This window comes from Streptomyces sp. NPDC003327 (assembly GCF_053589515.1).
Map to the genome: position 1 here is coordinate 279993 of NZ_JBSFSA010000003.1, position 41027 is coordinate 321019.

The 41027-nt window shown below is 72.1% G+C and carries 42 protein-coding genes and 1 rRNA gene (1 of these 43 only partly in view); 28 read left to right on the forward strand and 15 right to left on the reverse strand.

Features of this window, described 5'->3' with window-relative positions:
* The 5 genes from ACWDVG_RS04515 to ACWDVG_RS04535 all read right to left on the reverse strand — a co-directional run.
* Positions 1–256, reverse strand: partial view of a sulfurtransferase gene (locus ACWDVG_RS04515; RefSeq protein WP_451696079.1) — the start only. Its footprint begins 584 nt before the window's first position; the window shows 256 of its 840 coding nt (coding positions 1–256); its start codon is at positions 254–256; its stop codon lies off the left edge, out of view.
* Between the two features lie 165 nt (positions 257–421).
* On the reverse strand, positions 422–502 hold the full coding sequence (locus tag ACWDVG_RS04520) for a putative leader peptide (protein WP_350497993.1): 81 nt from the start codon (positions 500–502) through the stop codon (positions 422–424).
* A 174-nt stretch (positions 503–676) separates the two neighbouring features.
* Positions 677–1363 (reverse strand): LmeA family phospholipid-binding protein, encoded by a 687-nt coding sequence (locus ACWDVG_RS04525; RefSeq protein ID WP_451696081.1) that lies wholly within the window; start codon positions 1361–1363, stop codon positions 677–679.
* Between the two features lie 110 nt (positions 1364–1473).
* The gene (locus ACWDVG_RS04530) at positions 1474–2706 is read right to left on the reverse strand and encodes a hypothetical protein (RefSeq protein ID WP_451696083.1); all 1233 of its coding nucleotides are present in this window, start codon (positions 2704–2706) and stop codon (positions 1474–1476) included.
* A 10-nt stretch (positions 2707–2716) separates the two neighbouring features.
* A complete protein-coding gene (locus ACWDVG_RS04535) occupies positions 2717–2971 on the reverse strand; it encodes a MoaD/ThiS family protein (RefSeq protein WP_451696085.1) in 255 nt (84 codons plus the stop codon).
* Positions 2972–3377: 406 nt separating this feature from the next.
* Here ACWDVG_RS04535 and ACWDVG_RS04540 point away from each other — a divergent pair, with 406 nt between their 5' ends.
* The 5 genes from ACWDVG_RS04540 to ACWDVG_RS04560 all read left to right on the forward strand — a co-directional run bounded on the left by ACWDVG_RS04540 (position 3378) and on the right by ACWDVG_RS04560 (position 8747).
* Positions 3378–4196, forward strand: coding sequence for a response regulator transcription factor (locus ACWDVG_RS04540; protein WP_451696087.1), 819 nt, complete (start codon positions 3378–3380; stop codon positions 4194–4196).
* A gap of 24 nt (positions 4197–4220) precedes the next feature.
* Positions 4221–5249, forward strand: a complete 1029-nt coding sequence (locus ACWDVG_RS04545; RefSeq protein WP_451696088.1) for a LacI family DNA-binding transcriptional regulator — start codon at positions 4221–4223, stop codon at positions 5247–5249.
* Positions 5250–5359: 110 nt separating this feature from the next.
* Entirely contained in the window at positions 5360–6442 is a 1083-nt protein-coding gene (locus tag ACWDVG_RS04550) for a S1C family serine protease (RefSeq protein ID WP_451696090.1), read from the forward strand.
* 20 nt (positions 6443–6462) lie between these two features.
* Positions 6463–7197, forward strand: coding sequence for a response regulator transcription factor (locus tag ACWDVG_RS04555; RefSeq protein WP_451696092.1), 735 nt, complete (start codon positions 6463–6465; stop codon positions 7195–7197).
* Positions 7198–7358: 161 nt separating this feature from the next.
* Positions 7359–8747: a sensor histidine kinase gene (locus ACWDVG_RS04560; protein WP_451696189.1), complete on the forward strand. Its 1389-nt coding sequence runs from the start codon at positions 7359–7361 to the stop codon at positions 8745–8747.
* Here the strand turns inward: ACWDVG_RS04560 and ACWDVG_RS04565 are convergent.
* Together ACWDVG_RS04565 and ACWDVG_RS04570 are read right to left on the reverse strand one after the other, a co-directional pair.
* Positions 8712–9569: a phosphatidylinositol-specific phospholipase C gene (locus ACWDVG_RS04565; protein ID WP_451696094.1), complete on the reverse strand. Its 858-nt coding sequence runs from the start codon at positions 9567–9569 to the stop codon at positions 8712–8714. The genes ACWDVG_RS04560 and ACWDVG_RS04565 overlap by 36 nt on opposite strands.
* A gap of 139 nt (positions 9570–9708) precedes the next feature.
* Positions 9709–11532, reverse strand: a complete 1824-nt coding sequence (locus tag ACWDVG_RS04570) for a bifunctional metallophosphatase/5'-nucleotidase (protein ID WP_451696096.1) — start codon at positions 11530–11532, stop codon at positions 9709–9711.
* Between the two features lie 135 nt (positions 11533–11667).
* On the opposite strand from ACWDVG_RS04570, the gene mshD reads away from it, so the two are divergent.
* The 11 genes from mshD to pstB all read left to right on the forward strand — a co-directional run bounded on the left by mshD (position 11668) and on the right by pstB (position 23176).
* Positions 11668–12594: a mycothiol synthase gene (mshD, locus tag ACWDVG_RS04575; RefSeq protein WP_451696098.1), complete on the forward strand. Its 927-nt coding sequence runs from the start codon at positions 11668–11670 to the stop codon at positions 12592–12594.
* 88 nt (positions 12595–12682) lie between these two features.
* Complete coding sequence (locus ACWDVG_RS04580; RefSeq protein WP_451696100.1) at positions 12683–13072, forward strand: GntR family transcriptional regulator; 390 nt, start codon at positions 12683–12685, stop codon at positions 13070–13072.
* Positions 13069–13920, forward strand: a complete 852-nt coding sequence (locus tag ACWDVG_RS04585) for an ATP-binding cassette domain-containing protein (RefSeq protein ID WP_451696102.1) — start codon at positions 13069–13071, stop codon at positions 13918–13920. The genes ACWDVG_RS04580 and ACWDVG_RS04585 overlap by 4 nt, the downstream gene beginning before the upstream one ends.
* Complete coding sequence (locus tag ACWDVG_RS04590) at positions 13917–14903, forward strand: ABC transporter permease (RefSeq protein WP_451696104.1); 987 nt, start codon at positions 13917–13919, stop codon at positions 14901–14903. The genes ACWDVG_RS04585 and ACWDVG_RS04590 overlap by 4 nt, the downstream gene beginning before the upstream one ends.
* 225 nt (positions 14904–15128) lie before the next feature.
* On the forward strand, positions 15129–17369 hold the full coding sequence (locus ACWDVG_RS04595; RefSeq protein WP_451696106.1) for an RNA degradosome polyphosphate kinase: 2241 nt from the start codon (positions 15129–15131) through the stop codon (positions 17367–17369).
* Positions 17356–18339, forward strand: a complete 984-nt coding sequence (locus ACWDVG_RS04600) for a CHAD domain-containing protein (RefSeq protein WP_451696108.1) — start codon at positions 17356–17358, stop codon at positions 18337–18339. The genes ACWDVG_RS04595 and ACWDVG_RS04600 overlap by 14 nt, the downstream gene beginning before the upstream one ends.
* Positions 18336–18806, forward strand: a complete 471-nt coding sequence (locus tag ACWDVG_RS04605) for an NUDIX hydrolase (RefSeq protein ID WP_451696110.1) — start codon at positions 18336–18338, stop codon at positions 18804–18806. The genes ACWDVG_RS04600 and ACWDVG_RS04605 overlap by 4 nt, the downstream gene beginning before the upstream one ends.
* A 266-nt stretch (positions 18807–19072) precedes the next feature.
* Positions 19073–20218 carry a phosphate ABC transporter substrate-binding protein PstS gene (pstS, locus tag ACWDVG_RS04610; RefSeq protein WP_451696112.1) on the forward strand — a complete coding sequence of 382 codons (1146 nt, stop codon included), beginning with the start codon at positions 19073–19075 and terminating at the stop codon, positions 20216–20218.
* A 111-nt stretch (positions 20219–20329) separates the two neighbouring features.
* Positions 20330–21304 carry a phosphate ABC transporter permease subunit PstC gene (gene pstC / locus ACWDVG_RS04615; RefSeq protein ID WP_451696114.1) on the forward strand — a complete coding sequence of 325 codons (975 nt, stop codon included), beginning with the start codon at positions 20330–20332 and terminating at the stop codon, positions 21302–21304.
* Positions 21301–22374, forward strand: a complete 1074-nt coding sequence (gene pstA / locus ACWDVG_RS04620) for a phosphate ABC transporter permease PstA (protein WP_451696116.1) — start codon at positions 21301–21303, stop codon at positions 22372–22374. The genes pstC and pstA overlap by 4 nt, the downstream gene beginning before the upstream one ends.
* A 25-nt stretch (positions 22375–22399) precedes the next feature.
* Entirely contained in the window at positions 22400–23176 is a 777-nt protein-coding gene (pstB, locus tag ACWDVG_RS04625; protein WP_451696118.1) for a phosphate ABC transporter ATP-binding protein PstB, read from the forward strand.
* Positions 23177–23285: 109 nt separating this feature from the next.
* Here the strand turns inward: pstB and ACWDVG_RS04630 are convergent, their stop codons facing one another.
* Both ACWDVG_RS04630 and ACWDVG_RS04635 read right to left on the reverse strand, forming a co-directional pair.
* Positions 23286–24284 carry an anion permease gene (locus ACWDVG_RS04630; RefSeq protein WP_451696120.1) on the reverse strand — a complete coding sequence of 333 codons (999 nt, stop codon included), beginning with the start codon at positions 24282–24284 and terminating at the stop codon, positions 23286–23288.
* A gap of 5 nt (positions 24285–24289) precedes the next feature.
* Positions 24290–24910 (reverse strand): DUF47 domain-containing protein, encoded by a 621-nt coding sequence (locus ACWDVG_RS04635; RefSeq protein ID WP_451696122.1) that lies wholly within the window; start codon positions 24908–24910, stop codon positions 24290–24292.
* Positions 24911–25103: 193 nt separating this feature from the next.
* Between ACWDVG_RS04635 and ACWDVG_RS04640 the strand changes: the two genes are divergently transcribed.
* Positions 25104–25451 carry a metal-sensitive transcriptional regulator gene (locus tag ACWDVG_RS04640; RefSeq protein ID WP_451696124.1) on the forward strand — a complete coding sequence of 116 codons (348 nt, stop codon included), beginning with the start codon at positions 25104–25106 and terminating at the stop codon, positions 25449–25451.
* Positions 25452–25536: 85 nt separating this feature from the next.
* On the opposite strand, the gene ACWDVG_RS04645 is transcribed toward ACWDVG_RS04640, so the two are convergent.
* Positions 25537–25689 (reverse strand): hypothetical protein, encoded by a 153-nt coding sequence (locus ACWDVG_RS04645; protein ID WP_451696193.1) that lies wholly within the window; start codon positions 25687–25689, stop codon positions 25537–25539.
* A gap of 154 nt (positions 25690–25843) precedes the next feature.
* On the reverse strand, positions 25844–26683 hold the full coding sequence (locus ACWDVG_RS04650) for a hypothetical protein (RefSeq protein WP_451696126.1): 840 nt from the start codon (positions 26681–26683) through the stop codon (positions 25844–25846).
* Positions 26684–26817: 134 nt separating this feature from the next.
* On the opposite strand from ACWDVG_RS04650, the gene ACWDVG_RS04655 reads away from it, so the two are divergent.
* On the forward strand, positions 26818–26976 hold the full coding sequence (locus ACWDVG_RS04655) for a hypothetical protein (RefSeq protein WP_451696128.1): 159 nt from the start codon (positions 26818–26820) through the stop codon (positions 26974–26976).
* A 24-nt stretch (positions 26977–27000) separates the two neighbouring features.
* On the opposite strand, the gene ACWDVG_RS04660 is transcribed toward ACWDVG_RS04655, so the two are convergent.
* A complete protein-coding gene (locus ACWDVG_RS04660; RefSeq protein ID WP_451696130.1) occupies positions 27001–27723 on the reverse strand; it encodes a phosphatase PAP2 family protein in 723 nt (240 codons plus the stop codon).
* Positions 27724–27948: 225 nt separating this feature from the next.
* A complete protein-coding gene (locus ACWDVG_RS04665; protein ID WP_451696191.1) occupies positions 27949–28977 on the reverse strand; it encodes a C40 family peptidase in 1029 nt (342 codons plus the stop codon).
* Between the two features lie 345 nt (positions 28978–29322).
* On the opposite strand from ACWDVG_RS04665, the gene ACWDVG_RS04670 reads away from it, so the two are divergent.
* The 6 genes from ACWDVG_RS04670 to ACWDVG_RS04695 all read left to right on the forward strand — a co-directional run bounded on the left by ACWDVG_RS04670 (position 29323) and on the right by ACWDVG_RS04695 (position 36384).
* The gene (locus tag ACWDVG_RS04670; protein ID WP_024757447.1) at positions 29323–29631 is read left to right on the forward strand and encodes a hypothetical protein; all 309 of its coding nucleotides are present in this window, start codon (positions 29323–29325) and stop codon (positions 29629–29631) included.
* A 109-nt stretch (positions 29632–29740) separates the two neighbouring features.
* Positions 29741–30553: a hypothetical protein gene (locus ACWDVG_RS04675; RefSeq protein ID WP_451696132.1), complete on the forward strand. Its 813-nt coding sequence runs from the start codon at positions 29741–29743 to the stop codon at positions 30551–30553.
* A complete protein-coding gene (locus ACWDVG_RS04680; RefSeq protein WP_451696134.1) occupies positions 30543–31877 on the forward strand; it encodes a hypothetical protein in 1335 nt (444 codons plus the stop codon). Before ACWDVG_RS04675 ends, ACWDVG_RS04680 begins: the two co-directional genes overlap by 11 nt.
* On the forward strand, positions 31874–33427 hold the full coding sequence (locus ACWDVG_RS04685) for an SCO6880 family protein (RefSeq protein WP_451696136.1): 1554 nt from the start codon (positions 31874–31876) through the stop codon (positions 33425–33427). The genes ACWDVG_RS04680 and ACWDVG_RS04685 overlap by 4 nt, the downstream gene beginning before the upstream one ends.
* Positions 33428–33447: 20 nt before the next feature.
* The gene (locus ACWDVG_RS04690; RefSeq protein ID WP_451696138.1) at positions 33448–34848 is read left to right on the forward strand and encodes an ATP-binding protein; all 1401 of its coding nucleotides are present in this window, start codon (positions 33448–33450) and stop codon (positions 34846–34848) included.
* Positions 34849–36384, forward strand: coding sequence for a type VI secretion protein (locus ACWDVG_RS04695; RefSeq protein WP_451696140.1), 1536 nt, complete (start codon positions 34849–34851; stop codon positions 36382–36384). It abuts the gene before it with no gap.
* Here the strand turns inward: ACWDVG_RS04695 and ACWDVG_RS04700 are convergent.
* Complete coding sequence (locus ACWDVG_RS04700; RefSeq protein WP_451696141.1) at positions 36374–36943, reverse strand: N-acetyltransferase family protein; 570 nt, start codon at positions 36941–36943, stop codon at positions 36374–36376. The two genes, ACWDVG_RS04695 and ACWDVG_RS04700, sit on opposite strands and share 11 nt — an antisense overlap.
* 162 nt (positions 36944–37105) lie before the next feature.
* Between ACWDVG_RS04700 and ACWDVG_RS04705 the strand changes: the two genes are divergently transcribed.
* From ACWDVG_RS04705 to ACWDVG_RS04720, 4 genes are read left to right on the forward strand one after another with little or no spacing between them, the layout of a single operon-like run.
* Positions 37106–38011 (forward strand): ABC transporter ATP-binding protein, encoded by a 906-nt coding sequence (locus ACWDVG_RS04705; RefSeq protein WP_451696143.1) that lies wholly within the window; start codon positions 37106–37108, stop codon positions 38009–38011.
* Positions 38008–38799 (forward strand): ABC transporter permease, encoded by a 792-nt coding sequence (locus ACWDVG_RS04710; protein ID WP_451696144.1) that lies wholly within the window; start codon positions 38008–38010, stop codon positions 38797–38799. The genes ACWDVG_RS04705 and ACWDVG_RS04710 overlap by 4 nt, the downstream gene beginning before the upstream one ends.
* 25 nt (positions 38800–38824) lie before the next feature.
* Positions 38825–40072 (forward strand): histidine kinase, encoded by a 1248-nt coding sequence (locus tag ACWDVG_RS04715; protein WP_451696146.1) that lies wholly within the window; start codon positions 38825–38827, stop codon positions 40070–40072.
* Positions 40069–40737: a response regulator gene (locus ACWDVG_RS04720; RefSeq protein ID WP_451696148.1), complete on the forward strand. Its 669-nt coding sequence runs from the start codon at positions 40069–40071 to the stop codon at positions 40735–40737. Before ACWDVG_RS04715 ends, ACWDVG_RS04720 begins: the two co-directional genes overlap by 4 nt.
* 64 nt (positions 40738–40801) lie before the next feature.
* Here ACWDVG_RS04720 and rrf read toward each other — a convergent pair.
* A 5S ribosomal RNA gene (rrf, locus tag ACWDVG_RS04725) occupies positions 40802–40918 on the reverse strand.
* Between the last annotated feature and the right edge of the window lie 109 nt (positions 40919–41027).

Genomic DNA, 41027 nt, shown 5'->3' on the forward strand with positions numbered 1-41027 from the left:
TGCCGCCGTAGAGGACGACGGTGGTGTCGTTCGCGATGCCCTTGGCGGAGAGGAGCTTCTCGAAGCCCTCCTGGTCGACGAAGTCGCGGCGGACCGGGTCCTGCAGGTCCTTCGTCCAGTCGATCCGGATGGCGTTGCGGATGTGGTTCTTCTCGTAGGCCGAGGTGTCCTCGTCGACCTCGACGATGGCGACCTTCGGGTTGTCGAGGTTGGCCTCGACCCAGTCGGCGTCGACCAGGACGTCGCTGCGAGCCATGCTGTTCTCCTCCGGGGCAGTGTGCGGCGGTGTCGTGCGGGTGTGGTTGCGGGTACGCGTCGGCGCTCGGCGTACGACGGCGTACGGCTACACGGGGGCGGCCCCGACCGAGGGGTCGGCGGCCCGGGGAACGGCGGGTGTCGGTACGTGCGTCCGGTGTCCCGCTCAGACGGAGCGACAGAGCATGGCGGCGACGCGGCACAGGTCTACTGCCCGCCGCTTCGTGAGGTCCGCCTGTCGCTTCATGCCCTCGATCGTAGGGACGGACAGGCGACCGTGTCACCGGCGTGTCGCATGGTGAGACGCGATCGTCCACGATGCGGGACGTGATCGCGGTGAAGGGCCGCTCCGGACGCCCCCGCGGCCCGGAGTGCGGCGGGGCATCTGCGGATCGGACAGCGGTGTCTCAGTATGTGATCGTCACCCGGCGAGGACGACGTCCTTGCCGGTCACCGTGACGGCCAGACCGTCCGGGCGGGGCTCGACGCGCTCCACCTTCATGCCGCCGATCGGGCCGATCGCGCGCTCGAAGTCCGTGCGCTCGCGCACCAGTTCCTCGATGCCGGGGATGCCCTCGCCGGGCACCTCGTCGGCGCGGACCCGGATCGTGTCGCCGTTCACGACGGAGACCGTCGAGACGACCGTGCGGGTCAGGGTGCGGCCCATGAACGTCACGGAGCCCGTCACCTTCACCTTGCCCTCGCCGCCGTACGCGACGGTGCCGTCCCGGCCCGAGGCGGCCGCGAGGTCCGCGTACCCGATGAGGGCCGTGCCGGTCGCCGAGCCGGCCTTCGCGCCCGCCCAGTCGCCGGTGACGGTCACGTCCCGCAGGTCGGCGGTGAGCTCGCCTATGCGCAGCTTCTTGTCGCCCGCGGTCGTCTCGATCCCGGTCGCCACCACCGCGATCTCGTCGAACCGCTTGGCCGCGATCTGGGTGAGGAAGGGGAAGCCCTTGATGTCGATCTCCGTCGACGCGGGCCGCACGGAACCGAGCTTCACCCGGCCCGCCGCCTCCGACTCGGCGTACGAGACGGCCAGCCGGTCGATCCCGACCAGGACTCCGCCGAGGACGACAGCCAGGATCAACAGAATCCGCAGTGCGCGCATGGGCTGTGCGTCCCCCCAGAGATACGACGTGCGACGACGTCCGACGATAGAAAACGGCCCCCCGACACGAAGATCGACGTGCCGGGGGGCGGATTGGTTCCCCGCGCCCGTCAGACCAGGGCGCGGCCCAGCAGGTAGACGGCGGGCGCGGCGGCCGTCAGGGGCAGCGCGACGCCGGCCGTCATGTGCACGAAGCGGGACGGGTAGTCGTAGCTGGCCACCCGCAGGCCGACCAGCGCGCAGAGCGCCGCTCCGAGGCCGAGGAGCGCACCGGAGGTGCCGAGGTCCGTGATCCCGCCGACCGCGACGCCGGCGCCCGCGCCCGCGAGGAGCGCGACGACGAGGGAGACGGGTCCGGGCAGCGGGAGCGCGCGGGCGAGGACGGCGGCGGCGACCGCGACCCCGCCGGTGAGCACGGCGTCGGGCTCGGCGCCCAGGTGCCCGGTGGCGACGATCGTCAGCGCCGCGGAGGCGACGGTGGCCATCAGGCCGTACATGCGCTCGTCGGGGTCGGCGTGGCTGCGCAGCTGGAGGACGAGGGAGAGCAGCACCCAGACGCCGAGGGTGCCGAGGATGGCGGGGGCCGCGTGCTCCCGGCCGGAGAGCAGCAGGGCCGCGTCGGCGGCGAGGCCGCCGAGGAAGGCGAGGGCGATGCCCTGCCGGGCCGGCCACATGCCGTTGAGGCGGAACCAGCCGGCGGCGGTGAGGCCCTGGAGGAGCACGAGCGGGACGAGCAGCCCGTACGGGCCGAGGGCGGCGCCGCCCGCGAGCAGCAGGCCGAGGACGGCGGTGAGCACGGCGGGCCGCATGCCCGGCTCGATCACGGGCGAGCGCCCCTCGGCGCGGGCGCGCTGGGCGTCGGTCAGCCGGATGTTCCCGGAGGTGGTGGGCGCGGAGTACGCGGGGCCGGGGGCGGCGACGGCTGCCGCGGGTTCCGGGGCGGGGGCGTGCGCCGGGGCGTCGTACGCCTGCTGGGGCGCGTACCCCGGCGCGTGCTGCTGCTCCTGCGGCGGCGCGTAGTGCTGGTGCTGGTGCTGGTGCTGGTGCTGCTCGCCGTACGGAGGCTGCCCGTACTGCTGCTGCTCCTGCGGCGCGTACGCCTGCTGGGCGTACTGCTGCCCCTCGTACGGTTGCGGCTCGTACGGCTGCGGCTGCGGCTGCGCGTACTGCTGTTCCTCGTACGGCTGCGGCTGCGCGTGCCCCGGTCGCGGCTGGACCGCCGGCTGGTACTGGGTGTCCCACGTCTGGCCCTCCCAGGTCTGGGTGACCTCGGCGGGGTTCTGGTGGTGCCCGTGGGCGTACGGGTCGTACGGCTGCCCGCCGTACCGCTGGTCGTCGCTCATGTTCTCCGGTTCACCCTCCTGCGAACGGGGGGAGCACCTCGACCGTGCCGCCCTCGGCAAGCCGTACGGTCTCATGGCTCCGGGTCCCGACGGGGTCGCCGTCGACCAGGAACGAGCAGCGCCGGAGGACGTGGGCGAGCTCGCCCGGGTGCTTCGCGCGGGCCGCGTCCAGCGCCTCGGCGAGGTTGTCGGCGGTGTACGGCTCCTCGGCGACACCGGCGGCGGCCTTGGCCGCGGCCCAGTAGCGGATGGTTCCCGCTGCCATAGCGGCGCTCCCTTCGTTCGTGTGCGCGCCGCCCCCCATGATGGTCCATCCCCGGCCGGCCCCGTCCCGCCGCCGGATCGCGCGGAGCGGCGGTACCGTGCGAGGGAGAGCGGGGAAGAGATGGACGGAAGTGAGCGAGAAAACATCCACGATGTGAAATCGCCCCTCTCCCGCGGAAGTCTCGTGGGCTATTCTGCTGGGCAGAGGATCCGGGCGACGCAGCCCCCGGGTCCTTTTGCGTTTTCCGGCCGTTGTTACGGACGGATGAACAAAAGCTCTCAGGGCGCGAGAGCCGGCAGTGATCCGTACGAAGCAGTGCACGTCCTCGCAGGGACCGAGGAGGAACCCACGTGATGAGCGAGCGCACGAAGCACGACCGACCGACGACCCAGACAGGTGGCGTCCGATGAGCTCACTGCTCCTCCTGACCAACGCCCTCCAGCCGTCGACCGAGGTGCTGCCCGCACTCGGCCTGCTGCTGCACAACGTGCGGGTGGCGCCGGCCGAGGGCCCCGCGCTCGTGGACACCCCGGGCGCGGACGTGATCCTCGTCGACGGCCGGCGCGACCTGCCGCAGGTCCGCTCGCTCTGTCAGCTGCTGCGCTCCACGGGGCCGGGCTGTCCGCTGATCCTCGTCGTCACGGAGGGCGGCCTCGCGGCCGTCACCGCCGACTGGGGCATCGACGACGTCCTGCTCGACACGGCCGGTCCCGCCGAGGTCGAGGCGCGGCTGCGGCTGGCGATGGGCCGCCAGCAGATCGTCGCGGACGACTCCCCGATGGAGATCCGCAACGGCGACCTGTCGGTGGACGAGGCCACGTACAGCGCCAAGCTGAAGGGCCGGGTCCTGGACCTGACCTTCAAGGAGTTCGAGCTGCTCAAGTACCTGGCCCAGCACCCGGGCCGGGTCTTCACGCGCGCGCAGCTCCTCCAGGAGGTGTGGGGGTACGACTACTTCGGCGGCACCCGTACGGTCGACGTCCACGTGCGGCGGCTGCGGGCGAAGCTGGGCCCCGAGCACGAGTCGCTGATCGGCACCGTCCGTAACGTCGGTTACCGCTTCGTGGCGCCCGAGAAGGTGGAGCGGGCGGCCGAGGAGGCCCGCAAGGAAGAGGCCCGTCCGCAGGGGCGCGGGGGCTCCCGGGTCAAGGACGACACGGACGCCGTCACCCCTTCGGAGGACGCGAACGTGGCGGACGCCACAGTGCGACCTGCCGGTAGGTAGGTCACCCCGCGTAGACTGCGGCGCGTGGCCAAGGTGACGCGGGATGACGTAGCGCGACTGGCGGGTACTTCGACCGCGGTCGTGAGTTACGTCATCAACAACGGACCCCGGCCGGTCGCCCCGGCCACGCGCGAGCGTGTCCTCGCCGCCATCAAGGAGCTGGGCTACCGACCCGACCGGGTGGCCCAGGCGATGGCGTCGCGCCGCACGGACCTCATAGGCATGATCGTCCCGGACGCGCGGCAGCCGTTCTTCGCGGAGATGGCGCACGCGGTCGAGCAGGCCGCCGCCGAGCGCGGGAAGATGGTGCTGGTCGGCAACTCCGACTACCGCACCGAGCGCGAGGTCCACTACCTGCGCGCCTTCCTCGGCATGCGGGTCTCCGGACTGATCCTGGTCAGCCAGGGCATGAGCGAGCAGGCCGCGAGCGAGATCGAGGCCTGGGACGCGCGCGTGGTGCTGCTGCACGAGCGGCCCGAGGCGATCGACGACGTCGCCGTCGTCACGGACGACATCGGCGGTGCCCAGCTCGCCACCCGGCACCTCCTGGAGCACGGTCACCCGTACGTGGCGTGCCTCGGCGGCGTGCCGAACACCCCGGCCGTCGGCGACCCGGTCGCCGACCACGAGGAGGGCTGGCGGCGGGCCATGCTGGAGGCGGGCCTCTCGATCGAGGGCCGGCTCTTCCAGGCTCCGTACAACCGCTACGACGCCTATCAAGTGGCGCTGAAGCTGCTCTCCGGGCCCGACCGGCCGCCGGCCATCTTCTGCTCCACCGACGACCAGGCGTTCGGCGTACTGCGGGCGGCGCGCGAGCTGCGCATCGACGTGCCGACGGAGCTCGCCGTGGCGGGCTTCGACGACGTGAAGGAGGCGGCGCTCACCGATCCGCCGCTGACGACGATCTCCTCGGACCGTCCGGCGATGGCCCGGGCCGCCGTGGACCTGGTCCTGGACGACTCCCTGCGGGTCGCGGGCTCGCGGCGCGAGCGGGTGCGGCTCTTCCCGTCGGCACTGGTCGTCCGCCGCTCCTGCGGCTGCGACCACGGCTGACCGGGGAGCCCCCTCTCCAGCGGTCTCTTTATTTCGGGCATACAGGGTTCTGTCGGGCTTCTCAGCCCGTCCTCAGCCGCCTCTCATGTACGGCTCCGAGAGTCGTACCCATGACGGATCACCAGCAGCAGCCCCCGCAGCAGCCGTACTACCCGCCGCGGCCGCCGTACGAGCCGACGCGGCCGTTCACCCCGGAGCCCGGCACCACGGTCTGGCCCTCCGGCGGGCAGGTCCCGCCCCCGGCCGCTCCGCCCGTCGCCACGGCGGCCGCCGGCCCCTTCCCCGCCCCCGCCCCGGTCTCCCGGCGGCGCGCGAAGCGCGGGGTCGGCCTGATGGCGGCCGTGGCCATCGCCGCGGCCGCGGTCGGCGGCGGCACCGCCACGCTGGTGCAGCAGCTCACCTCCGACCCGGCCGTCACCGCCGCCGCCTCACCCGTCACCGGCACGAACGTCTCCGCGAGCAGCGCGGGCACCGTCGCCGGGGTCGCCCAGGCGGTCTCCCCGTCCATCGTGGAGATCTCGGCGAGTTCGGCCTCCGGGAAGGCCACCGGCTCGGGCGTGATCATCACCTCCGACGGCGAGATCGTCACCAACAACCACGTGATCTCCGGGGCCTCGCAGCTCACGGTCCGGCTGAGCGACGGCACGTCGTACGCGGCCGAGGTCGTCGGCACCGACCCCGACAAGGACCTGGCGCTGATCAAGCTCAGGGGCGCCTCCGGCCTCAGGGCGGCCACCCTCGGCGACTCCTCCACGGTGAAGGTCGGCGAGGAGGTCGTCGCGATCGGCTCCCCCGAGGGCCTGACCGGCACGGTCACCAGCGGCATCGTCTCCGCGCTCGACCGGGACGTGACCGTCGCCAAGGACGACGGCCAGGACGAGCAGCGGGACCAGCAGCAGTGGGATCCCCGGCAGGGCTGGCCGTTCGAGTTCGGCGGGCAGCAGTTCAACGGCGACACGGGCTCGTCGAAGACGACGTACAAGGCGATCCAGACCGACGCCTCGCTCAATCCCGGGAATTCCGGCGGCGCGCTGATCAATATGGACGGAGAGATCATCGGAATCAATTCGGCCATGTATGCGCCCAGTTCTTCGAACGGTTCCACGGCCGGAAGCGTGGGCCTCGGATTCGCCATCCCCATCGACGCCGTCAAGGCCGACCTGGACTCCCTGCGCGCGGGCGGCGAGCGCTGACCGCGTGGGACGCTGACCCCATGACGGGACAGCAGAACGCATCCGAGGGCGCCGAGCGGATCCTCGTCGTCGACGACGAGCCGGCGGTCCGCGAGGCGCTGCGCCGCAGCCTCGCCTTCGAGGGGTACGAGACGCGGGACGCGGTCGACGGGCTCGACGCGCTCGACCAGATGGCGTCGTACGGCCCCGACCTCGTCGTCCTGGACGTGCAGATGCCGCGGATGGACGGGCTGACGGCGGCCCGCCGGATCAGGGCGGCGGGCTCGACCGTGCCGATCCTCATGCTGACCGCCCGGGACACGGTCGGGGACCGGGTCACCGGGCTCGACGCGGGCGCCGACGACTACCTGGTGAAGCCGTTCGAGCTCGACGAGCTGTTCGCCCGCATCCGGGCGCTGCTGCGGCGCAGCGCGTACGCCGCTCCGGCCGCCGCCCCGGACGGCGCCGACGTCCTGGTCTTCGAGGACCTGCGGATGGACCCGGCGACGCGCGAGGTGACGCGGGGCGGCCGCCCGGTGGAGCTGACCCGGACGGAGTTCACGCTCCTGGAGATGTTCCTGGCGCACCCCCGCCAGGTCCTGACCCGGGAGCAGATCCTGAAGGCGGTCTGGGGCTTCGACTTCGAGCCGAGCTCGAACTCGCTGGACGTGTACGTGATGTACCTGCGGCGCAAGACGGAGGCGGGCGGCGAGCCGCGGCTCGTCCACACGGTCCGCGGGGTCGGATACGTGCTGCGCGGAGGAGGCGGCGAGTGACGGACCCCGGCACGACGGGCACGGGCGCTTCGGGCACGGGCGCTTCGGGCACGGGCGCTTCGGCTCAGGGCGAGGCCCCTCGCGCGGCCCCTGGCCCGCGCGCCGGCCGGGGCGTACGGGCCCGGGCCCGTACGCCCCTCGCCTGGTTCCGCTCGCGTCCCCTGCGCTCCCGGCTCGCGCTGCTCACCGCCTTCGCGGTGGCCGTCGCCGTGGCGGCGGTCTCCGCGGCCTGCTGGTTCGTGACGCGGGCCCAGCTGGAGGCGGAGATGGACGCCTCGCTGCGCGCCACCCGGCTCGACGCGGAGGCGGTGCGCAGCCTGCTCTCGCTCTGCCGGCAGGGCGAGACGCCGCCGCCGGTCGCCGGTTCGTACACCGTGCAGATCGTCGACGCGACCGGGGGCGTCTGCACCTCGGGACAGGCGGCGATCCCGGCGGGGCCGGGGGACGTCGCGGTGGCGGGCGGCACGCTGGAGTACGCGCTCCACACGCTGAAGGACGCCGACGGGCGCGAGATGCGGGTCTTCACCTATCCGCAGCCGGGGCCGCCGGGGCTCGCCGTCTCCGTCGCCCGCCCGCTCTCCGAGATCGACAACTCGCTGTCCTCCCTGCGCTGGGTGCTGCTCCTGGTCTCCGGGATCGGCGTCGTCGGCGCGGGCGCGGCCGGGCTGTGGGTGGCGCGCACCGGTCTGGAGCCGGTGAACCGGCTGACGGGGGCGGTCGAGCACGTGGCGGCGACCGAGGACCTGACCGTGCGGATCCCGGTGGAGGGCGAGGACGAGATCGCCCGGCTCTCGCGTTCCTTCAACGCGATGACGGCGGCGCTCGCCACCTCCCGGGACCGGCAGGCCCGGCTCATCGCGGACGCCGGGCACGAGCTGCGGACCCCGCTGACGTCGCTGCGGACCAACGTCGAGCTGCTGGCCCGCAGCGACGAGACGGGCCGGGCGATCCCGCCGGACGACCGGCGGGCCCTGATGGCCTCGGTGAAGGCGCAGATGACGGAGCTGGCGGCGCTGATCGGCGACCTCCAGGAGCTGGCGCGTCCGGACGCGGTGCGACCGGGGCCGCTGGAGGTGGTGCCGCTGCACACGATCCTGCGCTCGGCCCTGGACCGGGCGCGGCTGCGCGGACCGGAGCTGGTCTTCGACACGGAGCTCGCGCCCTGGTACGTACGGGCGGAGCCCGCGGCGCTCGAACGGGCCCTGGTGAACGTCCTGGACAACGCGGTGAAGTTCTCGCCGCCGCGCTCGACGGTCGAGGTCCGGCTGATGCGGGGCGAGCTGACGGTCCGCGACCGGGGGCCGGGGATCGCGCCGGACGAGCTGCCGCACGTCTTCGAGCGGTTCTGGCGCTCGCCGTCGGCGCGGAGCCTGCCCGGGTCGGGGCTCGGTCTGTCGATCGTGGCCCGCACGGTGCGGCAGGCGGGCGGCACGGTCTCGCTGGCCCCGGCGCCGGGCGGTGGCACGGTGGCGACGGTCCGGCTGCCGGGGGCGCCGACGCCGCCGCCGGGGCCGTCAGTTGTGCCGGAGGAGGGCCTCGACGAGGCCTGAGCGGGTGTTCGGGTAGTCCATGGGGACGATCCCGAGCCCCGTGCGGCCGGACATCTCGGCGCCGTCGAGGAAGCCGTGGACGCGCGGGTTGAGCCGGTCGGAGTTCCAGCGGGGCGGCAGGTAGGCCGAGGTGCTGGTGAAGTTGACGTACAGCCGGCCGGGCTGCTGGACGGCGGCCTGGAAGTGGGACTGGATCTTCGGGTACTTGGCGTCGGGCAGCGCGTTCCAGTCGTCCTGGATCGCGAAGACGGCGCCGTCGCCCCAGCGCAGGCCGCCGGGAAGCCCGCCGTTGTCGGCGAGGAGGACGACCTTGCCGCGGGCCTCGCCGAGGAGCGGCAGCCGGTCGGCGATCCGGAAGAGGGGGCGCCAGCCGCGTACGTCGAGGTAGTCGTCGAAGACGGCGCGGAAGGTGGCGTCGGACTCCTCGGAGTACTCCTGCTTGACCCGCATGAGGACGGTCTCGGAGGGGTGGGCGGCGAGGAAGTCCCGGCAGGCGACGAGGACGTCGCCGAACATCATGTTCTGGTAGGAGGCCCCGTGGTGGATGGCGAAGGAGCCGCCGGTCACCCGGCACCGGATGTCCAGGAAGCGGATGCCACTGTCCAACTGCTGGGCGATGGTGGTGTTCTGGCACTCGGACCAGGGGCCGCCGAAGCGGGCTCCCGAGTCGTGCGTCCCGGGGATGGTGAGGCGGCGGAGGTCGGTCGCGTCCCCATGCGCGCCCATCCATGCCCGTACGTCCACGGCGGCGGCGGTGGGCGCCCCGACCAGCAGGGCGGCTCCGGCTCCGACCGCTCCCACGAGAAATCGTCGTCGCTCCATGGCGCACACGATGACAGGTCCACATCAAGTCGGGAAGGGTGCCGACGCGGAAGGGCCCGGCGGACCGGGACGCGGAGAGGACGCGGAAAGGCCCGCGCACGACGCGTGCGCGGGCCTTCCGGTGCTCCTCGCGGAGGGATTACTTGATGACCGTGATGCGGTCCGCGGCCGGCACCTGCAGCGGGCTGGCCGCCGAGGAGTGGGCCGCCAGGTAGGCGTTGAAGACGTCCAGGTCCGAGGCGCCGACCAGCTTGTTGGTGCCGGTGGCCAGCGCCGGGAAGCCGTCGCCGCCGCCCGCGAGGAACTCGTTCATCGCGACGCGGTAGGTCTTCGCCGGGTCGATCGGCTCGCCGTTCAGCTTGATCGTGCCGTCGACGACGCGGTCCGCGCCCGTCTTGGTCATGTCGAGCGTGTAGGTGAGGCCCTTCGAGACCTGAAGGATCTTGACCGAGTTCAGGTTCGCGCCGCTGACCTGCTGCTTCAGCGCGGCGATCACGTTCGCGCCGGAGAGGTCGACCACGTTCATCATGTTGGTGAACGGCTGGACCGTGAAGGACTCGCCGTAGGTGACGACGCCGTCGCCCTCACCGCCGGACTGCTTGTAGACGAGGTCCGAACGGATGCCGCCGGGGTTCATGAGGGCCAGCTGCGCGCCGCCCTTGTCCGCCGGGGCCAGGCCCTCCAGCTGCGCGTCGGCGATCAGGTCGCCGAGCGGCTTCTCGTACGCCGTGGAGCCGCGGCCGTTGATGTCGGCGGCGATGAAGCCCTGCGGGCGATTGGCGATCGGGGCGGCGAGCACCTTCCACTCGTCGATCAGCCCGGTCATGTCGGCCGCCTTCGGCACGTCGCGCGAGACGACGTGGTTGGCCGAGTCGACCGCGGTGCGGACGATGTCCTTGGTGCGGCGGTCGTAGGTGAGCGTGGTGTCCGTGTACAGCTTGCCGAAGGAGGCCGCCGAGGTGACCAGACGCGGCTTGCCCGACGGGTCCGGGATGGTGCACACGTACGCCTGGTGCGTGTGGCCGGTGACCATCGCGTCGACCTGCGGCGAGACGTTCTTGGCGATCTCCGCGATCGGGCCGGAGATGCCGTCGCCCGCGCCCGGGCTGTCGCAGTCGTAGTTGTACGCGGAGGAGGCCGGCGCGCCGCCCTCGTGGACCAGGGCGACGATGGACTTGACGCCCTTGCGCTCCAGGATCTTCGCGTACTTGTTGATCGTCTCGACCTCGTCGCCGAACTTCAGGCCCTTGACGCCCTCGGCGGTGACGATGTTCGGGGTGCCCTCCAGGGTCACGCCGATGAAGCCGATCCGGACCCCGTCCTTCTCCCAGACGAAGGTCGGGTCGAGCAGCGGCTTGCCGGTCGACTCCTTCGTCACGTTGGCGGCGAGGTACGGGAAGTCGGCGCCCTGGAAGGTCTTGCCCGGCACGTAACAGCCGGCGACCGGGTGACAGCCGCCGTTCTGCATGCGGACCAGCTCGGCCGCGCCCTCGTCGAACTCGTGGTTGCCCACCGACGTGACGTCCAGGTCCAGGTCGTTGAGCGCCTGGACGGTCGGCTCGTCGTGGAAGAGGCCGGACAGCAGCGGCGAGCCGCCGATCATGTCACCGGCCGCCGCCGTGATGGAGTAACGATTCCCCTCGCGGGCCTGGCGCAGGTGCGTGGCCAGGTACTCGACGCCACCCGCGTCGATCTTGGTCGTGGAGCCGTCCTCGTGCAGGTGCGTGACCTGACCGGACGAGCCGGCCGGCGGCTCCAGATTGCCGTGCAGGTCGTTGAAGGACAGCAGCTGGACGTCGACCATGCGGCCCCAGCCCTTGCCGTTGGTGCTCTGCGCGGCGGCCTCGGCCGTGTCCTGCGACGCCCCGGCGGGCAGCGCCGCGACGAGCGCGCCCGCGGTCGCCAGCCCCGCACCGACGGCGAGAATGCGCCGTCCTGCCTTGTTCTTCCTCGTCGTACCCATCTCTCCCCTGGTTCCCCTTGCCCCGTTTCGCGGCGTTGAGCGTTCCCCGTCTGCGCACGCAGCCTAAAGTCAACGCGCGTAGCGCAACAGGGGTTGGCTGGTTACAAGTGGGTTGACTCTACGTAGGCTCGTGCCATGACTTCCGACGCGGCGCCGGCCCTCGAACCGGGACGGCAGATCCACACGTATGACGAGCTCACCCCCGAGCAGGTCCAGGACGTACTGGACCTGCTGGAGGCCGCGGACCGTTCCGACGGCGTGCACGCCGTGTCCGAGCAGGGGCGGCTCTACCTCCGCAACGGCAGGCGCGAGGGCGTCCGCCACTTCCTGCTCACCGTCGGCTCCCGCCTCTACGGGTACGCCCAGCTGGAGGACATCGACCCGGTCGAGGCCCCCGCGGCCGAACTGGTCGTCCACCCCTCCCACCGCGGCCGCGGCCACGGCCGGGCACTCGGCACCGCCCTGCTCGACGCCTCCGGCAAGCGCCTGCGCGTCTGGGCCCACGGCGGCAAGTCGGCCGCCCGGCACCTCGCCCAGGTCCTCGGCCTCACCCTCTTCAGGGAGCTGCGGCAGCTGCGCCGCTCGCTGATCCCGCTCGACCTCCCGGAGCCGGAGCTGCCCGAGGGCGTCAGCGTCCGCACCTTCGCGCCCGGCGTGGACGACGCGGCCTGGCTGGCCGTGAACGCCGCGGCGTTCGCCCACCACCCGGAGCAGGGCTCGCTCACGCAGCGGGACCTGGACGACCGGATCGCCGAGCCGTGGTTCGACCCGAAGGGCTTCTTCCTGGCGGAGCGGGACGGCCGGCTGATCGGCTTCCACTGGACGAAGACGCACGCCGAGGAGCAGCTCGGCGAGGTGTACGTGGTCGGGATCCTGCCGGAGGCGCAGGGCGGCGGCCTCGGCAAGGCGCTCACCGCGATCGGCCTGCGCCACCTGGCGGCACAGGGGCTGCCGGCGGCGATGCTGTACGTCGACGCCGACAACACCTCGGCGGTGCGGGTCTACGAGGGCCTCGGCTTCACCACGCACGAGGTCGACCTGATGTACCGCACGGAGACGTAACGCCCGTGGGGAAGGGGGCGGTTGACACCGCCCCCTTCTTTGCACCACCCTTTCACTACTTGATTAGTGAAAGGGTGGTGCAAGGGACGTGGTCGAGTACCGCATCGACCGGCGCAGTGGCGTCGCCACCTACCTCCAGATCGTCCAGCAGACGAAACAGGCCCTCCGCATGGGCCTCCTGGAGCCCGGCGACCGGCTGCCCACCGCACGCGAGGTCGTCGAAGCCACGGCCATCAACCCCAACACGGTCCTCAAGGCCTACCGCGAGCTCGAACGCGAAGGCCTCGTCGAAGCCCGCCGCGGCCTCGGCACCTTCGTCCGCGCCACGCTCGGCACCGGCCCCGCCGACTCGCCCCTGCGCGGCGAACTCGACACCTGGACCCGCCGGGCCCGCGCCGCCGGACTGGACCGCGAGGACGTGGCCGCACTCTTCACCGCCGTGCTGAAAGACCACTTCGAGGGGGACGAGGACCGATGACGAAGACCACGGGGGAGGCTGTCCTGGAGGCAGACCTCCTGGGCAAGAAGTACGGAGGACGCAGGGGCGGCTGGGCCCTGCGGGAGTGCGACTTCGCCCTCCCCGCCGGCCGGATCTGCGCCCTCGTCGGCCCCAACGGCGCCGGCAAGTCCACCCTCCTCGCCCTCGCCGCCGGCCTCCTGCGCCCCACCGAGGGCGGCATCAAGGCCCCGCCCCGCGCACGCCTCGCCTACGTCGCCCAGGACAAGCCGCTCCACCCCCGGCTCACCGTCGCCGACACCCTGCGCATGGGCCGCGAACTGAACCCGGACCGCTGGGACGAGACCGTCGCCCACCGGGTCGTCGACGGCGGCGGCTTCGCCACCACCACCCTCGTACGGCACCTCTCCGGCGGCCAGCGCACCCGCGTCGCCCTCGCGCTCGCCCTCGGCAAGCGGCCCGAACTGCTCCTCCTGGACGAGCCGATGGCCGACCTCGACCCGCTCGCCCGGCACCAGCTGATGGGCCTGCTCATGGCCGACGCCGCCGAAAACGGCACCACCGTCGTCATGTCCTCGCACATCCTCACCGAGCTGGAGGGCGCCTGCGACCACCTCCTCCTCGTGCACGGCGGCCGGGTCCGCCTCGACGGAGACGTCGACGACCTCCTCTCCGCCCACACCCTGCTCACCGGCCCCGTCGCCGACCTCGCCCCGCACACGGTCGTCGAGTCCCGCACGACGGGCCGTCAGCTCACCGCGCTCGTCCGCCACGAGGGCCCGGTCGAAGGCCCCTGGCAGACCTCGACCCCGTCCCTGGAGGACCTCCTCCTCGCCCACCTCCGCACCACCGAAGGAGCCTCCGCATGAGCGGCCTCGCGCTGAAGGGCACCTCCTGGGTGACGGTCCGCCAGTACCGGCGGACGCTGTGGCTCGCGGCGGCCGGAGTCGTGCTGTCCCTGGCCGTCATCGGCGGGCTGCGGATCTGGGCCGCCCGGACCCCCGACCAGTACGTGCAGGACGGCTACCTCGTCCCCTCGGACGACAACCGCGGGTACCAGGTCCTCACCTGGGCCATGGAGTACGCCGGCGGCGGCATGATCCTGCTGCCGCTCCTCGTCGGCGCCTTCGTGGCGGGCCCGCTCGTCGCCCGCGAGTTCGAGTCGGGGACGTACCAGCTCTCCCTCACCCAGTCGGTCGCCCCGGCGGCCTGGCTCCGCGCCAAGCTGCTCACCACGACCACCGCCACCCTGCTCGCCGCCCTCGCCCTCGTCGGCGTCTTCCACATCGGCTGGGGACGGATCGCCGGCCCCTCGGGCCCCGCCTGGGACCCGGGGCCGTACCTCGCCACCGGCATCGCCCTCTACGCCTACCTCCTCGCCGCCGTCGCCGTCGGCGCCCTCGTCGGCCTGCTGGTCCGCCGCACCCTGGTCGCCATGGCGGCCACCGGCCTCGTCATGGGCCTGGTCCTGCTGGTCCTCGGGTCGCTGCGCTGGTCCTTCCTCCCGGTGAAGACGGTCACCGGCCCGGCCGACGGCGGCTTCGGGCCCTGGATGCCGGAGAACAGCCTGATGACGGACATGGGACTGCTCACCTCCACCGGCGCCCGCTTCGACCAGTCGGTCTGCTGGGACCAGGTGAACAGGACCCCGCACCTGGACAGCCTCGAAGACGGCGGGATGAAGCTGTTCGATCGCTGCCTCGCCGAGCGGGGGGTCACCGGCCAGTACGTCGACTACCACCCCGCCTCGCACTTCTGGCCGACCCAGCTCATCGAGACCGGCGTCGTCCTCGCGCTCGCCGCCCTCGCGCTCTTCGCCGCCTTCCGCGTCCTGCGCGCCCGTCACCCGTAACCGCGCCTTCACCCTCACCCGTACGGATGAATCGGGGGCGGCCGCCCTGACAAGGGCCCCGCCCCCGATTCCCGTACGACACGTCGTCGTTACCGGCCATTCAGACGCGCTTGCGACGCTCACGCAATGCAGCGCTCCGTGCCCGCTCTCCCCAAGGGGAGACTTCCCTCCCCCACGGCCCGCTCCGACGCGCCCAACCACCCGTTCGCGCGGAAGAATGGGCCCATGAGCCAGCAGCCCGCCGAGGTCCCGGTCCAGTCCTCCGCCACCCCGTCCGCGCAGCCGTCCGTCGGCTCCATCGCCGCGCACCGCCCGCACGCCGTGAACACCTCCGCGGTCAGCGACCTGGAGCCCGACCTCGACCCGGATCTCGACGCGTACGAAGACGACGGCACCCACGGCGAGCTGCCCCAGGGGCGCTTCCTCGACCGCGAGCGCAGCTGGCTCGCCTTCAACGAGCGCGTCCTCGAACTCGCCGAGGACCCGAGCACGCCCCTCCTGGAGCGGGCCAACTTCCTCGCGATCTTCGCCTCCAACCTCGACGAGTTCTTCATGGTGCGCGTCGCCGGCCTCAAGCGCCGCATCGCCACCGGAGTCGCCACCCGCTCCGCCTCCGGCCTCCAGCCCCGCGAGGTCCTCGAACTGATCTGGAACCGCTCGCGCGAGCTCATGGCCCGGCACGCCGCCTGCTACCAGCAGGACGTCGCCCCCGCCCTCGCCGACGAGGGCATCCACCTCATCCGCTGGCCCGAGCTGACGGAGAAGGAGCAGGCCCGGCTCTTCACGCTCTTCCGGCAGCAGATCTTCCCGGTCCTGACCCCGCTGGCCGTGGACCCGGCCCACCCCTTCCCGTACATCTCCGGCCTCTCCCTGAACCTGGCCGTGGTCGTGCGCAACCCGGTCAGCGGCCACCGCCACTTCGCGCGCGTCAAGGTGCCCCCGCTGCTCTCCCGCTTCCTGGAGGCCTCCCCGCAGCGGTACGTCCCCCTGGAGGACGTCATCGCCGCGCACCTGGAGGAGCTCTTCCCCGGCATGGAGGTCCTCGCCCACCACATGTTCCGGGTGACCAGGAACGAGGACCTGGAGGTCGAGGAGGACGACACCGAGAACCTCCTCCAGGCCCTGGAGAAGGAGCTCATGCGGCGCCGCTTCGGCCCGCCGGTCCGCCTGGAGGTCGAGGAGTCCATCGACCCTTACGTCCTCGACCTGCTCGTCCGCGAGCTGAAGGTCTCCGACGCCGAGGTGTACCCGCTGCCCGGGCCGCTCGACCTCACCGGCCTCTTCGGCATCGCCGGCCAGGACCGGCTGGAGCTCAAGTACCCGAAGTTCGTCGCCGGCACCCACCGCGACCTCGCCGAGGTCGAGTCCGCCTCCGCGCCGGACGTCTTCGCGGCGCTGCGCGAGCGGGACGTCCTCCTCCACCACCCGTACGACTCCTTCTCCACGTCCGTGCAGGCCTTCCTGGAGCAGGCGGCGGCCGACCCCGACGTGCTGGCGATCAAGCAGACCCTGTACCGCACCTCCGGCGACTCCCCGATAGTCGACGCCCTCATCGACGCCGCCGAGTCCGGCAAGCAGGTCCTCGTCCTCGTCGAGATCAAAGCCCGCTTCGACGAGCAGGCCAACATCAAGTGGGCGCGCAAGCTGGAGGAGGCCGGCTGCCACGTCGTCTACGGCCTCGTCGGCCTCAAGACCCACTGCAAGCTCTCCCTGGTCGTCCGCCAGGAGGGCGAGCTGCTGCGCCGCTACTCCCACGTCGGCACCGGCAACTACCACCCCAAGACGGCCCGGCTCTACGAGGACCTCGGCCTGCTCACCGCCGACCCGCAGGTCGGCGCGGACCTCTCCGACCTGTTCAACCGGCTCTCCGGCTACTCCCGCCGCGAGACCTACCGGCGCCTGCTCACCGCCCCCAAGTCCCTGCGGGACGGGCTGGTCTCCCGGATCACCAAGGAGATCGCCCACCACCGGGCCGGACGGCCCGCGTACGTGCGGATCAAGGTCAACTCGATGGTCGACGAGGCCGTCATCGACGCCTGCTACCGGGCCTCGCGGGCGGGCGTCCCGGTCGACATCTGGGTCCGCGGCATATGCGCCGTCCGGCCCGGGGTCCCCGGCCTCTCCGAGAACATCCGGGTCCGCTCGATCCTCGGCCGCTTCCTGGAGCACTCCCGCGTCTTCGCCTTCGGCAACGGCGGCGAACCGGAGGTGTGGCTCGGCAGCGCCGACATGATGCACCGGAACCTGGACCGCAGGATCGAGGCCCTCGTCCGGGTCTCCGACCCCGCCCACCGGGCGGCCCTCACCCGGCTCCTGGAGACCGGGATGTCCGACACCACCTCCTCCTGGCACCTCGGCCCGGACGGGAACTGGACGCGCCACGCGACCGACCCGGAGGGCAAGCCGCTGCGGCACGTCCAGGAGATGCTCATCGACGCGCGGAGGCGCCGGCGTGCCCAACCCTGACCACGCGCAGGACCTCATGGCGGGCGAGGTCCTCGCGCCCTACCTGCACTCCCGGGCCGCGGACTTCCTCCGCGGACTGCGCCAGCACCGCGAGAGCGGCGCGGACACGGCCGGCTCGGAGGAGGCCGCCCGCACCCTGCGGGCGGCCGCCCGCCGCATCAGCGGCACCCTCCACACCTTCCGGCCGCTGCTCGAACCCGCCTGGGCCGACCAGCTCCGCACCGAGCTGGCCTGGCTCTCCGGCACGCTCGCCCTCGAACACTCCTGCACCGCCCGGCTCGTCCGGCTGGTGGACGCGCTGTCCCGCCTGTCGAGCGGCAGCGGGCCCGTCCCCGCCGCCCGCGGCGACCAGGGCCCGGGGCTCACCGTCGGCGCCGCCCGCGCCGGCGCCCTCCTGGAACGGCAGCTCACCCTGGCCCGCACCCGGGCCCACTCGGCCGCCCTCCAGGCCCTCGGCTCCGCCCGCTTCCACGCGGTCGCCGACGCCGTCGCCCTCCTCGCCTCCGAGGTCCCGCTCGGCCCCGCCGGCACGGCCCCGGCCATGGAGGTCCTCGACGCCCCGGCCGCCGTCGCCGAGCGCCGCCTCCTCGACGCGGTCGAGGCGCTCCCGCTGACCCGCGCCGCCCACCCGTACAACGCGGAGGCGCTCGCCCTCGCCGCCGGAGAGGCCCAGGACGCGCCCTGGCACCACACCCGGCTGCTGCTCCGGCTCCACCGGTACGCCTCCGAGGTCCTCCACACGGGCGGCGAGCCCGACACGGTCCTGTACGAGGCGGCCCGCGCCCTCGACCGGCACCGTGACGCGGCCGAGGCGGCCGCCGCGGCCGCCGCCGCCGCCCGCACCCCCCGGATCGCCCCGGCGACCGCGTACGCCCTCGGGGTCCTCCACGCCGACCAGCGCCACGACGTCGAGGCGGCCCGCTTCGCCTTCCAGCGGGCCTGGCGCGCCGCTACCGCCCCGGTCCCATGACCCCCGCCGCCCCCGCCCCGCCACCGGAACCGGTCCGGGCGCACGAACCGAACCCGTCGGCCGAGCCGGTCCGGGCGGCGGGCTGCGTGCTGTGGCGCCCGTCGGTTTCCGGCCACGGCATCGAGGTCGCGGTGATCCACCGCCCCAAGTGGGACGACTGGTCCCACCCCAAGGGCAAGCGGAAGCGGGGCGAGAGCGCCGAGGACTGCGCCCTGCGCGAGGTGCGGGAGGAGACCGGCCACGCCTGTGTGCTCGGCGCCCGCCTCCCCACCGTCCGCTACACCGTCGCCGGCCGCCCCAAGGAGGTCGTCTACTGGGCGGCCCGCGCCCTCGACGGCTCCTTCACGCCCGGCCGCGAGGTCGACGACCTGCTCTGGCTGCCCCCTGCGGCGGCCCGCGCCCGGCTCACCCGGCCGCGGGACCGCGAGCTCCTCGACGCGATGACGGCGACCACGCCGCGCCGCTGACGCGCCGCCGCCGGGCCCCCGGCCCGCCCCGGCGTGCCGTCGACGCGCCCGCCGGACGACCCGCCGGACGACCCGCACCCGGGCTTACGACACGGTTCACTTGCCGTTCACCCTCCTCCGTCGACCGCTTCACCTGTTCTGCCTAATTTCGGCCTTACGAGGTGCACGAAGCACGACGATGCACCGAACACCCCCGACACGCGCCGCCCTCGAACGTCCGGACACCAGGTCCACGCCACGGCGGCTTCTGGAAGGAACACCCGAAAGTGAAGCTTTCGCGCAAGAACGGGCTTCGCGCCTCCGCGATCGGTGCCCTCGTCGTCTCCGGCGTCCTCGTCCTCTCGGCGTGTGGTTCGGACAACAACACCGAGCCCACGAAGGGCGGCGGCGACAACACCTCCGCCGCGACCGCCGCGTCCACCATCAAGTGCGACGGCGCCAAGGGCCAGCTCCTCGCCGCGGGCTCCAGCGCGCAGAAGAACGCGATGGACCTGTGGGTCAAGAACTTCCAGGCCGCCTGCTCCGGCGTCGAGGTCAACTACCAGGGCATCGGCTCCGGCGGTGGCATCACCAAGTTCAACCAGGGCCAGGTCGCCTTCGCCGGCTCCGACTCCGCGCTGAAGGAGGAGGAGGTCGCCGAGTCGCAGAAGATCTGCAAGGGCGGCAAGGGCATCAACCTCCCGATGGTCGGCGGCCCCATCGCCATCGGCTACAAGCTCGACGGCGTGGACAACCTGGTCCTCGACGCCTCCACCCTGGCCAAGATCTTCGACAACAAGATCACCAAGTGGAACGACCCGGCGATCGCCAAGCTGAACCCGGGCGCCAAGCTCCCCGACACCACCATCCAGGCCTTCCACCGCTCGGACGAGTCGGGCACCACCCAGAACCTGGGCAAGTACCTCTCGACCGCCGCCGCGGCCGACTGGAAGCACGACCCGAAGACCAAGTCGTGGCCCGCCCAGGGCGGCCAGGCCGCCAACGGCTCCTCCGGTGTCGCCACCGCGGTCAAGGACGCCGAGGGCTCCATCGGCTACTTCGAGCTCTCCTACGCGACCGCCAACAAGATCTCCACGGTCAGCATCAACACCGGCGCCTCCGCCCCGGTCGCCGCGACCACGGAGAACGCCTCCAAGGCCATCGCCGCCGCCAAGGTCAAGGGCACCGGCAACGACATGGCCCTCTCCCTCGACTACGCCACCAAGGCCGAGGGCGCCTACCCGCTCGTCCTGGTCACGTACGAGATCGCCTGCGACAAGGGCAACAAGGCGGAGACCCTGCCGACCCTGAAGGCGTTCCTCACCTACGCGATCAGCGAGGAGGGCCAGAAGGTCCTCGCCGAGGCCGACTACGCGCCGATGCCGGCCGAGATCGCGGCCAAGGTCCGCACGATCGTCCCCACCCTGTCCTGACCCCCGGCCGGGCGCGGCCCCTCACCTCCCGTGGAGGGGCCGCCCCCGGCATCCGGTGCACCGCCGCCAGGAGCCGTACGTCCGTACCGGCCCCGCAGACCGGAGAAACCGATGGCTACCACCACACCAGACCTCCAGAGGAGCCGGCGCGCGAAGAGCGCGACCCGCCCCGGTGACCGCATCTTCAGCGGTCTGTCCCGGGGCTCCGGCATCACCCTGCTCGTGATCATGGCCGCGATCGCGGTCTTCCTCACCTACCGCGCCGTCCTCGCGATCTCGGACGACAGCACCAACTTCTTCACCACCTTCGAGTGGAACCCGGCCGGCAGCCCGCCGGTCTTCGGCATCGCCGTCCTGGCCTTCGGCACGGTCGTCTCCTCGGTCATCGCCATGGTCATCGCGGTGCCCGTCGCGATCGGCATCGCGCTCTTCATCTCGCACTACGCCCCGCGCAGGCTGGCCAAGCCGCTCGCGTACGTGGTCGACCTGCTCGCCGCCGTGCCCAGCATCATCTACGGCCTCTGGGGCGCGATCTTCCTCGTCCCGTACCTCGACGGCCTCAACAAGTGGCTCGACCAGTACCTGGGCTGGACGTACATCTTCGACAAGTCCAGCGACGGCGTCGCCCGCAACCTCTTCACCGTGGGCATCCTGCTGGCGATCATGATCCTGCCGATCATCACCAACGTCACCCGCGAGGTCTTCCTCCAGGCCCCGAAGATGCACGAGGAGGCCGCCCTCGCCCTCGGCGCCACGCGCTGGGAGGTCATCCGGATGGCCGTGCTGCCCTTCGGCCGCTCCGGCATCATCTCCGCCTCCATGCTGGGCCTCGGCCGCGCGCTCGGCGAGACGATGGCCGTGGCCGTCGTCCTCTCCCCGAGCTTCGTCATCTCGGGCCACCTGCTCGACCCGGGCGGCGGCACCTTCGCCCAGAACATCGCCGCGAAGTTCAACGAGGCCAACGAGTTCGGCCGGGACGCGCTGATCGCCTCCGGTCTCGTCCTCTTCGCCATCACCCTGCTGGTCAACGGCGCCGCCCGGTGGATCATCGGCCGCCGCAAGGAGTACTCGGGGGCAGCGGCATGAGCCACGCAGTCCAGGACCGTCCCGTCGCCGCGGCCGCCCAGAGCCGTCCGCTCTCCCACGCCCGCCTCCCGCGCTGGACCCCGCTCGCCGTCGCCGCCGCCTCCGTCGCCGCGGGCATCGGCATCGGGGTGGGCGCCGGCTGGCACAGCAAGGTCCAGTGGGGCCTGATCTCCGCGCTGCTCTTCGTCCTCGTCACGTACGCCGTGACCGCCAAGGTCGAAGGCACCCGCCAGGCCAAGGACCGGGTCGCCACCAGCCTCGTCTGGGTGTGCTTCGTCCTCGCCGTCATCCCGCTGGTCTCCCTGGCCTGGGTCACGGTCAGCAAGGGCCTCGAAGTCCTCGACGGCTACTTCCTCACCCACTCGATGAACGGCGTCCTCGACGCCGAGGCCGGCGGCGGCGTCTACCACGCGCTGCTCGGCACCATCGAGCAGGTCGGCATCGCGACGCTCATCGCCGCGCCCATCGGCCTGCTCACCGCGGTCTACCTCGTCGAGTACGGCGGCGGAAGGCTCGCCCAGGCCGTCACCTTCTTCGTCGACGTCATGACGGGCATCCCGTCGATCGTCGCCGGCCTCTTCATCCTCGCCACCTGGAACCTGATCCTGGGCTTCGGCCCCTCCGGTTTCGCCGGCGCGATGGCCCTCGCCATCCTGATGATGCCGGTCGTCGTCCGCTCCACCGAGGAGATGCTCAAGCTCGTCCCGAACGAGCTGCGCGAGGCCTCCCTCGCCCTCGGCATCCCCAAGTGGCGCACGATCCTGAAGGTGGTCCTGCCCACCGCGATCGGCGGCATCACCACGGGCGTCATGCTCGCGGTCGCCCGCATCACCGGCGAGACGGCCCCCGTCCTGCTCCTCGTGTTCGGTACGAAGCTCATCAACCCGAACCCCTTCGAAGGCGCCCAGTCCTCCCTGCCGCTCTACGTGTACGAGCAGTACGCGGTCGGCACCGACGCCGCCGTGGCCCGCGCCTGGGCCGCCGCGCTCGTCCTGATCGCCTTCGTCATGATCCTCAACCTGGTGGCCCGCGGCATCGCCCGCTGGAAGGCCCCGAAGACCGGCCGCTGACCGCGGTAAATTGGAAGTGATTCACATGGCCAAGCGCATCGACGTCAGCGGCCTCTCCGCCTACTACGGCAACCACAAGGCCATCGACGACATCTCCATGACCGTCGAACCCCGCTCCGTGACGGCGTTCATCGGCCCGTCCGGCTGCGGCAAGTCCACCTTCCTGCGCACCCTGAACCGCATGCACGAGGTCACCCCCGGCGGCCGCGTCGAGGGCAAGGTGCTCCTGGACGACGAGAACCTGTACGGCTCCGGCGTCGACCCGGTCGCCGTGCGCCGCACGGTCGGCATGGTCTTCCAGCGCCCGAACCCCTTCCCCACCATGTCGATCTTCGACAACGTGGCGGCGGGCCTGCGGCTCAACGGCAGCTACAAGAAGGCCGAGCTCGCGGACGTCGTCGAGCGCTCCCTCAGGGGCGCGAACCTCTGGAACGAGGTCAAGGACCGCCTGAACAAGCCGGGCTCCGGCCTCTCCGGCGGCCAGCAGCAGCGTCTGTGCATCGCCCGCGCCATCGCGGTCGAGCCCGACGTCCTGCTCATGGACGAGCCCTGCTCGGCCCTCGACCCGATCTCGACGCTCGCCATCGAGGACCTGATCGGCGAGCTGAAGGAGCGCTTCACGATCGTCATCGTGACGCACAACATGCAGCAGGCCGCCCGCGTCTCCGACCGCACCGCCTTCTTCAACCTGGCGGGCGTCGGCCAGCCCGGCAAGCTGATCGAGCTGGACGACACCGAGCGCATCTTCTCCAACCCGAGCGTCCAGGCGACCGAGGACTACATCTCCGGCCGCTTCGGATAGAGCGCTCGCACCCGAGCAGTCGTACGGTGCTGCATGGCGGTGCCGCCGTACGACGCAGATGGGCCCGGCTCCCCCACAGGGGAGCCGGGCCCAACCACGTTCCGCGGACTCAGCCGAAGAGGAGCTTCACCACGAAGTAGCTCGCTGCCGCGACCGCGCCCGCCGCCGGCATGGTGATGAACCAGCCGAGGACGATGTTCTTGGCGACGCCCCACCGGACCGCGTTGACGCGCTTCGTCGCACCCACGCCCATGATCGCGGAGGTGATGACGTGGGTCGTCGAGATCGGCGCGTGGAAGAGGAACGCCGAGCCGAACATGATCGAGGCGCCGGTGGTCTCCGCCGCGAAGCCCTGCGGCGGGTCCAGCTCGATGATCTTGCGGCCGAGCGTCCGCATGATGCGCCAGCCACCCGCGTACGTGCCGAGCGACAGCATCACGGCACAGGCGACCTTCACCCACACCGGGATCTCGTCCCCGGACTGCTGCACATCGGCGATGACCAGGGCCATCACCACGATGCCCATCGTCTTCTGGGCGTCCTGGAGGCCGTGGCCGAGGGCCATGCCGGCCGCCGAGACGGTCTGCGCGATGCGGAAGCCGCGCTTGGCCTTGTGCGGGTTGACCCGGCGGAACATCCACATGATCGCGCACATCACCAGGTAACCGGCGACGAGACCGACCACCGGCGAGACGAACATCGGGATGACGATCTTCTCGAGCACGCCCGTCCAGATGACGTCGGTCCCGCCGGCCAGCGCCGCGCCCACCATGCCGCCGAAGAGGGCGTGCGAGGAGGAGGACGGGAGGCCGAAGTACCAGGTGACGAGGTTCCAGATGATCGCGCCGACGAGCGCGGCGAAGAGGATGCCCATCCCCTTGTCGCCGGTCGGCGTCTCGATGAGCCCCTCGCTGACGGTCTTGGCGACGCCCTGGCCGAGGAAGGCACCGACGAGGTTCATCACCGCCGCCATCGCGAGCGCCGCCCGGGGCGTCAGCGCCCGGGTCGACACCGAGGTGGCGATGGCGTTGGCGGAGTCGTGGAATCCGTTCGTATACGTGAAGCCGAGCGCGACACCGATGGTCACGATCAGGGCGAAGGTGTCCACGAAGCTCAGGACTCCTTGACCGCGATGGTCTCCACGGTGTTCGCCACGTGCTCGAACGCGTCGGCGGCCTCCTCGAGGACGTCGACGACCTGCTTGAGCTTCAGCACCTCGATGGCGTCGTACTTGCCGTTGAAGAGCTGGGCGAGCAGCTTGCGGTGGATCTGGTCCGCCTGGTTCTCCAGCCGGTTGACCTCGATCCAGTACTCCGTGAGGTGGTCCATCGTCCGCAGGTTCGGCATGGCCTCCGCGGTCAGCTCGGCAGCGCGGGCCAGGACCTCGATCTGCTGCTCGACGCCCTTGGGGAGCTCTTCGATGTTGTAGAGGACGACCAGGTCGACGGCCTCCTCCATGAAGTCCATGATGTCGTCGAGGGACGACGCGAGGGAGTAGATGTCCTCGCGGTCGAACGGCGTGATGAACGAGGAGTTCAGCTGGTGGAAGATCGCGTGGGTGGCGTCGTCGCCGGCGTGCTCCGCTGCCCGCATCCGCTCCGCGATCTCGGCCCGGGCGGAAGGCTCCGCTCCGAGCAGTTCCATCAGGAGCTTGGAGCCCGTGACGATGTTGTCCGCGGACGCGGCGAACATGTCGTAGAAGCTCGTCTCCCTGGGGGTCAGACGAAATCGCACGTGAGGTCCTCGGGGTGCTGGGTTTCGGTCAGGCTGATGCTAGGCGCATCATCCGGCCACGGCTAACCGGCGTCCTCTCAGTGTCGCCCATCAGGCACAGTGATCTGCACGGGCCCCCGTCCCGATCGGCGGGGATCGGTACCATATACCCATGAGGGGTATACACCCCCCTTACGGACAACGGGAGGACGCCATGACGACCACCGAGACGGACCAGGTCACCCCGGAGGCCGTCGAGCCGGCCGACCACGAGCACGGGGTCCACGGCTACCACCACCAGAAGGACGAGCACCTCAAGCGACTGCGCCGCATCGAGGGGCAGATCCGCGGCCTCCAGCGGATGGTCGACGAGGACGTCTACTGCATCGACATACTCACGCAGGTCTCGGCCTCCACCAAGGCGCTGCAGTCCTTCGCGCTCCAGCTCCTGGAGGAGCACCTGCGGCACTGCGTCGCCGACGCGGCGACCAAGGGCGGCGACGGCATCGACGCCAAGGTCGAGGAGGCCACGAAGGCGATCGCCCGCATGATGCGGACCTGATCCCGACGCTCATGGCGCGATCCCGACCCTGATCCCCTCCCGATCCCCCGCCCCGCCCCGTACGCCCCGGCGCCTGCCGACGGTCCTACGGGGCGGCGTCCCGGGCCGCCGCCACCCGGAGCACCTCGTCGATCCGGTCGGCGCTGAGCCGCTCACCGTCGGCGGTCGAGGCGGCGATGATCAGCTCGCCGCACAGCTCGATCTCGGCGAGGGCCACGCAGTCCTGGTCTGCGGACACGGTTGCGGTACCGGGCGGAGCCACGCGCGTTCACCTCTTCCTGCCGGAGTCGGTACCCCAGCGTAGGGACCGCGCCACACACCGCGCATGACACGTCCGGACCATTCGGCCATGGTCCGAACCAGACCCCCGGGGCCGGGCGCGGCCGGTGCCGTCAGGCGGTGACCTTCCCCGCGTAGATGTCCCGCCGGTCCGGCAGGACGACCTCCACCCGCTCCCCGAACCCGTACAGCAGCGTCGTCGACGCGACCGCGACCGTACGGCCCTGGTTGCTGAAGCTGAACTGGTGGCGGACCTTCCGCAGCCGCCCCTCCCCGTCGAGGTACGCGTCGAACGGCACCGTGTCCCTGGCGAACCCTTTCGCCGCCGCCGCGAGCGGCCCCCGCACCTGCGGCGACGCCACCCGTGCCGCGAGCGCGATGTCGGCCACGCCCCGGTAGTGACGGACCCTCACCCCGGCCAGCTCGACCTCCCCGACGTACCGGACCTCCCGGGCGCCGCGCAGCAGCTCCGCCGCGGCCGCCGGGTCCGTCGCCCCGCCCGTGACGAGGTTGCCGTCGTCGAGGGCCGTGGTGTCCACCCGGACCCACTTGTCGGCCGGCACCCCCGCGCCCCGGTTCTTCATGTACAGCGCCCCCGGGACCAGGAGTTCCGTGATGGGCCGGTGCTCGCTGGCCCCGGCCGCGTCCTTCGGCAGCACCACCTGGAGCCGGCCCGAGCGACGGCGGAAGTCGTAGCCGCCCTCGCCGCGGATGGTGACCCGGGTCCCGCCCGCCGCCATCTCCATCGACGTGCTGGCCTTCGAGGTGCCCGCCCGGGTCAGGACGTCCGCCGCGCCCCTTACGGTGAGGGTGGGATCGGGCGCGGACTTCGGGTCCTCGGGCGCGGCGCAGCCGCCGACCGCCGCGGCCCCCAGGGAGCCGACCAGGGCGGCGGTGACGGCGAACGCCCCGCCTCTGCGACCGTGCGGACGCCCGTCCCGCTGCACCACCATGGCCTGCCAACCCCCAACGCCGCACCGCTGTCTGCCGGGGCCCCGCCCTGCCCCGGGGCCTGCGGGGGTCCGGGGGATTCCCGATCCGCATAACGACGGCACGGGCCACCCGTCACGCGCAGTACCGTGGTGACGTGCATGAGCAGGACCCGCATCACACGACCACCACGGAGCGCGGCTCGTTCGCGCTGGCACGCTGCACCTGCGGCTGGACCGGCCCGGCCCGCAGATCGCGCGACAAGGCCCGCACGGACGCGGCCTCCCACGCGCAGGCCGCGAGCAGAACGGCCTAGCGGAAGCCTTCCCTCCGGGTCGGGTCAGGCGGCGAGGTCGTTCCGGTCGGTCCCGGCGGCCGGGCCGCCGATCCGGGGCTCGGGGATGCCGAACGCCTCCGTGTGCGGCGCGCTCTCGGCCCGTACGGAGCGGACCAGACGGGCGCCGCGCGGGGAGCGGGCGACGGCGGAGACGACGGGCGTGAGCAGCGCGAGGGCCACCGGCGCGAGGAGCAGCGCCACCGCCGTACCGAGCGCGAGGCCGCCGACCACGTCCGTCGGGTAGTGGACGCCCATGTAGACGCGGGCGAAGCCCTCCGCGAGGGCGAGCCCGATGGCGGCGAGGCCGAAGCCGCGGTGCGCGACGAAGAGCCCGACGGCGATGGCCATCGCCATGGTGGCGTGGTCGCTGACGAAGGAGTAGTCGGTCTTGCCGTCGACGAGGACTTCGAGGCCCTGGTGGTCCTTGAAGGGCCGTGGGCGCTCCACGAAGCCGCGGATGGGGATGTTGACCAGAAGGGCGATCCCGGCGGCCAGCGGGGCCCAGACGAGCCCGGCGACGGCCGAGACGGAGTCGGCGAGGGCGCCTCGCCGCCGGACGCTCCACCAGCACCAGAGCGCGACGAGGACCAGCGCGAGCATGATCCCGTACTCGCCGGTGAACTCCATGACGCGGTCGAACCACGGGGGAGCGGCCTTCGCGAGCCCGTTGATGTCGTAGAGCAGGCCGACGTCGGGGTTCAACCCGTCCGATGCGAGTCCAGCCATCGCTTGCGGCCCCTTGCTCTCGTGTCGTGTGTGTTCCAACCCCCGTGGTCAGAGCGGTCGTATCGGGGAACGAGCCGCCTGAGGATCACGTTCCGCTGTCTCCGGTGGATCATGAGGACGTTACCGAAGAGTGATGCCCCGCCGCAGCTCAGGCCCCTGACCTGACGGAGAGTTCCGGCCATGTCCGGAACGCCCGGACCCCCGCCGGGTCCTGCGTCCGCCCGGTCAGTTCCGCGGCCGGTGCGAGGGCAGCGCCGCCGCACCGTCCGCGGTCACCCGGGTGGCGCCGAAGTAGTCGGGGGTGTCGATCCGGGTGAACCGGATCACGGCACCCGTGCGCGGGGCGTCGATCATGTAGCCGCCGCCGACGTAGATGCCGACGTGCCTGATGGCGCGTGAGTTCGTCAGGTCGTCGGAGAAGAACACCAGGTCGCCCGGGAGCAGCTCGTCGCGCGACGGGTGCGGGCCCGCGTTGTACTGGTCGTTCGCCACCCGCGGCAGGTCGATCCCGACGCTGCGGTACGCGGCCTGCGTCAGCCCCGAGCAGTCGAACCGCCCGCCCTGCGCGGCCGTGCCCGTACCGCCCCAGAGGTACGGGGTCCCCAGCTTCTGCTGCGCGTAGTAGATGGCCCCGGCGGCCTGACGGGAGGGCGAGACCCGGCCGACCGGCCGCGCGAAGCTCTTCTCCAGGGACCGGATGATCCGCACGTAGTTCCGCGTCTCGGTGTACGGCGGCACCCCGCCGTACTGGATGACCCGGTACGCCCCCGCGTTGTACGCGGCCAGCATGTTGCTCGTCCGGTCGCCCGGCACGTTCTTCACGTACCCCGCGAGCTCGCAGTCGTACGAGGCGGCCGACGGGATGGCGTCGGCCGGGTCCCAGATGTCCCGGTCCCCGTCCCCGTCCCCATCGATGCCGTGCCCCGCCCACGTCCCCGGGATGAACTGGGCGATGCCGCGCGCGTCGGCGGGCGAGACGGCCCGCGGGTTCCAGCCGCTCTCCTGGTACAGCTGCGCGGCGAGCAGCGCCGGGTTCAGCGCCGGGCAGAGGTTGCCCCACCGCTGCACCAGCCCCTGGTACATCGCGGGCACCGCGCCCTTGGCCAGCGCCACCGTCCCGTTCGCCGAACTCCCCGCGCCGCCGATGAGCCCCGCGGCCGCGGAGTACGTACCGACGACGAGCAGGGCGACGAAGCCGAAACAGAACCCGACCGCCCCCAAGGACCACAGCCACGCCTTGCCGGCCCTACGCACCGTCAACCACCCCTCGGCTCATGGCAGTACGCCCCGGCAAGCCAGTCTAGGCGGGGAGGGGCTCCCGGGGGACGTACCCCGCGAAGCGCCGCCCCAAGAGTGCAACAACGACAATCATTGCCCGGAGTCACCCTCCGTGATACACAGAGTGACCATACGCTTCTTCGCACGGGAACCGGCCACACCGCCGCAGGTCAAGGCGGTCAGATCGGTCAGATGTGCGGGGATCGGGTAAAGAAGGCCGCCAAGCCGTCACACGCGGGCGGTTTCATCAGCGAAGATAGGGCGATGACCCATGCCGTCCGGGCAGGGGCAGATAACTACCCAACAGGGGCGGTGAGTTACATGTACCTGGCGGCTGAAAAGGGCGACATCACCACCATCATCGGTGGAATCGCCCCGAACTGGGGGCCTTTCGGGAGCCTGGGCAACGAAGCGAAGGTGATGATCGAGGTCGTGATGGCCGTGGCGATCCTGCTCTGCCTCGGCATCGCCATCTGGGGTGCGGCCAAGCAGCGCATCGGCGCGACCGCGCTGCGCGACACGTTCAGCGCCGAACAGGGCAAGGGCCTGATCGTGGCCGGCCTCACCGGCGTCTTCATCATCGGCTCGCTCGGCACGCTGTTCACCATCGTGTACGGCATGGCGGTCTGACACCCCGTCCGACCGCCGCCGCCCACCTGCCGCCGAGAATGCGTTCCCTGATGCCCAGTCCTGTTCCAGCACTGCCGTACCCACGACCGAGTGAGGGGGCGTACCCGGCATGAGTCCCGGCGACGAGCACGACGGCTTCGGCGGCGTGGGCGGCTCGGGCCAGACCCGTACCCGCCTGCCCGAGGGCAACAGCGGCGACCCCTACGGCAGCGGCCCCCGCCGCCCCGCCCGCGGCTCCCGCTCCCTGGTCACGGTCGTCGGCGTGGTGGTCCTCCTCGTCGCCGCCATCGCCTTCGCCAACCGCGGCGGCGACCCCACGACCGCCTCCCCCACCTCCGACACCCCCGCCCGCCCCACCTCCACCACCCCCACGGGCACCCGCCCGGTCACCACGGGCTTCGCCCACGACGAACAGGGGGCGCAGAGCGCGGCGGCGAACTACGCGGTGGCGCTCGGTTCGGCCGAGATGTTCCAGGACGGCCCCCGCCAGGACATCGTGCGGGCCATCCACGACCCCGCCGTCGTCGACGACCTCCTGCGGAGGCTCGACGCGTCGTACTCGGACGACTTCATGGCGAGCGTCGGCCTCGACGCGAACGGCACCGCCCCCGTCGGGATGACCTTCGTCTCGCGCACCCTCCCGGTCGGCACCAAGGTCACGGCGTACTCGGAGGGCTCCGCGACGGTCGAGGTCTGGTGCACCGGCCTCGTGGGCATCGCAGGCGAGGGCTCGACCAAGCCCGTCACCTCCACGTGGTTCACCCTCACGCAGAAACTCGCCTGGGTCGGCGGTGACTGGCGGGTCCGTTCCTCCAGCCAGAGCGAAGGCCCGACACCCGTCAACGGAGACAACCGTGCCTCCTTCGCCGACGACATCGCCAAGGCCATCGAGGAGTACGGGGGATTCACCTATGCCCGCTAGCCGAGGCCTGGCGGGCCGCACGCTGACCGCGCTCGCCGCCGCGTTCCTCTCCGTCCCGGCCCTGGCCGTCTCCGGCGCCCACGCCGCTCCCACGCCGACCCCGACGCCCGCAACCCCGTCCCCGAGCGCGTCCAACAACCCCTGCGACCTCATCGTGGGGCAGGCACGGGAACTGTGCGAACAGGGTCAGACAGGCGGCAGCACCACCCCCGCTCCCGACCCCGCCGCCGCCCTCGACCCCCTGTCGTCGCTCGCGCGCGGCTGCGCCGACGCCGCCGTCAAGATCGTCGACGAGCTGTCGTCCGCCGTGAAGGAGACCGCCGACGTCGACTTCACCAACATGGAGTTCCTCGGCCGGTACGCGATCGTCTTCGCCGCCGCCACCTTCCTCACCCTCCTCCTCTGGCTGCTCGCCGTCGCCAAGCGCGCCATCCGCGGCGTCCCGCTCACCACCGCGATCTCCGAGGCCATCGGCTTCCTCTGGCTGACGGTCCTCGCCTCCGCCTTCACGCCGCTGATCCTCTACACCGTCGTGAACGCCACCGACGCCGTCACCGAGGTCATCGCCTCCGGCACCGGCCAGCAGACCGACGTCTTCTTCGGCAGCTTCAAGCAGGCCCTCCAGAAGGGCGACAGCATCGGTGGCGGACCCATCATGCTGATCATCGTCTCGCTGGTGACCGTCCTCGCCGCCGGCGTGCTCTACCTGGAGCTGTTCATCCGCGCCGTCCTGCTCTACGTCGGCGCGCTCCTCGGCGTCGTCGTCTACTCCGGCCTCGTCGACAAGAACATGTGGGGCCACGTCCGCCGCTGGGCCGGCATCATGATCGCCGTCATCCTCGTGAAGCCCGTCATCGTGATCGTCCTCGGCCTCGCGGGCGCACTCTCCTCCGGCACCGGCCCCGACGCCTTCTCCGCCGTCGTCTCCGGCCTCGCGATCATCCTGCTGGCCATCTTCGCCTCCGCGATGATCTACCGCTTCGTCCCCGGCTTCGGCGACGAGATCGTCGCCTCCCGCAACAACCGCCTCCACCGCGCCGGCGAGAACGCGGCGGCCGCCGTCATCTCCTCCCCCGCCTCCCTCGTCTCCCAGGGCATCAAGACCCACAGCACCCGCGACAACGGCGGCGGCGGACAGTCCGCGCAGGCCTCCGCCGCCCGCCCCGCCAACCCCCTCTCCGGCGGCGTCGCCGCCCACAGCAGCCGCGGCGGGGACAGCCGGGGCGGCGGCGGCAGCGGGGCCACGCCCCCGCCCCGTAGCAGCAGTCCCACCGCAGGAACCCCGCACAGCAACCGCAAGCACTCTGGAGGTGCAGGGCGTTGACGACCCAGTCCCAGCCGGTCACGCCCCGCCGCACGTATCTCATCGGCCGAGCCCGGCCGAACGCGATCGTCGGCAAGAACCGCGAGACCGGCGAGATCGCCCTGATCATCGTCGGCGCCTTCCTCGGCATGATGAGCGGACTCCTCGTCCCCCTCCTCCCCCTGCGGATCGCACTCCTCGCCGGCCTGCCGATGCTCGCGATCGCCGCGGTGTACCTCCCGTACAAGCACCGCACCTTCTACAAGTGGTTCGAGATCAACCGCAGCTACAAGCGGATGCTCAAGCGCGGCACCGCCTACCGCTCGGTCGCCGCCGAGGCCGGCACCCGCCTCGACGGCCGCGAGGTCGAGGTCGGCCCGCCGCCGGGCATCGGCCGGGTCGGCTGGCTCTCCGCCCCCTTCGGCCCGGACGAGATCGCCGTCCTCCTGCACGCCGACCGCCGTACGGTCACCGCCGCCATCGAGATCGAGGGCCCCGGCGTCGGCCTGCGCGACAGTGAGGACCAGGAGGCCCTGGTCGACCGCTTCGGCACCCTCCTCAAGCACGTCGCCAACGGCGACGGCTTCGTCACCCGCCTCCAGATGCTGGCCCGCACCCTCCCCGCCGACCCCGACGCGCACGCCAAGGACGTCGGCCAGCGCGGCGACCCTCAGGCCCCCGCCTGGCTCCAGGAGTCGTACGACCAGCTCCAGTCCATGGTCTCCACCTCCAGCGAGCAGCACCGCGCCTACCTCGTCGCCTGCATGCACTACACGCGCGAGCTCGCCGCCGAGGCCAACGCCATGGCCCGCGCCGCCCGCCACGCCTCCGGCGCCCGCAGGCTCGACCGCGACGCCGGCCTCGCCGTCGTCATGGCCCGCGAACTCACCGACATCTGCGCCCGCCTCGCCGAGGCCGACATCCGGGTCCGCCAGCCCCTCGGACAGTCCCGCCTCGCCTCCCTCGTCCACTCCATGTACGACCCGGACCACCCCATCGACCACATCCAGGCCATGACGAAACGAAACGCTTGGCCCGCCGAACTCGACGCGATGGAACCGACGTACCTCCAGGCGAAGACCCGCGAGTCCTCCACCCGCGCCCCCTGGTGCCACGCCACGGCCTGGGTGAAGGAGTGGCCGATGACCCCCGTCGGCGTCAACTTCCTCGCCCCGCTCCTCGTCCACACCCCCGACGTCATCCGCACGGTCGCCGTCACCATGGACCTCGAACCCACCGAGGTCGCCATCGAGCGCATGCTCACGGAGAAGACGAACGACGAGGCCGACGCCAGCCGCGCCGCCAAGATGAACCGCACCGTCGACCCCCGCGACATCGCCGCGCACGGCCGGCTCGACCAACGGGGTGAAGATCTCGCCAGCGGCGCTGCCGGAGTCAACCTCGTCGGGTACATCACGGTGTCGTCGCGTTCGCCCGAGGCCCTCGCCCGGGACAAGCGCACGATCAGGGCCTCCGCCGGCAAGTCGTACCTGAAACTGGAGTGGTGCGACCGCGAGCACCACCGGGCCTTTGTGAACACCTTGCCGTTCGCGACCGGCATCCGCCGCTAGGGCCGAAGGGGCACAGACCCATGCGAGATCCGCTGTCCGTCCTCACCGAGGCCTTCACCTCCTTCCTCTTCGGGAAGGTGGAGACGACCCGTCTGCCCGTCCGCACCTCCACCGGGCAGGCCCAGGCCGTCTACCTGCCGACGGCCGCCCCCGGCCTCGGCGACTCCGGCGTGATCATCGGCCGCGAGGTGTACAGCGGCAAGGGGTACATCTACGACCCCTTCCAGCTGTACGGGCAGCAGCTCCCCGCCCCGCACTGGCTGGTCCTCGGCGAGTCCGGAAACGGCAAGTCGGCCCTGGAGAAGACGTACGTCCTCCGCCAGCTCCGCTTCCGCGACCGGCAGGTCGTCGTCCTCGACGCCCAGGGCGAGGACGGCGTCGGCGAGTGGAACCTCATCGCCCAGGAGCTGGGGATAACCCCCATCCGCCTGGACCCGATGGTCGCCAACGACTCCGGCATCCGCCTCAACCCGCTCGACCCGTCGATCACCACGACCGGGCAGCTCGCCCTGCTCCGCACGATCATCGAGGTGGCGATGGGCCACGGCCTCGACGAGCGCTCCGGCTTCGCGCTCAAGGTCGCCCACGCCCACGTCAACGAGCACATCACCGACCGCCAGCCGATCCTCACCGACATCGTGGAACGGCTGCGCCACCCCGAGGCGGAGTCGGCGGAGGCGATGAACGTCGACATAGACGACGTACGGGCCTGGGGCCTGGACGTCGCCCTCGTCCTCGACCGGCTCGTCGACGGCGACCTGCGCGGCATGTTCGACGGCCCGACGACCGTCGGCATCGACCTCGACGCCCCGCTGATCGTCTTCGACCTCTCCCACATCGACCGCAACTCCATCGCCATGCCGATCCTCATGGCGATCGTCGGCGTCTGGCTGGAGCACACCTGGATCCGCCCCGACCGGAAGAAGCGCATCTTCCTGGTCGAGGAGGCCTGGCACATCATCAACAGCCCCTTCGTCGCCCAGCTGTTCCAGCGGCTGCTGAAGTTCGGCCGCCGCCTCGGCCTCAGCTTCGTCGCCGTCGTCCACCACCTCTCCGACGTCGTCGACGGAGCGGCGGCCAAGGAGGCCGCGGCGATCCTCAAGATGGCCTCCACCCGGACCATCTACGCCCAGAAGGCCGACGAGGCACGCAACACCGGGCGGGTCCTCGGCCTGCCGCGCTGGGCGGTCGAGATCATCCCGACCCTCACGCCCGGCATCGCGGTCTGGGACGTCAACGGCAACGTGCAGGTGGTCAAACACCTCATCACCGAGAAGGAACGCCCGCTCGTCTACACCGACCGGGCCATGACGGAGGCCTCGGACCCCACCGTCGACCCGGAGCTGGAGTGGGAGACGGAGCAGCGGGCGATCCTCATCGAGCAGCAGATGAACGGTTCCTCCCAGTCGACGGTGGCGTAGATGGAGAAGGCACGGAAGGAAGGGGGCGTCTCCGACGGGCTGCTGCTCGGCCTCTTCGCCCTCCTCCTCGGGCTCATGGTCCTCACATGGACGGCGACCGGCCTCGCCGGCCTCCTCGCCCACGGCGCCTGGCCGGACGGGGTCGGCTTCACCCGTACGGCCATGGCCCTGCGCTCCCTGGTCACCGCACCGACCGACCTCCCGGCGGCCTGGCCCGCCACCCCGCCGGGCCAGCTGTCGGGGTACGGGCTGTTCTGGGGCCTGCTGATCGGCGAGGCGATGATCCTGGCCGTCCTCGCGGTCTTCGCCCTCGGCACCCTCGCCCGCTGGCGCGCGGTCCGCGCCCACCGGAAGGCCGGAACGTACGGCTCCGAGGCCACCCCCCTACCCGTACGGGAAACCCCGACGCCGGAACCCGCCCCCGTCCCCGTACGGGACACGGCGCCCGCGCCCGTACCCGCACGGGAGACCCGGACGCCGCAGCCCGCCCCCGTACCCGCTTCCGAACCGGTCCCCGCGCCCCCGGCCCCGCGCCGCCCCGACCAGGCCCAGGCACCGGCCGTCCAGGCACCGGCCGTCCAGGCGCCCATGGCCCCCGCATCGCCCGGCACCCCCGCCCGGCTCCTCTACGGCCCGCCCGAGACCCGCCGCCCCGCCGCCGCCCAGGCGGTACGGGACGCCGAAGGCCCCGTCCTCGTCGTCACCTCCGACCCCGCCCTCTGGTCCGACACCAAGGACGCGCGCGGCAAGCTCGGCCCCGTCCTCGTCTACGACCCCGGGCACCTCTGCGACACGCCCGCGCGCCTCCACTGGTCCCCCTGCGACGGCTGCGAGGACCCCGCCACCGCGCAGGAACGGGCGGCCGCCCTCCTCGCCCCCGTCCGCCCGCACTCCCGGCTCGACGCTGCCACCGCAGACACCGCCGAAACGCTCCTGCGCGGCTGGCTGCACGCCGCCGCCGTCGACGGCCGCCCCTTCCGCCAGGTCCACCGCTGGGCGCAGGGAGCCGGCGCCCACGAACCCGTACGCATCCTCCGCAGCCACCCCAGGGCCGCCTCCGGCCACGCCGGACTGCTCGAAGCGGCCCTCACCGCCCACCCCGAAAGCCGCCGCCTCGCCCAGGAACTGACGGCCCGTGCGCTCGCCTGCCTCGCCACGGTCCACATCCGGGAGTCCTGCACCCCGAATCGAACGGATTCGCTGTCCCTGGCATCTTTCGTCCCCGAAGGGGGCACGCTCTACGTGGTCGGGGAACCGATCGAGGACCCCCGCGGCAACCCCGGCGCGATGCCGCTGCTCACGGCCCTCGCCGCAAGCGTGGTCGAGCACGGCCGCCGCATGGCCGCACGGTCATCCGACGGTCGGCTCGACCCACCACTGACGCTCGTCCTCGACGACGTCGCCGCCGTCGCCCCGCTGCCCCGCCTCCCGGAGCTCCTCGCCGACGGCCACACCCAGGGCCTCCCCACCCTGGCCCTGCTCCGCTCGCGCGAACAGGCCAGGGCCCGCTGGCCGCAGGCCGCGCTCACCCCCTGACGGGCCGCGCGAGCGCCAGCTCCACCTCCTGCGGGTCCTCGGTCCCGTGCCCGGCCGCGATCCGCACCCCCGTCGGCTCGAACCCCAGCCGCCGGTACACCGCCCGCGCCCGGCCGTTCTCGGCGTGCACGAACAACCGCGCCCGCTCGACCCGCGGCTCCGCCAGCGACCACGACCACTCCGTGGCCGCCCCGAACAGGGCGTCGATCACCCCGGAGCCCCGCGCCTCGTCCCGTACGTACACCCCCACGACGTGCGTCTGCTCGACCTCGGGGACCTCCCCGAGAAGCGACTCGGCCCCCGCCCGCTCCACGAGCACCACCACCGAGCCCAGCCACCGCCCGTCCGCGGCCTCCGCGACGAACTGCCGCACCGCACCCGGCCCGTCCTCCGCCCCGCGCGCCGTCCGCTCCTGCCAGAAGGAGTCCGGCTGCGCGACCGCCGTCTCGTAGGTCTCCAGGAAGGCGAGGTGCGCGAGGGGGTCCCGCAGCGCCGTGAGCCGCAGCTCACGGACCTTCTCCCACTCGTCGGAACGGATGGCGCGAATCGAATAGTCCATGCCCCGCATCTTCACCGCTCCCCCTCGCGACCGACAGCGAATTTCCCGGTCGGGGGGGCAGGGGGTTCGGAGTGTTGCGTCGTACCCCGGTACGACACCCACCGCCCACCTCCCGACCACGGTCGGACGAACGCCCCGGCGCCCCTCCCTACCGTCGTGGACATGATCCGAGCAGAGAACCTCACCAAGCGGTACGGGGACAGGACCGTTGTCCGCGACCTCAGCTTCACCGTCCGCCCCGGCACGGTCACCGGCTTCCTCGGCCCCAACGGCGCCGGCAAGTCCACCACTCTCCGCATGATCCTCGGCCTCGACACCCCCACCCGCGGACACGCCACCGTCGCCGGCCGCCCCTACGCCGCCCACCGCGCACCCCTCACCCAGGTCGGCGCCCTCCTCGAAGCCCGCTCGCTCCACCCCGGCCGCTCCGCCCGCCACCACCTCACGGTCCTCGCCCTCACCCACGGCATCCCGCGCTCCCGCGTCGACCGCGTCCTCGCCCTCACCGGCCTCGCCCACGTCGCCGACCGGCGCGTCAAGGGCTTCTCGCTCGGCATGGGCCAGCGCCTCGGCATCGCCGCCGCCCTCCTCGGCGACCCGGCGGCCGTCGTCCTCGACGAACCGGTCAACGGCCTGGACCCGGAGGGCGTCCTCTGGGTCCGCACGCTCATCAAGTCCCTCGCCGCCGAGGGCCGTACGGTGCTGGTCTCCTCGCACCTCATGAGCGAAATGGCCCTCACCGCCGACCACCTCGTCGTCATCGGCAAGGGACGGCTCCTCGCCGACACGACCGTCGACGCGCTCGTACGGTCCTCCGGCGGCGCCACCGTCCGGGTCGTCACCCCCGAACCGGACCGTCTACGCGCCCTGCTCCCCACCACCGCCCGGATCACCGCGGACGCCCCGGACACCCTCCTCGTCGCCGGCCCGGAAGCCCCGGAGATCGGCCGCGCCGCCGCCTCCCACGGCGTACCGCTGTACGAACTCACCCCCCAGGCGCCCTCCCTCGAGCAGGCGTTCATGGACCTCACCCGCGATTCCGTCGAATATCAGGGAGCCCACGCGTGACCACCGCCACCCCTCCGACCGCGTCCGTCCTCCTGACCCCCACCCGTGTGCTCCGCTCCGAGTGGCACAAGCTGTGGACGGTGCGCTCCACCTGGATCACCGTCCTCACCGGCGTCGCGCTCCTCCTCGGCGTCGGCGTCCTCATGGGCGCCACCTACACCAGCGACGGCGGCGACTCCGACGTCGACACCGTCGTCCTCACCCTCTACGGCTCGCAGCTCAGCGCGATCTCCCTCGCCGTCCTCGGCATCCTCGTCACCGCGGGCGAGTACGGCACCGGACTCGTCCGGGCCACCCTGACCGCCGTCCCGCGCCGCACCCCGGTCCTCTGGGCCAAGGCCGCCGTCTACACCGCCACCGCCTTCGCGGTCTCCCTCCTGGGAGCCCTCACCACCTTCCTCACCGCCCAGGTCTTCCTCTCCGACACCGACCAGGCCGCCTCCCTCACCGGTGACGGCGTCCTCGCCGCCGTCGCCGGCAACGCCGCCGGAGTCACCCTCCTCGGCGTCATCGCCCTCGGCCTCGGCGCCACACTCCGCTCCGTCCCGGGAGCCATCGGCGCGTTCGTCGGCGGCGTGATGGTCCTGCCCGAGGTCCTCGGCATGCTCCCGTACGAGGCGGTGGACACGGCCGTCCGGTACTTCCCCACGCAAGCCGCCGGCGCCCTCGGCTCGGCGACCCCGCTCCCGTACGCGGCCACCCCGGGCGCGGCGCTGCTCGCCCTGGCCCTGTGGGCGGCCGCCGCCCTCGCCGTACCCGCGGTGCTCCTCACGCGCCGGGACGTCTGAGTGGACACGAGGGGATGATGGCGCAGTGACGACGACGCGGACACCGGAAGCCGGGACGGAGAAGGCGGAGCGGGAGGAGGCGACGGCAAGGGCGGGCCGGGGGACGACGACCGGACCGAGCCGGTACGTCCGGCGGGTGCTGGCCCGCGCCCGGAGCTTCGACGCGTCCCGCCCACGGGTGTGGGACGCGGCCCTCGCCGCCGGCTGGACCGTGGCGGCCCTCGTGGACGCGGCCGGGGGCTGGCGCACCACCGCCCGGGACCCGTCGGTGCCGGCCTGGCTGGTTCTGGCCATCACCCTGGTCCTCGCCCTCCCGCTCCACTGGCGCCGCCGCCGGCCGACCGCGGTGCTCGCCGTCATGGCCTGCGGGGCGCTCGTCAGCGCGGTCTCGGGCGCCTTCCTCCAGGCCGCGTTCCTGCAGGCGATCCCCGTGTTCCACGTCGCCCTGACGAGGCCGCCCCGCGCGCTGCTGTGGTCCGCCGCGCTGATCGTGCCGCCGCTCGTCACGGGCGCGCTCCGCTTCCAGGCCGACACCTGGGACGAGTACGTCGTCCCGAACCTGTGGGCGTACGCGATCGTCGCCCTCCTCGGCATCACGGTCAGGTCCCGCAGGGAGGAACGCGAGCAGGAGGTCCGCGTCGCGGCAGCCGACGAACGGGCCCGCATCGCCCGGGAGATGCACGACATCATCGGCCACAACCTCGCCGTGATCACCGGCCTCGCCGACGGGGGGCGCTACGCCGCCGCCAAAAACCCCGAACGCGCCGCCGAGGCCCTCGACGCCATCGGCACCACCAGTCGCCAGGCCCTCGCCGAACTCCGCCGCCTCCTGGGCGTCCTGCAGGAGGAGGACGAGTCCGCGGAACGCACCCCGCAGCCGGGCCTCGCGGACCTGCCGAGGCTCGTCGAAGGCGTACGGAACGCGGGCCTCCCGGTCCGCACGACGTTCCCCGCGGTCCTCCGGCGCCTCTCACCCGGCGCCGAACTGACGGTCTACCGGGTGGTGCAGGAGGGGCTGACGAACACGTTGAAGCACGCGGGCGAGGGCGCCGAGGCCGAGGTGACCGTGGCCCACGAACCGGACCTGACAGTCGTCACCGTCACGGACACGGGCCGGGGCGCCCGCGCGGGCCGTCCCGTCGGCCGGGGCCGGGGGATCGCGGGAATGCGCGAGCGCGCGGCCCTCTACGACGGCACACTCGACTCCGGCCCGCTGTCGACCGGCGGCTGGCGGGTCCGGCTGCGCATCCCCCTGGAGGACTCCCGCCCGTGACCACCGTTCTCATTGCGGACGACCAGCCGATGCAGCGCTTCGGCTTCCGCATGCTGCTCGAAAGCCAGGACGACATGACGGTCGTCGGCGAGGCCGCAAACGGAACCGAGGCGATCCGCCTGGTCGACCGTCACCACCCCGACGTGGTCCTGATGGACATCCGCATGCCCGGCCTCGACGGCATCGAGGCCACCCGCCGCATCGTCGCCACGGGCGCCCGCACCCGCGTCCTCATCGTCACCACCTTCGACCTCGACGCGTACGCGTACAACGGCCTGCGCGCGGGCGCGAGCGGCTTCCTGGTGAAGGACGCCCAGCCGGAGGAGCTCCTCGCGGGCATACGCGCGGTGGCGAACGGCGACGCGGTCGTCGCCCCCAGCCTCACCCGCCGGCTCCTGGACGCCTACATCCATCACCTCCCGACCGGCCCGTCCTCAACCGCCCCGCGGCAGGATCCGCGCCTGTCGTCCCTCACGGACCGGGAGCGCGAGATCCTCACGGTCGTCGCCCAGGGCTGGACGAACACGGAGATCGCGGAACGCCTCCACCTCGCGGAATCGACGGTGAAGACGCACGTGGGACGGATCCTGGCGAAGACGGGGGCCCGGGACCGCGTCCAAGCGGTGATCCTCGCCTACGACACCCACCTGGTGAAGCCCGCCTGACAATCCCGACCTCAAACGCAGAAAAGCCCCGCACCAGAAGGTGCGGGGCTTTCCCACAATGATTGTTCGGCGGCGTCCTACTCTCCCACAGGGTCCCCCCTGCAGTACCATCGGCGCTGAAAGGCTTAGCTTCCGGGTTCGGAATGTAACCGGGCGTTTCCCTAACGCTATGACCACCGAAACACTATGAAGATATGAACCGCCGCGCACCCACACACAACATGGGGGGCGTGTTCGTTACTTCAGAACTAACACAGTGGACGCGAGCAACTGAGGACAAGCCCTCGGCC

Excerpts from the sequence above, each read along its gene's own strand:
- ACWDVG_RS04520 (WP_350497993.1), bottom strand. The coding sequence starts at position 502 with ATGAAGCGACAGGCGGACCTCACGAAGCGGCGGGCAGTAGACCTGTGC.
- ACWDVG_RS04525 (WP_451696081.1), bottom strand. The coding sequence starts at position 1,363 with ATGCGCGCACTGCGGATTCTGTTGATCCTGGCTGTCGTCCTCGGCGGA.
- ACWDVG_RS04530 (WP_451696083.1), bottom strand. The coding sequence starts at position 2,706 with ATGAGCGACGACCAGCGGTACGGCGGGCAGCCGTACGACCCGTACGCC.
- ACWDVG_RS04535 (WP_451696085.1), bottom strand. The coding sequence starts at position 2,971 with ATGGCAGCGGGAACCATCCGCTACTGGGCCGCGGCCAAGGCCGCCGCC.
- ACWDVG_RS04540 (WP_451696087.1), top strand. The coding sequence starts at position 3,378 with ATGAGCTCACTGCTCCTCCTGACCAACGCCCTCCAGCCGTCGACCGAG.
- ACWDVG_RS04550 (WP_451696090.1), top strand. The coding sequence starts at position 5,360 with ATGACGGATCACCAGCAGCAGCCCCCGCAGCAGCCGTACTACCCGCCG.
- ACWDVG_RS04555 (WP_451696092.1), top strand. The coding sequence starts at position 6,463 with ATGACGGGACAGCAGAACGCATCCGAGGGCGCCGAGCGGATCCTCGTC.
- ACWDVG_RS04565 (WP_451696094.1), bottom strand. The coding sequence starts at position 9,569 with ATGGAGCGACGACGATTTCTCGTGGGAGCGGTCGGAGCCGGAGCCGCC.
- ACWDVG_RS04570 (WP_451696096.1), bottom strand. The coding sequence starts at position 11,532 with ATGGGTACGACGAGGAAGAACAAGGCAGGACGGCGCATTCTCGCCGTC.
- mshD (WP_451696098.1), top strand. The coding sequence starts at position 11,668 with ATGACTTCCGACGCGGCGCCGGCCCTCGAACCGGGACGGCAGATCCAC.
- ACWDVG_RS04585 (WP_451696102.1), top strand. The coding sequence starts at position 13,069 with ATGACGAAGACCACGGGGGAGGCTGTCCTGGAGGCAGACCTCCTGGGC.
- ACWDVG_RS04590 (WP_451696104.1), top strand. The coding sequence starts at position 13,917 with ATGAGCGGCCTCGCGCTGAAGGGCACCTCCTGGGTGACGGTCCGCCAG.
- ACWDVG_RS04595 (WP_451696106.1), top strand. The coding sequence starts at position 15,129 with ATGAGCCAGCAGCCCGCCGAGGTCCCGGTCCAGTCCTCCGCCACCCCG.
- ACWDVG_RS04605 (WP_451696110.1), top strand. The coding sequence starts at position 18,336 with ATGACCCCCGCCGCCCCCGCCCCGCCACCGGAACCGGTCCGGGCGCAC.
- pstC (WP_451696114.1), top strand. The coding sequence starts at position 20,330 with ATGGCTACCACCACACCAGACCTCCAGAGGAGCCGGCGCGCGAAGAGC.
- pstA (WP_451696116.1), top strand. The coding sequence starts at position 21,301 with ATGAGCCACGCAGTCCAGGACCGTCCCGTCGCCGCGGCCGCCCAGAGC.
- pstB (WP_451696118.1), top strand. The coding sequence starts at position 22,400 with ATGGCCAAGCGCATCGACGTCAGCGGCCTCTCCGCCTACTACGGCAAC.
- ACWDVG_RS04640 (WP_451696124.1), top strand. The coding sequence starts at position 25,104 with ATGACGACCACCGAGACGGACCAGGTCACCCCGGAGGCCGTCGAGCCG.
- ACWDVG_RS04650 (WP_451696126.1), bottom strand. The coding sequence starts at position 26,683 with ATGGTGGTGCAGCGGGACGGGCGTCCGCACGGTCGCAGAGGCGGGGCG.
- ACWDVG_RS04660 (WP_451696130.1), bottom strand. The coding sequence starts at position 27,723 with ATGGCTGGACTCGCATCGGACGGGTTGAACCCCGACGTCGGCCTGCTC.
- ACWDVG_RS04670 (WP_024757447.1), top strand. The coding sequence starts at position 29,323 with ATGTACCTGGCGGCTGAAAAGGGCGACATCACCACCATCATCGGTGGA.
- ACWDVG_RS04675 (WP_451696132.1), top strand. The coding sequence starts at position 29,741 with ATGAGTCCCGGCGACGAGCACGACGGCTTCGGCGGCGTGGGCGGCTCG.
- ACWDVG_RS04680 (WP_451696134.1), top strand. The coding sequence starts at position 30,543 with ATGCCCGCTAGCCGAGGCCTGGCGGGCCGCACGCTGACCGCGCTCGCC.
- ACWDVG_RS04690 (WP_451696138.1), top strand. The coding sequence starts at position 33,448 with ATGCGAGATCCGCTGTCCGTCCTCACCGAGGCCTTCACCTCCTTCCTC.
- ACWDVG_RS04695 (WP_451696140.1), top strand. The coding sequence starts at position 34,849 with ATGGAGAAGGCACGGAAGGAAGGGGGCGTCTCCGACGGGCTGCTGCTC.
- ACWDVG_RS04700 (WP_451696141.1), bottom strand. The coding sequence starts at position 36,943 with ATGGACTATTCGATTCGCGCCATCCGTTCCGACGAGTGGGAGAAGGTC.
- ACWDVG_RS04705 (WP_451696143.1), top strand. The coding sequence starts at position 37,106 with ATGATCCGAGCAGAGAACCTCACCAAGCGGTACGGGGACAGGACCGTT.